The 57,671-nt window shown below is 37.8% G+C and carries 56 protein-coding genes and 2 tRNA genes (2 of these 58 only partly in view); 12 read left to right on the forward strand and 46 right to left on the reverse strand.

Translation table 11 applies throughout. From position 1 onward, the window contains the following. From BLV55_RS01360 to lepA, 12 genes are all read right to left on the reverse strand, one after another. Positions 1 to 195, reverse strand: the 5' end (the start) of a protein-coding gene (locus BLV55_RS01360; RefSeq protein ID WP_093310198.1) for a GatB/YqeY domain-containing protein. Its footprint begins 252 nt before the window's first position; 195 of the gene's 447 nt are visible here — the first part of the coding sequence; its start codon is at positions 193 to 195; its stop codon lies beyond the left edge, outside the window. A gap of 53 nt (positions 196 to 248) precedes the next feature. Further along, a complete protein-coding gene (gene rpsU, locus BLV55_RS01365; RefSeq protein ID WP_093310201.1) occupies positions 249 to 431 on the reverse strand; it encodes a 30S ribosomal protein S21 in 183 nt (60 codons plus the stop codon). A gap of 130 nt (positions 432 to 561) precedes the next feature. Further along, a complete protein-coding gene (locus BLV55_RS01370) occupies positions 562 to 909 on the reverse strand; it encodes a histidine triad nucleotide-binding protein (protein WP_093310203.1) in 348 nt (115 codons plus the stop codon). Between the two features lie 70 nt (positions 910 to 979). Beyond that, positions 980 to 2,311, reverse strand: coding sequence for a tRNA (N(6)-L-threonylcarbamoyladenosine(37)-C(2))-methylthiotransferase MtaB (gene mtaB / locus BLV55_RS01375; RefSeq protein WP_242869995.1), 1,332 nt, complete (start codon positions 2,309 to 2,311; stop codon positions 980 to 982). 45 nt (positions 2,312 to 2,356) lie between these two features. Continuing rightward, complete coding sequence (locus BLV55_RS01380) at positions 2,357 to 3,112, reverse strand: 16S rRNA (uracil(1498)-N(3))-methyltransferase (protein ID WP_093310207.1); 756 nt, start codon at positions 3,110 to 3,112, stop codon at positions 2,357 to 2,359. 69 nt (positions 3,113 to 3,181) lie between these two features. Next, positions 3,182 to 4,129, reverse strand: a complete 948-nt coding sequence (gene prmA, locus BLV55_RS01385; protein WP_093310210.1) for a 50S ribosomal protein L11 methyltransferase — start codon at positions 4,127 to 4,129, stop codon at positions 3,182 to 3,184. Between the two features lie 32 nt (positions 4,130 to 4,161). Then, a complete protein-coding gene (gene dnaJ, locus BLV55_RS01390; protein WP_093310212.1) occupies positions 4,162 to 5,301 on the reverse strand; it encodes a molecular chaperone DnaJ in 1,140 nt (379 codons plus the stop codon). A gap of 102 nt (positions 5,302 to 5,403) precedes the next feature. Next, positions 5,404 to 7,248 carry a molecular chaperone DnaK gene (dnaK, locus tag BLV55_RS01395; RefSeq protein WP_093310215.1) on the reverse strand — a complete coding sequence of 615 codons (1,845 nt, stop codon included), beginning with the start codon at positions 7,246 to 7,248 and terminating at the stop codon, positions 5,404 to 5,406. A gap of 43 nt (positions 7,249 to 7,291) precedes the next feature. Continuing rightward, a complete protein-coding gene (grpE, locus tag BLV55_RS01400) occupies positions 7,292 to 7,903 on the reverse strand; it encodes a nucleotide exchange factor GrpE (protein WP_093310218.1) in 612 nt (203 codons plus the stop codon). Positions 7,904 to 7,980: 77 nt separating this feature from the next. After that, positions 7,981 to 9,006 (reverse strand): heat-inducible transcriptional repressor HrcA, encoded by a 1,026-nt coding sequence (hrcA, locus tag BLV55_RS01405; RefSeq protein WP_093310220.1) that lies wholly within the window; start codon positions 9,004 to 9,006, stop codon positions 7,981 to 7,983. A gap of 123 nt (positions 9,007 to 9,129) precedes the next feature. Then, complete coding sequence (hemW, locus tag BLV55_RS01410; protein WP_093310222.1) at positions 9,130 to 10,272, reverse strand: radical SAM family heme chaperone HemW; 1,143 nt, start codon at positions 10,270 to 10,272, stop codon at positions 9,130 to 9,132. A gap of 18 nt (positions 10,273 to 10,290) precedes the next feature. Beyond that, on the reverse strand, positions 10,291 to 12,099 hold the full coding sequence (gene lepA / locus BLV55_RS01415) for a translation elongation factor 4 (protein WP_093310223.1): 1,809 nt from the start codon (positions 12,097 to 12,099) through the stop codon (positions 10,291 to 10,293). Between the two features lie 176 nt (positions 12,100 to 12,275). Between lepA and rpsT the strand changes: the two genes are divergently transcribed. Further along, positions 12,276 to 12,542 (forward strand): 30S ribosomal protein S20, encoded by a 267-nt coding sequence (rpsT, locus tag BLV55_RS01420; RefSeq protein ID WP_093310225.1) that lies wholly within the window; start codon positions 12,276 to 12,278, stop codon positions 12,540 to 12,542. Between the two features lie 77 nt (positions 12,543 to 12,619). On the opposite strand, the gene BLV55_RS01425 is transcribed toward rpsT, so the two are convergent. The 10 genes from BLV55_RS01425 to BLV55_RS01470 form a co-directional block, all read right to left on the reverse strand. Further along, positions 12,620 to 13,990: a sigma-54-dependent transcriptional regulator gene (locus BLV55_RS01425; RefSeq protein ID WP_093310227.1), complete on the reverse strand. Its 1,371-nt coding sequence runs from the start codon at positions 13,988 to 13,990 to the stop codon at positions 12,620 to 12,622. Between the two features lie 13 nt (positions 13,991 to 14,003). Next, positions 14,004 to 15,977: a transporter substrate-binding domain-containing protein gene (locus BLV55_RS01430; protein WP_093310230.1), complete on the reverse strand. Its 1,974-nt coding sequence runs from the start codon at positions 15,975 to 15,977 to the stop codon at positions 14,004 to 14,006. 107 nt (positions 15,978 to 16,084) lie between these two features. Beyond that, positions 16,085 to 18,031, reverse strand: a complete 1,947-nt coding sequence (locus BLV55_RS01435; RefSeq protein WP_093310232.1) for a TRAP transporter permease — start codon at positions 18,029 to 18,031, stop codon at positions 16,085 to 16,087. Positions 18,032 to 18,104: 73 nt separating this feature from the next. Then, positions 18,105 to 19,136, reverse strand: a complete 1,032-nt coding sequence (locus BLV55_RS01440) for a TAXI family TRAP transporter solute-binding subunit (protein WP_093310235.1) — start codon at positions 19,134 to 19,136, stop codon at positions 18,105 to 18,107. 241 nt (positions 19,137 to 19,377) lie between these two features. After that, positions 19,378 to 20,412 carry a DNA polymerase III subunit delta gene (gene holA / locus BLV55_RS01445; protein WP_093310238.1) on the reverse strand — a complete coding sequence of 345 codons (1,035 nt, stop codon included), beginning with the start codon at positions 20,410 to 20,412 and terminating at the stop codon, positions 19,378 to 19,380. Between the two features lie 17 nt (positions 20,413 to 20,429). Continuing rightward, complete coding sequence (locus BLV55_RS01450; protein ID WP_093310240.1) at positions 20,430 to 21,014, reverse strand: cysteine hydrolase family protein; 585 nt, start codon at positions 21,012 to 21,014, stop codon at positions 20,430 to 20,432. Continuing rightward, positions 21,011 to 22,510: a ComEC/Rec2 family competence protein gene (locus BLV55_RS01455; RefSeq protein ID WP_093310243.1), complete on the reverse strand. Its 1,500-nt coding sequence runs from the start codon at positions 22,508 to 22,510 to the stop codon at positions 21,011 to 21,013. The genes BLV55_RS01450 and BLV55_RS01455 overlap by 4 nt, the downstream gene beginning before the upstream one ends. A 30-nt stretch (positions 22,511 to 22,540) precedes the next feature. After that, the gene (locus BLV55_RS01460) at positions 22,541 to 23,641 is read right to left on the reverse strand and encodes a YibE/F family protein (protein WP_093310246.1); all 1,101 of its coding nucleotides are present in this window, start codon (positions 23,639 to 23,641) and stop codon (positions 22,541 to 22,543) included. A gap of 16 nt (positions 23,642 to 23,657) precedes the next feature. Then, on the reverse strand, positions 23,658 to 24,965 hold the full coding sequence (locus tag BLV55_RS01465; protein WP_093310248.1) for a tetratricopeptide repeat protein: 1,308 nt from the start codon (positions 24,963 to 24,965) through the stop codon (positions 23,658 to 23,660). A gap of 13 nt (positions 24,966 to 24,978) precedes the next feature. Continuing rightward, positions 24,979 to 26,349 carry a hypothetical protein gene (locus tag BLV55_RS01470; RefSeq protein WP_143033154.1) on the reverse strand — a complete coding sequence of 457 codons (1,371 nt, stop codon included), beginning with the start codon at positions 26,347 to 26,349 and terminating at the stop codon, positions 24,979 to 24,981. 75 nt (positions 26,350 to 26,424) lie between these two features. Between BLV55_RS01470 and BLV55_RS01475 the strand changes: the two genes are divergently transcribed. Further along, positions 26,425 to 27,387: a ComEC/Rec2 family competence protein gene (locus BLV55_RS01475; RefSeq protein WP_093310254.1), complete on the forward strand. Its 963-nt coding sequence runs from the start codon at positions 26,425 to 26,427 to the stop codon at positions 27,385 to 27,387. Here the strand turns inward: BLV55_RS01475 and BLV55_RS01480 are convergent. Continuing rightward, on the reverse strand, positions 27,277 to 29,445 hold the full coding sequence (locus tag BLV55_RS01480) for an Eco57I restriction-modification methylase domain-containing protein (protein WP_093310257.1): 2,169 nt from the start codon (positions 29,443 to 29,445) through the stop codon (positions 27,277 to 27,279). The genes BLV55_RS01475 and BLV55_RS01480 overlap by 111 nt on opposite strands. 187 nt (positions 29,446 to 29,632) lie before the next feature. Here BLV55_RS01480 and BLV55_RS01485 point away from each other — a divergent pair, with 187 nt between their 5' ends. The 3 genes from BLV55_RS01485 (at position 29,633) to BLV55_RS01495 (ending at position 31,719) form a co-directional block, all read left to right on the forward strand. Then, positions 29,633 to 30,301, forward strand: a complete 669-nt coding sequence (locus BLV55_RS01485) for a hypothetical protein (RefSeq protein ID WP_093310259.1) — start codon at positions 29,633 to 29,635, stop codon at positions 30,299 to 30,301. 31 nt (positions 30,302 to 30,332) lie between these two features. Beyond that, positions 30,333 to 31,559: an alanyl-tRNA editing protein gene (locus BLV55_RS01490; protein WP_176968203.1), complete on the forward strand. Its 1,227-nt coding sequence runs from the start codon at positions 30,333 to 30,335 to the stop codon at positions 31,557 to 31,559. A 74-nt stretch (positions 31,560 to 31,633) separates the two neighbouring features. Continuing rightward, positions 31,634 to 31,719 (forward strand) — tRNA-Leu (locus tag BLV55_RS01495). A 79-nt stretch (positions 31,720 to 31,798) separates the two neighbouring features. On the opposite strand, the gene BLV55_RS01500 is transcribed toward BLV55_RS01495, so the two are convergent. From BLV55_RS01500 to polA, 3 genes are read right to left on the reverse strand one after another with little or no spacing between them, the layout of a single operon-like run. Beyond that, positions 31,799 to 33,409 (reverse strand): ABC transporter substrate-binding protein, encoded by a 1,611-nt coding sequence (locus BLV55_RS01500; protein ID WP_093310265.1) that lies wholly within the window; start codon positions 33,407 to 33,409, stop codon positions 31,799 to 31,801. Between the two features lie 23 nt (positions 33,410 to 33,432). Next, a complete protein-coding gene (gene coaE, locus BLV55_RS01505) occupies positions 33,433 to 34,041 on the reverse strand; it encodes a dephospho-CoA kinase (protein WP_176968204.1) in 609 nt (202 codons plus the stop codon). A gap of 10 nt (positions 34,042 to 34,051) precedes the next feature. Further along, positions 34,052 to 36,733 carry a DNA polymerase I gene (polA, locus tag BLV55_RS01510; protein WP_093310270.1) on the reverse strand — a complete coding sequence of 894 codons (2,682 nt, stop codon included), beginning with the start codon at positions 36,731 to 36,733 and terminating at the stop codon, positions 34,052 to 34,054. Positions 36,734 to 36,863: 130 nt separating this feature from the next. On the opposite strand from polA, the gene BLV55_RS01515 reads away from it, so the two are divergent. Both BLV55_RS01515 and BLV55_RS01520 read left to right on the forward strand, forming a co-directional pair. Beyond that, positions 36,864 to 36,950: transfer RNA gene (locus tag BLV55_RS01515), tRNA-Leu, on the forward strand. A gap of 73 nt (positions 36,951 to 37,023) precedes the next feature. Next, positions 37,024 to 37,902: a cation diffusion facilitator family transporter gene (locus BLV55_RS01520; RefSeq protein WP_093310272.1), complete on the forward strand. Its 879-nt coding sequence runs from the start codon at positions 37,024 to 37,026 to the stop codon at positions 37,900 to 37,902. A gap of 10 nt (positions 37,903 to 37,912) precedes the next feature. Here the strand turns inward: BLV55_RS01520 and BLV55_RS01525 are convergent, their stop codons facing one another. From BLV55_RS01525 to BLV55_RS01535, 3 genes are read right to left on the reverse strand one after another with little or no spacing between them, the layout of a single operon-like run. Beyond that, positions 37,913 to 38,578: a response regulator gene (locus BLV55_RS01525; RefSeq protein WP_093310274.1), complete on the reverse strand. Its 666-nt coding sequence runs from the start codon at positions 38,576 to 38,578 to the stop codon at positions 37,913 to 37,915. Continuing rightward, positions 38,565 to 39,743 carry a sensor histidine kinase gene (locus tag BLV55_RS01530; protein ID WP_093310276.1) on the reverse strand — a complete coding sequence of 393 codons (1,179 nt, stop codon included), beginning with the start codon at positions 39,741 to 39,743 and terminating at the stop codon, positions 38,565 to 38,567. Before BLV55_RS01530 ends, BLV55_RS01525 begins: the two co-directional genes overlap by 14 nt. A gap of 29 nt (positions 39,744 to 39,772) precedes the next feature. Then, on the reverse strand, positions 39,773 to 39,949 hold the full coding sequence (locus tag BLV55_RS01535) for a DUF896 domain-containing protein (RefSeq protein WP_093310278.1): 177 nt from the start codon (positions 39,947 to 39,949) through the stop codon (positions 39,773 to 39,775). A 325-nt stretch (positions 39,950 to 40,274) separates the two neighbouring features. On the opposite strand from BLV55_RS01535, the gene BLV55_RS01540 reads away from it, so the two are divergent. Beyond that, positions 40,275 to 41,258, forward strand: coding sequence for a M23 family metallopeptidase (locus BLV55_RS01540; protein WP_176968205.1), 984 nt, complete (start codon positions 40,275 to 40,277; stop codon positions 41,256 to 41,258). A gap of 22 nt (positions 41,259 to 41,280) precedes the next feature. Next, positions 41,281 to 41,736, forward strand: coding sequence for a bactofilin family protein (locus BLV55_RS01545; protein ID WP_093310282.1), 456 nt, complete (start codon positions 41,281 to 41,283; stop codon positions 41,734 to 41,736). A 24-nt stretch (positions 41,737 to 41,760) separates the two neighbouring features. Here BLV55_RS01545 and BLV55_RS01550 read toward each other — a convergent pair whose 3' ends face one another. The 13 genes from BLV55_RS01550 to BLV55_RS01610 all read right to left on the reverse strand — a co-directional run bounded on the left by BLV55_RS01550 (position 41,761) and on the right by BLV55_RS01610 (position 52,096). Continuing rightward, positions 41,761 to 42,468 (reverse strand): DUF881 domain-containing protein, encoded by a 708-nt coding sequence (locus BLV55_RS01550; protein WP_093310284.1) that lies wholly within the window; start codon positions 42,466 to 42,468, stop codon positions 41,761 to 41,763. Positions 42,469 to 42,509: 41 nt separating this feature from the next. Continuing rightward, entirely contained in the window at positions 42,510 to 43,511 is a 1,002-nt protein-coding gene (gene trpS, locus BLV55_RS01555; RefSeq protein WP_093310286.1) for a tryptophan--tRNA ligase, read from the reverse strand. A gap of 22 nt (positions 43,512 to 43,533) precedes the next feature. Beyond that, complete coding sequence (locus tag BLV55_RS01560; RefSeq protein ID WP_093310289.1) at positions 43,534 to 43,722, reverse strand: hypothetical protein; 189 nt, start codon at positions 43,720 to 43,722, stop codon at positions 43,534 to 43,536. 123 nt (positions 43,723 to 43,845) lie between these two features. Next, positions 43,846 to 44,076, reverse strand: coding sequence for a glutaredoxin family protein (locus tag BLV55_RS01565; protein ID WP_093310292.1), 231 nt, complete (start codon positions 44,074 to 44,076; stop codon positions 43,846 to 43,848). A gap of 116 nt (positions 44,077 to 44,192) precedes the next feature. After that, positions 44,193 to 44,522 (reverse strand): ArsR/SmtB family transcription factor, encoded by a 330-nt coding sequence (locus tag BLV55_RS01570; RefSeq protein WP_176968206.1) that lies wholly within the window; start codon positions 44,520 to 44,522, stop codon positions 44,193 to 44,195. Positions 44,523 to 44,711: 189 nt separating this feature from the next. Then, positions 44,712 to 45,362 (reverse strand): phosphate signaling complex protein PhoU, encoded by a 651-nt coding sequence (gene phoU / locus BLV55_RS01575; protein WP_093310300.1) that lies wholly within the window; start codon positions 45,360 to 45,362, stop codon positions 44,712 to 44,714. Positions 45,363 to 45,373: 11 nt separating this feature from the next. Continuing rightward, positions 45,374 to 46,126, reverse strand: coding sequence for a phosphate ABC transporter ATP-binding protein PstB (gene pstB, locus BLV55_RS01580; protein WP_093310302.1), 753 nt, complete (start codon positions 46,124 to 46,126; stop codon positions 45,374 to 45,376). A 27-nt stretch (positions 46,127 to 46,153) separates the two neighbouring features. Next, positions 46,154 to 46,999, reverse strand: coding sequence for a phosphate ABC transporter permease PstA (gene pstA / locus BLV55_RS01585; RefSeq protein WP_176968207.1), 846 nt, complete (start codon positions 46,997 to 46,999; stop codon positions 46,154 to 46,156). A 4-nt stretch (positions 47,000 to 47,003) separates the two neighbouring features. Beyond that, entirely contained in the window at positions 47,004 to 48,041 is a 1,038-nt protein-coding gene (pstC, locus tag BLV55_RS01590) for a phosphate ABC transporter permease subunit PstC (RefSeq protein ID WP_242869996.1), read from the reverse strand. A 218-nt stretch (positions 48,042 to 48,259) separates the two neighbouring features. Then, positions 48,260 to 49,153: a phosphate ABC transporter substrate-binding protein gene (locus BLV55_RS01595; RefSeq protein ID WP_093310303.1), complete on the reverse strand. Its 894-nt coding sequence runs from the start codon at positions 49,151 to 49,153 to the stop codon at positions 48,260 to 48,262. 154 nt (positions 49,154 to 49,307) lie between these two features. Further along, positions 49,308 to 51,077: a two-component system histidine kinase PnpS gene (gene pnpS / locus BLV55_RS01600; protein ID WP_093310566.1), complete on the reverse strand. Its 1,770-nt coding sequence runs from the start codon at positions 51,075 to 51,077 to the stop codon at positions 49,308 to 49,310. Between the two features lie 44 nt (positions 51,078 to 51,121). Continuing rightward, positions 51,122 to 51,817 (reverse strand): response regulator, encoded by a 696-nt coding sequence (locus BLV55_RS01605; protein ID WP_093310305.1) that lies wholly within the window; start codon positions 51,815 to 51,817, stop codon positions 51,122 to 51,124. A 21-nt stretch (positions 51,818 to 51,838) separates the two neighbouring features. After that, complete coding sequence (locus BLV55_RS01610) at positions 51,839 to 52,096, reverse strand: metal-sensitive transcriptional regulator (RefSeq protein WP_093310309.1); 258 nt, start codon at positions 52,094 to 52,096, stop codon at positions 51,839 to 51,841. A 175-nt stretch (positions 52,097 to 52,271) separates the two neighbouring features. On the opposite strand from BLV55_RS01610, the gene rd reads away from it, so the two are divergent. Beyond that, a complete protein-coding gene (gene rd / locus BLV55_RS01615; protein ID WP_093310311.1) occupies positions 52,272 to 52,433 on the forward strand; it encodes a rubredoxin in 162 nt (53 codons plus the stop codon). A gap of 114 nt (positions 52,434 to 52,547) precedes the next feature. On the opposite strand, the gene yihA is transcribed toward rd, so the two are convergent. After that, a complete protein-coding gene (gene yihA / locus BLV55_RS01620) occupies positions 52,548 to 53,135 on the reverse strand; it encodes a ribosome biogenesis GTP-binding protein YihA/YsxC (protein ID WP_093310313.1) in 588 nt (195 codons plus the stop codon). Continuing rightward, positions 53,125 to 55,476, reverse strand: a complete 2,352-nt coding sequence (gene lon, locus BLV55_RS01625) for an endopeptidase La (protein WP_093310314.1) — start codon at positions 55,474 to 55,476, stop codon at positions 53,125 to 53,127. The genes yihA and lon overlap by 11 nt, the downstream gene beginning before the upstream one ends. Positions 55,477 to 55,716: 240 nt before the next feature. On the opposite strand from lon, the gene BLV55_RS01630 reads away from it, so the two are divergent. Both BLV55_RS01630 and BLV55_RS01635 read left to right on the forward strand, forming a co-directional pair. Beyond that, complete coding sequence (locus tag BLV55_RS01630; protein ID WP_093310316.1) at positions 55,717 to 56,265, forward strand: chromate transporter; 549 nt, start codon at positions 55,717 to 55,719, stop codon at positions 56,263 to 56,265. Further along, positions 56,262 to 56,780 (forward strand): chromate transporter, encoded by a 519-nt coding sequence (locus BLV55_RS01635; RefSeq protein WP_093310318.1) that lies wholly within the window; start codon positions 56,262 to 56,264, stop codon positions 56,778 to 56,780. The genes BLV55_RS01630 and BLV55_RS01635 overlap by 4 nt, the downstream gene beginning before the upstream one ends. 82 nt (positions 56,781 to 56,862) lie before the next feature. Here BLV55_RS01635 and BLV55_RS01640 read toward each other — a convergent pair whose 3' ends face one another. After that, positions 56,863 to 57,315 (reverse strand): amino acid-binding protein, encoded by a 453-nt coding sequence (locus BLV55_RS01640; RefSeq protein WP_093310320.1) that lies wholly within the window; start codon positions 57,313 to 57,315, stop codon positions 56,863 to 56,865. 56 nt (positions 57,316 to 57,371) lie between these two features. Then, positions 57,372 to 57,671 carry the end of a phenylacetate--CoA ligase family protein gene (locus tag BLV55_RS01645; protein ID WP_093310321.1) on the reverse strand. Its footprint extends 999 nt past the window's final position, so 300 of the gene's 1,299 nt are visible here — the last part of the coding sequence; the start codon falls outside the window, past its right edge; its stop codon occupies positions 57,372 to 57,374.

The following is a 57,671-nucleotide window of genomic DNA, read 5'->3' on the forward strand; positions in this document are numbered from 1 at the left end:
TTCAAGTGCGTCTTTTCGTTGTTTAATCTGTTTTACTATGATTTGAATAACATCATCATCTAACAGATCTTTGCGTTCATCAACTTCGATTTGCTTTACGGAGGAACGAATCATAGTTATGACATTTTTCCGTGTAAGCTCTTTATTTTTCATAGCTGTTTTAAGATCTTCCGCTAATAGATCTTTAAGAGACATATGCTTCACCCAACATTTCCGTTTCATTTAATCTTATACTGATTCTGATACATTTAGAATTTCTTTGCATTCTTTCTTCTTGCCGCTTCTGACTTTTTCTTGCGACGAACACTGGGTTTTTCATAATGTTCTCTTTTCCGTACTTCTGATAAAACCCCGGATTTCGCGCACTGACGTTTAAAACGACGAAGAGCGTTGTCTAATGATTCATTATCTTTCACTTTAATCTCTGACATTGACTTCTCCCTCCCTCCGCTTGCACAAACATGTGCGTAATTCCTGACAGAATCTCTGTCAGCCTTGCATTCGAGTTGATTGAACACGTTCCAATTATAACCTATATGAGTTTTGAATGCAACATTGTTTTTAACCCGGAGGCCATTGCATTTCACGGCCACCTAATAAATGAAAATGTAAGTGTCCTACGGTTTGTCCTCCATCTTTCCCGCAATTAGTAACTACTCGATAGCCATCTTCCATCACATTTTCCTTCGAGGCTAACTCGTGGATGCTTTCAAATATTTCTGGTAGAAATTTTTTTCTTTTTTCATCATCCAAATCATTTAAAGATTCCACATGTTCTTTTGGTATCACCAAAATATGGTTGGGAGCAACTGGCGCCACATCACGAAAAGCAATCACTTTCTCACTCTCATACACAATTTCTGAGGGTATGTCTTTTCTGACAATTTTGCAAAAAATACAACTATCCAATATGCACACCTCCTTCAACTATAAGGTTCACTGTTATTAATTCCACAGAAAAACCTAAATTCCTTCTTTTTCACCTGGATTTTTCTCTATTTTTCACTGGGCTTCCAATCAAAAAATCATTTTTTATATCTACCACAGTAACTGGTATTGTTTTTTTGATATTGTCAGCACTAAGTAAGGCTTTGACCTGTAAATATTCCGCTGTATGTCCGACCATCCATTCTTCATCTTCTGTGCCACCTCTTTCAAACAGAACATTCACTTGCTGATTCATAAATTTCTCCATATACTGAAGCCTACTTTTTCGAACAATCTCATGGAGAATTTCACTTCTTCGGTTTTTTTCCTTATCCGATATTTGATTTGGATCCTTCGCCGCTTTTGTTCCTCTTCTCGGAGAGTACTTAAAAATGTGAACCTGACTGAACTCAATATCTTTTATAAATTGGCATGTTTGATGAAAATCCGCATCGGTTTCTCCCGGAAAACCGGTAATAATATCCGTAGTAATAGCTGCATTCCGATTCCAACGCCTTATTTCATTCACTATTTTCCAGTAGTCTTTCGTTGTATATTTTCTGGCCATTTTCTTTAGAACCTCATCGGATCCGCTTTGTAATGATAAATGAAAGTGAGGGCATAGCTTTTCCAACTGCATAAGTTTTTTAATAGTATCTTCCTTAAACCAAAATGGGTCCAAAGACCCCAGCCGGATTCTCAGTAGGTCTGGAATAGCATTAATTTTTTCTATCAAAGGAAACAAAGCTTCCGGTTCTTTTCGATCTTTGCCATAGGAGGTTAAGTGTATTCCCGTTAAGACTATTTCCTGATAACCATTCTGAACAAGTTTTGTAATTTCATGAAGGATTTCTTTTTCTTCACGACTTCTTACCGGTCCTCGCGCATATGGAATAATGCAGTAACTGCAGTACTGATCACAACCGTCTTGGATTTTCACATATGCTCGTGTTTTATCTATCTGATTATCAATGCCAATCGGCTCATATTGGTGCTGTTGCTGATAGTCTTCTACATGAATACTGGGTCTTGCTTTTCCGGCCGCTTCTTCAACCGCCTCAACAATTTTGCTGCGATTTTGTGTACCTAAAACCACGTGAACGCCTTTTATTCCCTGAATTTCATCAGGTTCAAGCTGAGAGTAACACCCCACAACAGCTATGATTGCTTCTGGATTGTTTTTTAGGGCTCGTCTTATTAGCTGTCTGGATTTCCGATCTCCTGTATTGGTAACCGTGCATGTATTGATCACAAAAACATCTGCTTTTTCTTTTTCACCCACTACCTGATACCCTTTTTTTTCAAACATTTCTAACATGGCCTGGGTTTCATATTGATTCACTTTACATCCAAGTGTGCTAATGGCAACGGTATTCATCTTCATTTTTTCCCTTCCTAACCTTTTTCAATTCGATTTTTCTTCTAACATCTATAATTCTCTTTCATATAGCACAAAAGACAACATAGCAATTCCTGCGGTTTCTGTTCTTAAAATACGAGGTCCCATACCTACCGAAATCACACCTGCACTTTGAGCCTGTGTGACTTCCCTTTCATGAAAGCCACCTTCCGGTCCAATCCAAATACCAATGTGATCACATTCTATTACATTCATACGACTGAATATTTTTTTCACAGAAGTATCGGTTTCATTTTCGTAGGCAAGTAAATGTAACTGTTTTGAGTTTTCTTCTTCCCATTCTGCAATAGCGTCATTAAAGTCTATTGGTGTGTGAACTACAGGCATTATGAGTCTTCTGCACTGTTTTGCAGCTTCTTCCGCTATTTTCTGCCATCTTTCCTTTTTTTTATGTTTATCTTGTTCTTTTAATTGCACTACAGAATACTCTGTCATTATGGGAACAATGGTATTTACCCCAAGTTCAACCGCTTTTTGAATAATCAATTCCATTTTACTACCTTTAGCCAATCCTTGAAAAAGAGTAAGTGTTTTATCCTTATTCTCCACAGACTTTATCGTTTCTATGATCTCCACTCGCACTTCTTCTTTTCCACTATCCGTAATCCGAGTTACAAAACCACTGCCTAAACCATCTGATATCGTTATCTTATTGCCCTCTTTTAGCCGAAGTGACTTTTGTATATGCCTTACGTCTTCGCCAACAATCTTTATCTCTTGATCAGCTTTATTTATATGTTGAGGCATTACAAAAAAATGATGCATTTTAGCTCCCCTCCCTCTACTCCTTCTATTATACCAGAAAATAACCCTTTCATTAAAAAAAGGCCTTAATTAAGGCCTTTCAGGTGCTTTTGCTATCATACAGATCCATTCACCCATACTTCGAACTTCCAGTATTGTTAAGCCAGCATCTATGATAGCCTCTTTTACTTCCTGCTGCTTATCTTTAATAATTCCCGAGGAGATCCAGATGCCACCCGGCTTTAAGTACTGTCGTATATCTTTGCTCATTTTAACGATTATTTCAGCAATAATATTGGAAACTAGCAGGTCTCCCGGCTGATGAAGCACATCCATTAGATTCCCTTCATAAATGTTCACTTTTTCTTCTACCTGGTTAAGGCTTACATTATCTTTGGCTATTTGAACGGCTAATGCATCCAGATCCACCCCTACTACTTGCTTTGCACCAAGCAAGGCAGCCGCAACGGAAAGTATACCACTGCCACAGCCTATATCGTAAACAAGCTGGTTGGCTTGTATGTGCTTTTCTAAGGCTTCAATGCAAAGGGAAGTTGTTTCATGGGTTCCTGTGCCAAAGGCCATTCCCGGGTCCAGATGCAGAACGATTTCATCCCCATGTGGCTCGTAATCTTCCCAACTTGGCTTAATAACAATCTTTTCTCCCGGTTTAACCGGTTTAAAGTATTTTTTCCATTCATTGCTCCAGTCTGTTTCATCTACGGCAGATACACTCACTTTTCCTACGCCTACATCCAGTCCGTATTCAGGTAAATACTCTACCGCATTTCTAATGAGATTGACATGATTCATCGCATTGGAGGTTTCCGGTAAATAGCCTTTTACTACGGCGCCTTCTAAATAGTTGTCAGCCAGTGAATCGTCCACCAGCTCCCAGGCATCCTTATTTTGGTAAAGCATTTCCAGATCACTTGCATCTTCAATAACAACACCAGCCACGCCTGCATCATATAAAATGTTAGATACAGCTTCAACAGCTCCAGTAGTTGTTTGAATTGATATCTCTATCCATTTCATTGGATTGCCTCCTGTCACCCGGGTATTAACCACTATTTAAAGGCATCTTTCACCTTTTCAAAAAATGATTTTCTTTGTTCGTGAGAACTGTCACTTCCATCAGCCGCAAACTCTTTTAACAACTCTTTTTGTTTGTCTGTTAAGTTTTTCGGCACCTCTACAATGACTTTTACATATTGATCGCCTTTTCCTAAGCCACGAGGACTGGGAACCCCTTTTCCTTTCATTCTAAAGACCGTTCCACTTTGGGTTCCTTCCGGAATTTTATGCTTTACTTTTCCTTCCAGCGTTGGTACATCAATAGTGTCACCCAAAGTCGCCTGAACAAAAGTAATGGGAATATCACACATAATATGCTGACCTTCTCTCACAAAGATGGAGTGAGGTTTCACATTAAAGATAACGTATAGGTCTCCCGCTGGAGCACCTTTGTCTCCCGGAGATCCTTCGCCCGCCAGAGATATCATTGACCCATTATCCACTCCGGCCGGAATGTTAATTTTTAACTTCTTTTCTTTTTTAGCTTTTCCACTTCCAGCACAGGACTTGCATGGTTTATCGATGGTCTTTCCTTCACCATTACAATGATCACAGGGGCGGACATTCAGTATTTGTCCTAAAGGGGTGCGTTGTGCGAAACGCACTTCGCCAGTTCCGTTACAATGTGAACAGGTTTTTGTGTCGCTGCCCGCTTCTGCACCACTTCCCTGACAGGAGTCACAGGTATCCATTTTATTTACTTTAATCGTTTTCTCTGCTCCAAATACAGCTTCTTCAAAAGTGATATTCATTTCATATCTCAGATCAGCACCTTTGCGCGGACCTCTTCTTCGAGAAGACGAAAATCCTCCGCCTCCACCAAACATGTCAAAAATATCACCGAATATATCTTCAAAGCCACCACCGAAACCACCGGCTCCGCCAAAGCCACCAGCACCTTGTCCATTAACGCCATCATACCCAAATTGATCATATCTTTTTCGTTTTTCAGCATCGCCGAGTATCTCATAAGCTTCATTTGCTTCTTTAAACTTATCAGCCGCTGTCTGATCGTCTGGATTCCTGTCAGGATGATACTTCATGGCCATCTTTCTATATGCTTTTTTCACCTCTTCCTGACTCGCGTTGCGATCAAGACCCAGTATCTCATAAACATCTCTTTTTGCCACTATTTCACCACCCTAACGTCCCGTTCATTTTCTCCCCACCATTTATCCAGGTGAAGACAGGTTGCAGCCGCATGCTTTAATGGCATGCGGCACCTTTTTGTATGACTACTTGCTTTCTTCATCATCTACTTCTTCAAACTCAGCATCCACAACGTTATCATCATCAATTCCACCTTGCGACTCCGTTCCTGCTTCTTGAGCCCCTTCTTGCTGAGAAATGTTTTCATACATTTTTTCAGAAATTTCATGGAACACTTTGTTGACATCCTCAACACCTTGCTTCATTTTTTCCAGATCATCTTCTTCAAGTGCTTTTTTCAATTTATCAATTTCTGTTTGAACCTTTTCTTTTTGATCTGCTTCAATCTTATCTTCTACTTCTTTCAATGTTTTTTCTGTTTGATAAACTAAAGAATCTGCCTGGTTTCTGGTTTCAATCTTTTCTTTTTTCTGTTTATCTTCTTCCGCAAATTTTTCTGCTTCTTTTACTTTCTTTTCGATATCTTCAGGACTTAAGTTTGTAGATGCTGTAATGGTGATCTTTTGTTCTTTTCCTGTTCCTAAATCTTTTGCTGAAACATTTACAATCCCATTCGCATCGATATCAAAGGATACTTCAATTTGTGGTACTCCTCTTGGCGCTGGTGGAATTCCACTAAGTTCAAAGCGACCTAAGGTAATATTATCTGAAGCCATTGGTCTTTCACCTTGGAGAACATGAATGTCTACAGAAGGCTGATTATCCGCTGCGGTAGAAAAAGTTTGACTCTTTTTAGTAGGAATGGTTGTATTGCGTTCGATTAATTGTGTAAATACTCCACCTAAGGTTTCGATCCCCAGAGATAATGGTGTCACGTCTAACAGCAATACATCTTTTACTTCACCGGTTAAAACGCCACCCTGAATAGCCGCTCCCAGAGCAACTACTTCGTCCGGATTTACTCCTTTATGTGGATCTTTTCCTGTAATGCGTTTCACTGCATCCTGAACCGCTGGAATTCTGGTTGATCCACCTACTAAAATAACTCGATCCAAGTCCTCTGCTTTTAAACCAGCGTCTGCTAAAGATTTCTTCATTGGATCGATGGTCTTTTCTACTAAGTGAGAAGACAGTTCATCAAATTTCGCACGGGTTACATCAAGGTTTAAGTGTTTTGGCCCTTCGTTCGTAGCCGTGATAAAAGGTAAGTTAATATTAGTGGTCATGGTGCTGGATAATTCTTTTTTTGCTTTTTCCGCTGCTTCCTTTAATCGTTGAAGCGCCATTTTATCTTTGGTTAAATCAATACCTTCCTGCTTTTTAAACTCACTGGCTATGTGTTCTATGAGTACTTGGTCAAAGTCATCTCCACCCAAATTATTGTTTCCACTTGTCGCTAGTACTTCAAAAACACCGTCGCCCAACTCAAGAATTGATACATCAAACGTACCACCACCCAAGTCGTACACTAGTATTTTCTGTTGTTCCTCTACTTTATCAAGCCCATAGGCCAGTGAAGCAGCTGTTGGCTCATTAATAATTCTTAAAACATTCATGCCAGCAATTTTTCCGGCGTCCTTTGTTGCTTGACGTTGACTATCTGTGAAGTAGGCTGGTACTGTCACAACAACGTCATTGATTGTTTCTCCTAGATAAGCTTCCGCATCAGCTTTTAGTTTCTGAAGAATCATCGCTGATATATCTTGGGGTGTATAATCTTTTCCGTCAATTTTGTCTGTATGGTCAGTTCCCATATGTCTTTTAATGGATTGAATTGTTTTTTCAGAGTTTGTAACGGCTTGTCTTTTTGCAGGCTCCCCTACAATTCGCTCTCCGTCTTTACCAAAAGCCACCACGGATGGTGTTGTTCTATTCCCTTCAGAGTTTGCAATAACAACAGGTTCTCCACCTTCAAGAACTGAAACGCAAGAATTTGTTGTACCTAAGTCAATACCTATTACTTTTCCCATTTTCTATTCCTCCTTGATATTTCAAAAATGATTTGTTTTTGTTTTATTTATATACTTTAACCATTGCTGGTCTCAACACACGTTCTTCTATTGTATATCCCTGCTGTAAAACCTGAGCCACTGTTTCCTTCAAGGCATCATCTTCACAAGGTTCCGTCATCACTGCATGGTGCTTATTCATATCAAAGGGAGACCCATCCGCTTCAATTTGTTGGATACCATGTTTTTTAAGCGTTTCTAAGGTTTGATCGTAAACCATCTTCACACCTTTTGATAATCCTTCTTCTGCTTCATCAACAGATTCTAAGGCTCTTTCTAAATTGTCGATCACCGGTAAAAGATCTTTTGCTAAGTTTTCACAGCCATAAACATACAAATCTTTTTTTTCTTTCTCTACCCTTCTTTTATAATTACTAAATTCTGCCTGCAAACGCAAAAACCTTTCATTTAACTCCTCAGGATCTTTTTCTTGCTTCTGATTTTCCTCTTGCTTTTCTTGCTCTTCTGAGGCTGATCCGTCAGTGTCTTCCTTTTCTTTTTCAACCACTTCCTCTTCAGCCGCTTCTTCCAAATCACCTTCTAAGTCCTGTGTTTCTTTCTTGCTCTGTTCTTCTTCGCTGTTTTTTGTTTCTTTGTTTTTCACTTCATCCTTCAATGGATCACACCCACCTTTTTTCTATTATATGCACAAGGATAGTGCAAAGATTTCCCCTCGCACTTGACTTTTTCAAGCTATTTACTTTTTAATATATCATTCATCATTTTGCTGACCTGTCCCAGCACCGATATTACCCGATCATAATCCATTCTAGTCGGTCCAATAACGCTTAACTGTCCTACAGCATGCTGGTCCAGGCTATACGTAGTGGTTACAATGCTACATTCTCTAGCTTCCTGCAGTTTATTCTCACTGCCTATCGATACGTTGAACTTGCTAGTATCCTGACGTGAAATTAACTCGCTTATTGTTTTTCGTTCTTCCATTAGATTCAAAAAAGATCTCGCTTTAGCCAGGTCATTAAACTCGGGAAAATTGAAGATGTTTGTTGTTCCACTAAGGTATAGCGCCACATCACTAACCTGTTCCAACGTCTTAAACATCTCCGGCAGCAACGCATAAACCGTATGGTGGAATTTAGCAAGTTCTTTTTTAAGGTTTTCCGCCATTTTTGATTCGATATCTTCCAGTGTCGAACCAACGAACTCCTCATTCAGAAAGTTTGATATCCTCTCCAAGTCTTCCTGCTTCATATCGGAGGGAATCTTAAAAATTGGATTCTGGATAAGGCCTGTATTGGTGATGAAAATTGCCAACATCATTTCATCATTCAATCGTGCTAACTGAATTTGCTTTAGTCGGCTTTTCTTCACTTGAGGTGCCAGCACAATGGATGTGTATTGAGTAAACTCCGATAATACTCTGGAGGTATATTCCAGTAATTGCTCCAGCTCGCCATATTTTTTTAGGATATCACTCTTTATCTTAACTCTATTTTTGTTTGCCTCTCTGCGAATTTCCATTAGTTTGTCTACATAGAGACGATACCCTTTATCAGAAGGGATTCGCCCTGCCGAAGTATGAGGTTGCTGGATGTAGCCTAATTCTTCTAAGTCCGACATTTCATTTCGGATAGTTGCCGGGCTAACCCCTAGCTCATATCGACGCGAGAGACTTCTTGACCCTACTGGCTCTGCTGACTCAATATACTCCCTTATAATTGCTTCTAGTATTTTTAGTTTTCGATCAGATAAGGCCATATTTATCACCTTCGTTGTTAGCACTCTCTATTAGTGAGTGCTAATTCTTGATATAAAAATACCACTTACGAATTTTTTTGTCAAGTGTCCTGCTGATTTTTTACTCTCTTTCTTTCAAATTCCTTATACAAAATACAAAAACACCTGATTTGCCAAATCGATCCCCAGATTTGTCAATTTGATGTTGTCTTTTTCAACTGCAATAAGTTTTTTATATGTCAATTCTTTAATTTCTTTTTCAAATATATCAAACAAAGATACTCCATGACGTTGATAAAAACAAGAGTTCGAAACCCCTTCCATCATTCTTAATCCTAAAAACATGGTTTCTTTCATGGCTTCTTCTTTGCTGATTTTTTGCTGTACGACTACAGGCAGGCCATCAGCATTGATGATTCTTTCATAATCGTAAAAGGTTTCTGTATTTCCATAGCGCACACCATCAAGATATCCATGTGCAGCGATTCCTATCCCAAGATACTCTTCATTTTTCCAGTATGTGATGTTATGTTTACACTGACTGCCTTCTTGACAGTAGTTAGATATTTCGTAGTGATGATAACCCCTTTTTTTCATTTCATTCATTGCCACATGAAACATTTGCCATTCTACCTCTTCCTCTACAGGTCTGATCTTTTGCGTCTCTTTCATCGTATGCAAAGTTGTCCCTTCTTCATAAGTCAGTCCGTAGCAGGAAGTATGAGGAATTCCTAAATCCGCTATATAAGAAAGGCTATGACTCCAATCCGTTATCGTTTGTCCCGGTATTCCAAAGATCAAATCCACATTAAGATTGAAGAAGCCTTCCTCTCTAGCGTTTGTCACCTGACGCGCAAAGATTTCCACATCATGTCTTCTTCCTAACTTCTTTAAGAGTGGTTCCTGGATTGCCTGTAATCCAAAGCTAATACGGTTTATCCCACTTTCTCTATAGTTGAATAGTTTTTCCCTGTCCAACTGTCCCGGATTGGCTTCTAAGGATATTTCTGCTTCAGGCAATACCGAAAAATCTCCGGTAATCCTCTTCATTATTTCTTTCATTTTTTTGCCAGGAATTAACGAAGGGGTTCCACCACCAAAAAAAATTGTTTTTATCTTTTTATCTGATATTACCTTTTGATACCGTTGTACTTCTTTGCTTAACAATTGTACATACTCATTGACTTGGCTTTCATTCCCTACTTCTGACACAAAGTCACAGTAGTGGCATTTTGAAGCACAAAATGGTACATGAATATAAAGACTTATCGCTTGTTCTTGCTTCATTATACCCTCCCGGCAGTCTTAAGAATCCAACTTCAAGACTGACATAAATGCTTTTTGCGGCACTTCTACACTGCCGACCTGTCGCATTCTTTTCTTTCCTTCTTTTTGCTTTTCTAACAACTTGCGTTTTCGGCTAACATCGCCTCCATAGCACTTTGCCAGTACGTCTTTACGAAGTGCCTTAATCGTTTCACGAGAAATGATTTTCTGTCCGATAGCAGCCTGTAAAGGTATGGCAAACTGATGGCGAGGAATTTCATTTTTCAGTTTTTCACACATTTGTTTTCCTCTTTCATAAGCCTTGCTTTCGTGCACGATGAAAGACAGTGCGTCTACCTGTTCACTATTAATTAAAATATCCAGCTTTACAAGCTTAGATTCTCTATACCCCAACATTTCATAATCCAGGGAACCAAATCCTCTGGTACGAGATTTTAGGGCATCAAAAAAGTCAAAGATTACTTCATTTAATGGCAATTCATACTGAAGTGTTACTCGATTCTCGTCCAGGTAGTCCATGCTAGACATTGTTCCTCGTCTTTCCTGACACAACTCCATTACCGACCCAACATAATCATTTAAAACCATGATGGATGCTTTAACAATCGGTTCCTCAATTTTGGCTATTTCCTGAGGTTTTGGCATATTGGCCGGGTTTTGGATAGAAAGCGTGCTACCGTCGGTTTTGTATACCTGGTAAATTACGCTGGGTGCGGTCGTTACAAGGTCCAGATCAAACTCTCTTTCTAGTCTCTCTTGAATAATCTCCATATGGAGCAATCCAAGAAATCCACAGCGAAATCCAAAGCCTAAGGCTGCAGAGGTTTCTGTTTCAAAAACCAATGCGGCATCATTTACCTGCAGTCTTTCCAATGCATCTCTTACATCTTCAAATTTTTCTCCTTCAGCAGGATAAATACCACAATAAACCATCGGAACAACTTTCCGATAACCAGGAAAAGGGTTCTCCGTTGGTCTTAGAGCATCTGTAATGGTATCCCCTACCCGACAGTTCCGGACGTCTTTTATGCTGGCGGCTACATAACCAACATCCCCTGCTTTTAATGTTTCCTGTTCTATGGGGCCAGGCGAAAAAAAACCTACTTCAGTGACTTCAAACTCCTTTTTTCCCGCCATCATTTTAATGCGCATCCCTTTTTTTATTTCTCCATCCACCATACGGATATATCCAATAACGCCACGATAATTATCATAGACTGAGTCAAAGATCAGAGCTTTGGTTGATGCGGTTTCATCCCCTTCCGGAGCAGGAATTCGATTCACAACAGCTTCTAAGACATCTTCAATATTAGTTCCCTCTTTTGCCGAAATCAGTGGAATGCCTTCTGTATCAAGTCCGATAACATCTTCTATTTCTTTTTTTACTTCTTCTACCCGAGCACTGGGCAAATCAATTTTATTAATCACTGGAATGATTTCGAGATCCTGCTCGATAGCCAGATACACATTGGCTAAAGTTTGAGCTTCTATGCCCTGAGCTGCGTCCACAATAAGAATAGCTCCTTCGCAAGCCGCTAAACTGCGGGATACTTCATAGGTAAAATCAACATGTCCTGGTGTATCTATTAAATTCAATCGATACTCTTGCCCATCCTTCGCTTTATAGTTTAGGCATATTGTTTGAAGCTTGATTGTAATTCCCCGTTCTCGTTCTAAATCCATATTATCCAACAGTTGTTCCTTCATATCCCGTTGACTCACTAATCCGGTATGTTCAATAAGGCGGTCAGCTAACGTTGACTTCCCATGATCAATATGTGCTATAATACTAAAGTTCCTGGTTCTATTTTGTCGATTGGCAGACAAGGAAATTCCTCCTTAAACAATAAAAGTCACTTTAACTAATTAATTATATCACACAAATGTAATTTCTTACAATTGATTCTATTGGTTTTGACCTCGCTTCGATAATTAGATGTTGATTTCTTGTAGTTCTTTTGGTAATATTATAATGTTAATGCAGGTATAAGGAGGTGAATCGATTGGCCAATATTAAATCAGCGATGAAAAGAGTACGTGTGATTCAAAAGAAAACAGCGCGGAATAAAATGATTAAATCTCAGCTCAAAACTGCTATTAAACGCTTTGAAGAAGCTATCGACAAAGAACAGTTTGATCTAGCAAAAGAAAAGCTCCAGTTTGTGGATAAAAAACTTAAGCAAGCTGCTTCCAAAAATGTTATTCACAAAAACAAGGCTTCCAAAAAGCTTTCTCGCTTAACCAAAAAGCTTCAAAGAACTGTTTCTTAATTCAGCAGGTCTAACGCTCGATTTTCTTAAAAGACTGATATAGGAATTAGCACTATTCCTGGGTATCAGTCTTTTTGTTATGTGAACAGTTGTTTTTTCTCTTGATATTCCTTAATCTTATACCTTAAATTTCGCTCACTAATCCCCAGCACCTTAGAAGTCTTAGCCTTATTATTATTCATCACGCTAAGCGTTTCCAGAATCACCATTTCTTCTATATCTTTTAGCTTAGTGCCTATCTTAATGGGTATTATGCGGGAATCTTTTGTGTAACTCCACTCTTTTTTATGCTTCCGAAGCAGTTCTTCCGGCAAATCTTTTGCCTGTATATAGTGATGATCCGTTAAGGCAATGGCTCGTTCAATAATATTCATCAGTTCTCTTACATTCCCTTTATAGTGGTGAGATTCAAGGATATTCAGTGCTTCAGCTGTTATTCCTTCAATTTTTTTATCGCTTGATTCTTTAATAAAGTGATCAATTAGCAGCGGTATATCTTCCTTGCGTTCGTTTAAGGAAGGAATTTTTATCGTCACTACGTTTAAGCGAAAGTACAGATCTTCACGAAAACATCCTTTTGCTACTTCTTTTTCGAGGTCTTTATTGGTTGCTGCAATAATTCTAACATCTACTTTTTTTCCCTGCTCTGCGCCTATAGGCTGAACTTCTTTTTCTTCCAAAACCCGTAGCAGTTTCACTTGTGTGTTCAGGTTCATTTCGCCTATTTCATCAAGAAACAAGGTTCCTTTATCGGCTATTTCAAATCTTCCTTTTTTTCGATATTCAGCACCGGTAAAGGAACCTTTTTCATGTCCAAATAGTTCGCTTTCAATTAAGTTTTCCGGAATAGCTCCACAGTTAATTGCCTCAAAACGATTATTACATCGAACACCTTGAAAATGAATTGCTTTTGCTACCATTTCTTTTCCTGTACCACTGTCACTCTGAATCAATACGTTGATATGGCTGTCTTTGATCTTATCCACTAAATGAAATACATTTTGCATCTTTTTCGATTTTCCAATAATGCCATGGACCCCATATTGTTTCAAGACTGCTTTTTCTAAAAAAGTAACTTTTTCATTCAATTTTTTATAGTCAATCGCTTTCTTTACCATAAATCGTATTTTATCCATATCTAAGGGTTTCATTACATAATCATAAGCCCCTGCCTTCATCGCATCAATAGAGGATTGGATCGATCCATGGGCTGTCATCATGATGACGATGGATTCTTTTTGAATCTCTTTAATATTAATAAGCAGGTCAATGCCATCAATGTCCCCAAACTTCAAATCCAGCAATATCACATCCATAGATTGTTCTTTTAATATGATTTCTACATCAAATATATTAGTTGCCGTTTGTACTTGATATTCATCTTCAAAATAAAACTTAAGAGAGTTGCATATTGACGCTTCATCATCAATAATTAAAACTTTTCTCAACACTACCACCTCTTTACTGTTTTTCTTCCATTTTAGTTAATTGGAATGTGATCATAAAGGTTGTCCCTTCTTTATTTGAACTTTGAACGGAAATGTCGCCATTGTTTTCTTTAACAAACTGATAGCATACTGCCAACCCAAGACCACTGCCTTGTTTTTTAGTCGTATAAAAGGGGTCAAAAATTTCACTTTGATCGTTAAAAGGAATTCCCGGACCATTGTCCGTTATCCTCACTATCCATTTGTCATTACTTTTGTCAAGTCTCACCATAATGCAAGGTTTTTCTGTATTTTCCAAGACCTGAACAGCATTCAAAAAAAGGTTTATAATAATTTGCCGAAACTGCGGTTCGTCTACTATTGCATAGATTCCATCTTCTATTTGCAGGTTAACATGAATGTCTTTTCGCTCTGCTTCCCCTGAATAAAACTGTACTACTTCTTTTAATATTTCACTTATGTGACAAAGATCCTTTTGAGGTTGTGATGGTTTTGCGTAAGTCAGCAAATTACTAATAATGTCATTTGCTCTTTTTACTTCTTTAGGAACATCCTCCACAATCATTCTTCTAAAATCTTCTTTGTGATATTTTTCAGGAATCAGTTCTACATAAGCTTTAATTGCTGTTAAGGGGTTTCTGATCTCATGAGCGATATTAGCCGTCAAACGTCCAAGAGATTCCAGTTTATCTTTCACTTTCAACTGATCCTGCATTTGTTTTATTTCCGTAATGTTCTTGAATGTAATGGTTGCTCCATAAATGGTATGCTCGTCTATTTTTAACGGATTTATATTGTATTCATATATGAAGATCTCCTTTTTGCCTGGTACTTGGATTTCTTTGCCAATTTGCGGTATATGGTCATTAATAACGCTGTAATAATCGTTTTCATTAATAAGTCTGTTTATGGGAGTTTCCAGCACATTTTTCCCGATCAGCTCATGAGCTGATTTTTTTAAGTAGGCTTCACATTTTTTGTTTGCATACATAATGATCCCGTTAATATCAACTGTCAACAACCCACTAAACACACTATTAAGAATTTGTTCTTTCTCATTTGATTCTTTCTTGAGTTCTATCGTCCGTCTCTCCACTTCTTTTTTCAGCAAGTCATTCCATTTATAAAAAATAAATGTTATCAATAAAGATACGAAAAAAATAAGGCCTGTTATGGTTAAGAATTTCGACGAATACTCCACAGAGGAACTGATAGGATGTCCAAACCATTTTGTATAAATCGTATCATAGGTCCCTTTCTCTTTTATCCTTAAAAGTCCTTCATTAAAAACGTCAAGAAATTCAGCATGTTGACTAACCGTTGCCAATGCATATTTTTCTGGATTGATTTCTTCCCCGACGATTTTAATATCTTCTTGGTACCCTTCTCGCTGAACACTGTACTTTCCCGTTAATCGGTTCCCCAGATAGGCATCAACATCTCCCTCATAAAGTTTTCGCAATGCATCTTGTTGGTTTTCCGTCTTAACCAGTTCAACACCTGCCACCTCTTTTAATAGATCGATGGAAATATCATTTCTTTGAACAGCGACTTTTTTATTTTTCAGATCCATCAGATCTACTATATACATATTATCAGCGGCAACAAAAATAGATTGCGATGATTCTAAATAAGCTTTTGAAAAAAGGTAGTGACGTTGCCTTTCTTCAGAATATTTCATCCCTTGAATCGCATGGATACCACCTGTTTCAAGTTCCATAATCACTTGATACCAAGGCATCGGTTTAACATCAACTTCCAATCCCATTTCTAAGGCAATGGCTTTGATTAAATCTACATTAAAACCTCTGTACAATCCGTTTTCATCTACAAATTCAAAGGGCGGAAAGTAATTATCTCCACCTATAATAATAATTTGTTCCGGAGAATAAACCTCATCCTTATAAAGTGGACGTGCACTTATGTCTATTAAAAACAAATTGACCATAATGGCCATTATCATTATCCCTTGTATTATTCGTTTCATCGTTTCACCACAAATCTTTTAATAGTAAGAATCATTGATTATGATCATAATGCATAAATAGCAATGGTGCAAGTCGCTATTAACTCGCACCATTGCTATTTATGCTATTAAGATGTCACCACTTGCTCATGCTTTTTTCGAATACTTTTTGTATGGTAATAGTTACTGGCAATAAAAGCTACTGTTAACCCAATTCCTATACTATCTGTCAGTATTTTAGGCTGTATCAACAGCACCGCCGCAGCTCCCGCAAAAATTCTTTCATATAGCCTTAGTGTTGAAAATAAATAGTTTTCGGCGGCGGCACCAAGGCAATAAATCCCAACCAATCCTGTAAACACGACAATAAACAGTCTCCACACCACAACGTTTTGCAACAGTAAAATCGGTGAGTAGACAAACATAAACGGTATCATAATACCAGCAAAAGCGAGTTTGAACCCTGTAAAAGCAACATCTATCGGATTAGCCCCTGCAATGCCACCAGCCGTATAGGACGTTAGGGCTACAGGCGGTATGATCGCCGACAGTGTTCCATAATAAAAAGCAAAGTAGTGAGCTGCCAGCGGCTCAACACCCATTCTAACCAAAGCCGGAGCGGCAATACTAGCCGTAATAATATAACAAGCTGTTGCTGGCAGACCCATTCCTAAAAAAATGGAGGCTATCATCACCAAGATGAGCGCAAGCCATAAATGCCCTCCTGAGAAGGCCATGATATTATATGCGATGACCTGCCCTAGCCCAGTCATCGCCACTACTCCGACTACAAATCCAACTACCGCACAGGCGATCCCTACAGATACGGCTGTTTTTGCACCGTCTTCCATAGCTTCGATAAATCGTGTAAGGTTTAATCTTGAAGATTTTCGCAAGCTACTGACAAAAATAACCGCAATCATTCCAAAAAAGGCTGAATACAGCGGTGTTAACCCTCGTAATAGTAAAATAATAATGATAATAATGGGAATGATCAAGTGTCCCTGATATTTCATCACTTCTTTAAGATTCGGTAGCTTTTTTTCATCCAATCCTTGAAGTCCCATTTTTTGAGCCCTTAAATCAATGATTCTAAAAATAGCAATATAGTAAAAAAGGGCCGGGATAAGTCCTGCTTTCATTACTTCAATATATGGTATTCCAAGAAAAGATGCCATAATAAAAGAAGCAGCACCCATAATCGGTGGCATCAGAATTCCGCCAGTGGATGCAGCAGCTTCGACTGCACCTGCAAAACGAGGCGAATAGCCGACTTCTTTCATCAATGGTATCGTAAAGCTTCCCGTTGTCGCAACATTAGCTTGAGCGCTACCACTAATAGTTCCCATTAGTCCGCTAGCCATTACTGAAACATGTGCCGGGCCACCTCTTAAACGACCTGCCAATGCCAATGCAAAATCGTTGAAAAATTTTGCTGTATTTGTTTTTGCTAAAAAAGATCCAAAGAGAATAAACATAAACACGTAAGATGAAGACACCATTAATGTTGTTCCAAAAATGCCTTCACTAGTCATATACATTCGAGTAAGGATTCTTTGCCAGGAAAACCCTTGATGTCCAAGCATCCCCGAAAAAACATATCCAAACTTTGCATAAAATAGAAAACAGGCGGAAATAATCGGCAGTAAAATCCCTACAGATCTTCTTGAAGCTTCAAGAATAAGAAGAATTGCTAGTACCGCAAAAAAGTAATCCGTATTATTGGCGATTAATGATCGATCGACAAGGCTATCATAGAAAAAGTAAATATAAAGTCCTACCGATAGTCCAAGAAAACTTAAAATCCAGTCCAGAACACTTGGGTTTATTTTAGATGATTTTTTTGTCGCCGGATACATTAAAAACGCAAGACCCAGCATCATCCCTAAATGCAGTGCATTTCGTTTGATTGCAATCATCAAACTAAAGCTATTCATCCAAACATGCGTAAAAGAGGTTATCACCGCCAGAATCGTAATGATCAGCGCCACTCTTCCGGCAAATTTTCGTTGTACAGCTCCTCCAGCAACTTCCTGAATGTCTTCAACTTTTTTCTTGCGAAATAGGTTCAGCATACGCATACTCCTCACTGAATTTATTCAAGAAAGTGTCCGAAAGCAAAAGCTTACGAACACTTTCTTTGTTTGATTATGGCCTCATGTCTTCAGGTATTTCAATTCCTCTTTCTTCATAAAATCGAATAGCACCATCATGAAAAGGCACCGGAGCCAATCCTTTCACTGATTCTTCCAGCGTAACTGATCTTAGTGCTTCATGGGCTTCTTGTATTTCTTCTAAATGATCGTACATTGCTACTAACATTTCATATACTAAATCGGCATCTAAATCTTCACTAGCAATCAAAGCCGATTTTACTCCTACGGTCTGAACATCTTCGTCCAGCCCAGTATACATGCCGCCAGGAACTGTAAACTGACCATAATAAGGTGCAACAGCATGCAGTGTTTGGTAGTCTTCATCGCTAAACTCCAGCATTCTTACCGCTGTTCTGCTGGCGAAAATTTCTGAAACGGCCGACGTAGGGATTCCGCCTTCTGCATTCATGCCATCAAGCTGTCCATCTTGCATAGCACTAGAAGCTTCTGTATATCCTAAATGTTCTACATGAACATCATCAAGGCTAAGTCCCGCTACTTCTTCTAAAATAATATTGGAACTGTATTCAGTACCTGATCCAGCACTGCCAACATTAAAACTATTCCCCGCAATATCCGAAAGCGTTTCAATACCAGATGATTCGGTTACAACAAACTGGGTTACATCTGGCCAAAGAGCTGTTACAAACCTTACACCCTCAAATTGATTGTCTTGAAATCTTTGTTGGCCTTCATAGGCAAAAAGCGTTAGATTTGCCATGGCAATCCCGAGATGTGCTTCTCCATCCTTTAACATATTCAGATTTTCTACTGATCCTCCAGAAGATTGAGCAGAAGCATTTACGCCAAGATGTCCTAATTCCTCATTCCATAGAGTTGCTAAAATCGTTCCAACAGGGTAGTAGGTTCCTCCGGTACCACCGGTAACAATGGTGACAAATTGTCTTTCCGGTCGGCTTTCTCCTCCCTCTCCTTCTGCTTGCTCGTTTCCACCACAAGCCGTGAAAGATCCTAGCATTAGCATTGCTACTAGTATGCATATTGTTCTTTTTCTCCAGTTCATTTTCTTCTCCCCTTTTCTTTTTTATACCTGTTACGTTCTAACTATGTATTTACAATGCAAATACTCTGCCAAAAAAATGTCATAAATCAAATTTTATCGATCTTATCCTCCAGACCCTTCTAAAACATGCGTTTTTTTCTAATATTCCATCAATTATTCTGTCTCTTCCTTATAAGTCGATCGATCAAAAAACCCTGCAAATTTTGCCTTTTGCAAAATTTGCAGGGTTTTTCTATTGGAATTAGACGCAAATTTCTGCCATTAACAACTCAATATTCGCCGTTGCATCCATTTTCCCACTCTTTAAATGCCGATCCAACTGATTAAACGAATTCAGTAGGACTATCAGTTTTTTCTCTTCAAAGTTAGCGCTGTGTTTTAAGCTATTCTGAATCGAAAAAGGGTGTTGTTTTAATTTTGTTGCTATCTTTGATGCCGGATAGCCTTGTTGATCCATTTCTTTTACTCGAAGCATTATCTTAAATTGATTCCTCAAAAAAGCAATAATTTTCATAGCTGGTTCTCCATCTGCCAGCAGTTTTTGAAAACGTATTTGTGTTTCATCAGCTTTTCGTTTGCTTAAACTGTCAATAAGTAAAAACACATCGTTTTGAAATGAATAAATAGAACACTTTCTAACAATCTCTTCCGTAATTTCCGTTTTATTTCCAATTAGAGCCGTCAGTTTTTCTATCTCGTTACTGATGTCAAATAAAGACTGATTAGCATTTTTATTTAGATAGTCAAAGCTTTTTATCAGTTCAATAATAGCCTTGTCTGCTATTTTTTTGTTTCTTTTTTCACACTCTGCTTTTATCCATTTTTTCAGTTCATTTTCTTTAAGCCGCTTGAACTCCACATTTTTACCTATTTTCTTAAGAAGCTTTGTCAGGTTTTTTCTTCCATCTGGTTTTGATTCACAGTACACTACCAAGCAAGTAGTTTCTGATGGGTTTTGCAGATACTGTTTTATTTTATCTTCTTCTCGTTTATCCAAGGATCCTCCTTTTGATTCTAGAAACCAAGGATTTTTTACGATTACTATTTTCTTTTCTGCCATAACAGGCAATGTTTCACAGCTTTCCAATAAGGATTCTATCCTAAAATCTTTCCCTTCAAACTTTGTCAGATTAAAATCCCCCATGGTTCCCGGAGCAATTTTTAGAATTAAAGCCTCGACAAATCGTTGCATCAACAAGATTTCTTCACCTGTAATAAAGTATACAGCTTCTATCTCGTTTATCGCCTTATTTTTCAATAGTTTAAGTTCCGACATATGATTTACTCCTTTTTCTATCCTCTGTTTACTGTAAATCCTAGCACTTTTTCAAAATGTTCCAAAGCCATATGGTGAGCTGCGTGGTTAAAACTGGCAACCGCTTTTTCATCTATTACCACTTCAAAACCTTTATGATAAGCATCTATCGCCGTATGAAGAATACAAATATCCGTACAGACGCCCGCTAATTCAATTTTATTAACGCCTTCTTGTCTTAGGAGTAACTCCAACACCGTACCACAAAAGGCTGAATAGCGCCTCTTATCCATTCTATGGATAAAGGATGGTTTCTTCGTTTCCATCTGTGTAATCAAATTTTCAATATTTCCATAGAGCCTTCTGCCTTCAGAACCTTTTAAGTTGTGGGGAGGAAAAAGCTTATGCTCCGGATGATTTTTATCATGTATTTCATGAAAATCATTAACAGTAATGATAAAGGCATTGGTTGAAAAATAAGACTCTATCTTTTCGGCAATTGATTTTTCTAAAGCTTGTGCTGGTTTTCCTACCGATAGTTTCCCTTCGTCTGCAACAAAGTCGTCAGTATAATCAATCAAAATAAATGCTTTTTTCTCTTCGTATCTTTTTTCATTACTCACGATAATCGCCTCCCATTTAATTTCTTTTTAAGTATTAGAGCCAAAACAATGATTAGTGCATAATAAACTACTATGTTTTGCGCTGATAGGTGATCAATGCTGATTGATGCATATTTCCAGTGTGAAAAACGACTCATTGTTTTGATCATATAAATAAGTATCCCATTAACGGTATGCATCATAATGACTGGCAAGAAGGGAACCCAAGACAAGAGCCAGGCAATAAGGCTTGTTGTCATTAATATTCCAAGAACCGGCACCACCAGTAAGTTCATCAAAGGAGCAATGATGGAAAATTCATTGAAATGATATGCTACTATAGGCCAGGTACCAATTTGAACCAATAGTGTCATTAATACCATATTCCTCAATGGGATTCTCTTCATCTTGAAATGAGCTAACAGCGAAAGCCCCCAAAGAATAGAAGCCGTTGCCAAAAAACTCAGCTGAAAAGAAATGGTTTGAAGCGTTGCCGGATCAAGGATAACAAAGGTCATAGCGGTTATCATCAAAGCATTTCGCGAGTCATAATGTCTTTCCAGAAAAAAACTTAACATCATGATTGACAGCATTGTTGCTGCTCTCACTATAGAAACAGGAAGTCCTACTAACAATGCATATTGCCACACCAATAATAATGTTATTATTTTCGCCGCACGCAAGCCCAGTCCCAATGCTTTTGATGATTCATGAATCATCAAAGCAATGATTCCAGTATGAAGCCCTGAAACAGCAATAATATGAGCTGTGCCTGTCTTGGCAAAAACATTTCTCAAATCCTTGGAGACAAAACCTTGATTGCCTAACAGAATGCTTTTCAATACATCGCTTTCCGGTGGTTCCAGGTGTTGGTTAATGAATCCTATTAAAGATGTTTTGGTTTGATCAGCAAAGCTTATCGGATGGTATGGATGCCGGGGTATTATCTGCACGGTATAAGCTTCCGCTTGAAAAACAGCATGAAAGCCTCTTTCTTTCAGATGTTGATAGTAATCTTTCGATGGATTTTGCAATAAGCTCTCCTGTTGCAAAAAAGAATTGATCACCATACTATCACCAGGTTTCGCCGATGCCAACACATGATCATGATCCTTTATACTGATTAGGATAACTCCTCTGGTTTTATGCTTTTCTTCTCTGCCTTTAATGGCAACTTCTTGTAACTCCCCTTCAATGTTTATCCACTGGTTCTCATATCGGTTGACCCGCTGGACTTTCACTTTTACAGACTCTATCTGAGAAATAGGAATATTTGCTTTCTCCATATCGTGGAGAAGTGTTGTTTGTTTTTGATGAATGATGCCCGCCAAAAATCCCAGGCCAAAAAAAATGCTTAATACCAAGACCAATCGTCTAGGAAAATCATCTTTTACCCATCCAAACAGACCCATAAAAAGTCCGATGATCAGGAATATTCTAAAACCATGCTCTAGCTTTAGTCCTGCCGCTACTCCAGAAATAAAGATAATCGCTACAGCTATGACGGGTCGCTTCATAAACGAATCTCCTTCAAATAGAAGATGGTATTAATTCGGTTTCCTTTTTAGTAAGATAGCACTAGCAACAGCGGTCAGTGGTACGGTTAAGACCAAACCAATACTTCCCGACAATGCTCTGACAATTTCAGTAGCGATAATATCTAAATTAATGATATCAACCACCGAAGCATCATAAGCCATAAACAGTAGCAATAAGGGTAATGCGGCACCGGTGTAGGCCAGTATTAAGGTGTTGGACATCGTTCCCATAATGTCTTGTCCTACGTTCATCCCTGATTTGACTAGTTCCTTAACCGCAATTTCCGGATTTGCCCGTCGCACTTCTTCCATTGCTGACGCTACTGATATTCCTACATCCATCACAGCACCCAACGCTCCCATAATAATACCTGCAAAAAGTAGGTCTCTGAAGTCGAACTGGACAGCCTGAGGAATATACATAAGCATGGTTGCTTCTTCACTGGATAACCCAGTTAACTTTACTTGCGAACCTGCCCAAAACATAACCATACCAGCAACTAGTAGTCCTCCTATAATCCCCAGGATAGCCGCAATGCTTTTCCCATTAATCCCGTTAATAATGGTAATGGTCGCAATCGTAATAACCAAAGAACTAACAATCGTCAGCAGTATCGGAGAATATCCCTTAAGCATGCCTGGCAACATTACCTGTACAATCATAAAAAAGGTCAATGCTAGTGTTAGTAATGTTTTTGCACCTTTACTCCTGCCTATCAACAACAATAATAGGACAAATAGCATTAAAAGCATTATAATTGAACGATCTCGAATGTATTCCGTTATATGAAGCTCATAAGTACCATCTTCCAAAGTTTCCTTCATTAACATCACTCGATCTCCCGGTTCTACAGGAATATCATAAACCGGATGGTCGCTTAAATGATTTTCCACCACTTCCACTTTTCCTTGAAGTGATCCTCGGTCGATTTCAATCATAACTACCTGTATTGTAAAATGATCTTCAGCTCTTTGATCTTTAACTTCAAGAACTGTCCCTCTCATTCTTTCCATCGCTTCTGGTTCATCAACTAATAGTCCTTGCGCAGCGACAACACTGTGACATAATAAAACAACGCTGATTATTAGCATTACTATGTTTTTTTTCATTCTCCACACCCTTTTTTCAACGTTTCTTAGGTTTTTTTTTCATCATCTCATTACTTCTCAACTGATGCAACGCCTCATGAACCGGTTGAAAGTGAGGTATCATTCTGCGTGCTCTATAGAGGTGCCATCTGGCTTTCTCCTGTTTTTCCAAAGTCATATATATTAATCCCAGTTGATAATAAAGATAGCCGTTTTCATAGCCTTTTTCCAATACTTTTTTAATGTATTTTAAAGCTTCATCCGGTTCATTCAGATGACTAAAGTAAATCTGTGATATATTCATCAATGCATAATGATCTTCCGGAAAGATCTTAAGCACTTTCAGATAGTAGTTTTTTGCCTTTTTGTACTGATCGGTTTCATAGTAACAAGCTGCCATTCCCGCGTAAATATCAGCGTGAATATCTTCGGGAACTTCTTCCAAATCACCATGCAACGCTTTTCGATAACATTGCAAAGCCGACTTCAGATCTTCTTTTTCATATAGAATATCGGCCATTAATTTCCAATAAAAAGAGTTGCCGATATCTTTTTCCAATACTTTTTTGAGCTCTACAAAAGCCAGTTGGTAATGACCAATATTACTTAAGGCAACAATGTAATTATGCATCAAATATTGCTGATACGGAAATCTCTTTAATGATTCCTTGAGCAAATCAACTGCCTTTTCAGCTTTACCATTAAATAAATAAAAGTTGCTGATGTTTAATACAGGGTCAGGAGAATCTGGTAATATTTTACATTGAAGCTTAAGGCATTTTTCTGCCCGCTGAAAAGAATCTACTTGGTCGTAACGTATGGCAAGTTCTTCAAAAAGGGTATAGCGATGATATTTTTTAAGAAATCCAGGTTTTAATTGTAGTATCAGCAATAGCCCATGATAAGCGTTATCAAGCATATTATCTTTCAATAGCTTTTTTATCTCTTTAAAAAACACTCGATAGCTTTCTTGATTTTGTGGCATGTTTCGAAATTGATACTTGCGAATCCAATTTTTTTCCAACTCTTTATAAGGCAAGGTCTTAACAGGATAAAACACCCATCCATTAAGCCTTTCCGGTCCTACCGCTTTACATAGATAATGCAATAATTTTTTATCTAAGTCATCATGAATCGATTCAACTTTTAGCCAGCATCCTGGAAGGCCACGATAAACCGTTTTTGCCTCAATATTTTTAATCCCCATTACTTTTTTGTGTTTCTTCTGGTCTGTATTATATTCTTCCCATTGTTGCTGTAAATCGCTTTCTTTTGGGATATCAAGTATTTTCTGCACTGCCTTTTTCTGTTCTATACTGTTTGGTGAAAATATATAATAGGTCATTTTTTCCCCTTCCTTATCGTATCAACCAAGCCGCTTTTTCTTCATTGAATCCTTGACGATAAAGTATCACGCCTTCTTTATTCTTCAATGTTGCTGTTTCCGTTATTTTATCAGAAAATATTATTACATTTTCAGTTTTATTAAAATCTGTTCGAAGGAGCTGTTTATTTTCATTCACATCAGCTAAATAGTAAATCTCTTTATCTTTTAGGAAAAAAAAGGGGGTTTCTTCTGATAAATCATGATACATAACAGCTCCTGTCTTATTATCCTGTATCAACAACTCTTTTCTGCGATCCACACTCCCTCTGATCAGTAAATAAGTATCGCCATGATAGTAAACATCATCTGCTAAAGAAACCCTATGATCCCAGTGCGAAAGACCTACTGTTTTTTCTATCTGGTGATATAAATGCAGGATACTTAAACTGAACCCATCTTCTTGATTCTTATTAATGTAGAGTGCATGATAACCATCTGCTGAAACATATGGTCCTTCGATCACTTTCTCCCCTTCTGATAATTGCCCTAAAAGACTAATCTGTCGACGTTCACGAAAATAAATTCCCACTTGCTGTGTTTTGGCATGACGAAATAAGAGAACACTGTCATCAAGTCCCCATGCAGCGTGAATACCCGGTATTCCACTTACTATTTTTCGTCCTGAGTCGGCGCCATAAAGGCGCAAATCAATTTCTTCCTTTGATGCATCAAGTATCTCAACCGCTATATATCCGCCTTCAGGAGAGACTTGGATTCGTATTTCTTCTGTTTCTAACTCAATATCTATCTCTGTTTTTTTCTGATTTATTACATGATAACTGATGTACTGGCCTTTAGTGTTGGTGGGTACTATGATCCTGTTTCTTTTCTTATTCATTTTAAGATCAGGAAAATGGTCAGCCTTTTCTATCAGAAGATTTACTGAATCATAGGCCTCGCCCCAGTGATGATTGATGTCATAGTGACCCTCGCTATCCTGTGATATCACCAGAATGCCCTTGGCACAAAAGAGCATTTCCAAGATCACCTGATCCAGATTTTGGTAATAATGGTTGATCTCCTCCAAAGAAACGGGTTGAATGTCCCCTCCTTCGACATCAATTTCAAAAGCTTTCATTTTACTAAAATCATAAATCATCACATTTCGAGACCGTTCACTGTCATCAATACTCCATTCGTAGCCAGGCCAACGAATATCTATGCCCAATTCTGTTGTTTCTATTTGAGGCGTCGAAGCAACTGGCAAAAACCAAGGATCTTCCCAAGGCATTGGTACATCAACGCCTTTTTTTTCTTCAATTTTTTCTCCTCCGCAAGCCACTAACAAAAAAATAGATAGGGCTCCCAGCATTAATATGGTAAAATAATGATGTTTCTTCACAGCATTCCACTCTTTCTTAATAATTGTTTTGACGGAAACACAGGTCATTCCGATAACAGATAGGAGCCTATCCCCATGAATATACGTATAAAATACCTATTCCTTTTGCTGACAGCCAGCATTCTATTCTTTGGCTGCTTTGGGAAATCAGATTCAGATTATTTGACAGTTCATATGATCGATGTTGGCCAAGGTGATAGTTTTTTAATAAAAACACCAGAAGGAACTTCCATCCTTATCGATGGTGGTTCTCCTCAATACGGCGATGATGTCGTAGCCTATTTGAAACGCGAAAAAATACAACAAATTGATTATTTAATTGCAACCCATCCTCATTCAGATCATATCGGCGGGCTGGTTACCGTAATGAACGAGTTTCCGGTAGAAAATCTGATTCTTCCAGAAGTTTCGCATACAAGTCAACTATTCGAATCTTTTTTAGATACAGCCTTTACAACCAATGTGCCCCTTTTTCCTGTCAAAAAATCATCCCGCCACTCATTAGAAGACGAAATTTTTTTCGACATCCTTCACACGGGCGTTCATTATGGTTCGCACTTAAACAACTGGTCTGTCGTCCTTCGACTTACTCATCAAGAGATGTCTTTTCTATTTACTGGCGATTTAGAGTCAGAAGCTGAAAGGGACCTTTTGAACCAGTTCTCCTCTAAAAAACTGGCTTCCGAGGTATTGAAAGTTGGTCATCACGGAAGTAATACGTCCACTACTCCCGCTTTTTTGCAGGTAGTCAGTCCTCAGGTTGCCCTTATATCCTGCGGAATAAACAATCAATACGGACACCCCAGTACAGAAGTTGTCAACCGTTTAGAGGAAAGTGGCGTTTGGATCTACAGAACTGATCTTCAAGGAACTATCGTATTATATAGTGACGGATACAACGTATGGTCTCATCAGCCACCAGTAAATTTAGATCCAATCTCTTCGTCGAATGTCAAGCCTTCTTTTTGCGGCTTCTTTGTTAATGGCGTTCCCCTGCTCACAGCTCACATCATACCATTTAAGAAAGAAGTCGTCTAGCCGTTGCCATAGATCATTGCGAAGTTCATCACTAATATTGTCTTCTTTCATCAAGTCATTTACCAACGCAACTACTTTTTCTTCTGACACACTATCCTTTGGTGTTGGTACAGGCACTGCTTTTAACGGAGTAGCGTATAGCTCTAAATCCTTTCCTTTTGATTTTCCAAAATAAGAAAACCATGCGTAGCACAAGGAAGAGTTCAGCCATCCTATTAAGTAAAGAGGAGAAAACCACGCTTCCGGCTTAGTCTGGATATAATACACATCAGCACTTGCATACCAACTATCCTTTGACCAGGCAAACATATTGTATGTCGCACGTTGTGGTACAACAATCTTAGGCTTTTCAAACATTGTTTGCTTACGAGGCCAGTGTAGAGAGTACCATTTCCTCATATTTTTATAAACTTCACGGCGCTTTTGAAGAATTGGTTGATATCTTTCCAGATGACGATTGATAGAAGGGTATTCTTCTATCTTTAACATATTCTTATCTGTTATATAGAGAATATATTGATCTTCTCGCTTTCGGACCCGAAAAGGTAAAATATCGCTATTCTTATGAAAGGGCTTTAGAAATTGCTTTTCTTTGTCCGTAAGGTTTAGTGCTTCCACCTCCTGCTTCTGCAAAACAAATATTCCTTTGTTTTTATTCCATTCCGGACAAATTTCTCGATGTTTTTCTGTCACTTTATCCGCTCCACTAACCAGCCCCTGATTAATATAACAAAAATCACTAAGTCGGTAGGCTGTCTTTTTCATAATACTATCCAGCACTGATTTATCGATTGGTGAGTACTTTAGCAGCAGCTGACCTCGAGTGTCAAAAATATCATTTGTATTTTCAAAAATGCGGTATGAACACCCCGGAATTTCTCCTTCAATGCCATTTTTTTCCAATACCTTAAACAGCTTATCCGGAGGCTGGTCCTTGGCGTTAGGAAACAGAAGTTTCACCTGGCTGTCTTCTGCTGTTTTTTTATATAAACTATAGATCAAGTTGTGTTGACCTTTCGCTTGATGAAAAACTTTCATGTCACCAAGTTGTATCATCCACTTTGGTTTCAGTTCCTCCTTTATATACTTACGGAGTTTTTTTGCCCCATCAGCCGTTGCAAAGTATGAGGTGGTGATATAGCATAACCTTCCTCCTTCTTTCAGAAGTTCTGAGCCACGATAAATAAAATAGTAAAAATAATCCATACTTCGTTCGTAATAATGTTTTCCAAACTCTGTTTCTTTGATGTAGGTGAAAACCTTTTGATTTCCTTTTTCACCTATATACGGCGGGTTTCCAATAATAAGATCAAACATTTCTTCTTGAGGTGGTTCCCATAATAATCCATCTTCACAAAAAACAGATAGTTGAAGGTGTTGTTGAACTCTCAGAGGTAATTCCAGACGAATCAACACTTCAGCCAATACAGCTGCTTCTGGCTCTTTTTCAATGCCTGTTAACTGATTTTCGAACACATGAAGGGCGCTTGCTTCCCAAGGGGTGTATTCTTGATGGTTATCGACTACTTCTGCCTGCAATCTCGCTAAGTGTCGATAGCATTCTCTCAAAAAAACACCACTTCCACAGGAAATATCGGCAATACGTATTGATTTTATTTTATCAATATACTCCGCTTTGCACGAAGGCCTGTCTTTTTGAATTAAATCATCCAGTGATTGTTTTACCATAAAAGAGGCCATTGCTTGATCTGTATAGAAACTTCCTGTTTTCGCCTTATATCCACTGCCTAGTATTTCTTGATAAAAACTTTCTAGCTCTGTGATGTGAGGTATATCGTCTAATTGATTCTTGCACAGAAAATCATCTCCTATTCTCTGACTTTCATAGTGGTCGAAGGTTTCAAACATTTTTCTAAGGTCATTACAGTTTTCTTGTTTCAAGCTATTTAGTAGGGAAATTGTTCGAGATTCATCTACGGCATTTGCAAGGCAACGAGCTAAGATCCATAAAAAAACAGGACCAGCTTCCACGGCATGCTTTTTCGTCATATCCTTTACGGCTTTCCTACACACTTCAAACCATTCAGATGAGTTCATATAATAGTCTCCTTATATCCATTATTTTCACCGCTTATTATACCATAATAAGCGGTATTTTTAGTTTTGGGGAGAGTTTCATAAACAGTCTGTCAATAATTGGTACCTCCGTTGGGTACATATACTAGTACCTTCAGTAATGATCTAACCAGTTATTACCGATAATAAGAGTGAAGGGGTGAATCCTATGTCTAAAATTTCTTCTGTTAATAAAGATCGCATATCCACTTATTATGTCAATAGAAAAAATACTAATCAACAAGTTTCTACTGTCGATAAATTAGAAAAAATAAATCCTATTCAAGGCAGTATGTCTAACTCAAGCGAAAATTTCCTTTTGTTTTCGGATATGTTTTATGGTAAAATTCGAGATCTAAAGCAATTCTATAAAAAGTTTTATGCTCATGAACAAGCATTAGATCATGCGCTGGAAAAATTCAAAAAAAACGAACGTGAAGAGGAAACAGAGGATTGGGTTTCTATCATCGTTGAGCTATTCAACAAATATAACCAGGCATTGGACAGTTTGAAGGAGTTTGAAAAAGAATTAGGTATCGATCATAGCACGAAAATTGTCGATATTGTTCGGCGTTATCGCCCCTCGCTTGAAAATATTGGCGTCGCATTGCGACCAAGTGGTCATTTAGATGCCGATGCTAAATTGGTTGAAGAAAAATTGCAAGAAAATCCGACTCATATGGATTTTCTATTCTACTATCGCCAAGGCTTGTTGTATGAGCTAAACGATATTTTTAAGAAAATCCAAGCGAAACCCAACCAAAGCGTTTTTAATGAAAAAATGGACCAGGTAGTCAACCAGTATACCAGCGGCCACATTGTTGATGATCAGTCCTGAACATGATATTTATCACCTAGGAGGAGCGTTTATGATAACCAAGAAACAATACTGGAATAATCCTTATCTCACAGAATTTGTTGACGTGATTCAAAAGGTTGAAAAAGAACCTTCTGATCCTAAGCTTATGCGAATACAACTAAATTCAACTATTTTTTATCCAGAAGGAGGAGGTCAACCTTCTGACTTAGGAAGTATCAATGACCATCCAGTTCTTCACGTCTATGAAGAAAATGGTGTTATCTGGCATATTGTAGACGCTATTTTAAGTCCATCAGAAGAGATCACAGGAATTATTGATTGGAATCGTCGCTTTGATCACATGCAACAACATCTTGGCCAGCATTTACTTTCTGCTTTATTAGAAAAACACTATCAGGCAAAAACAGTTGGGTTTCATCTTGGTGAGGAATACGTGACGATCGATATCAATCATAAAAATTTAACTCCTATCGAAATTGATCGTTTGGAAACCATGTGTAACGATCTAATTCAAGCCAATTTACCTGTTTCTTCCACTGTTTCCGATGCTTTTACTGAAAATAATGCCACTACTCGAAAGGATGCAAGTTCACCTTCCATTCAGGAAAATCTAAGGATCATTGAAGTTAAGGATGTTGACCGCTGTGCTTGTGGTGGTACTCATCCTCGTCAAACAGGTGAGATCGGTCTCATTAAAATATTAAAGTGTGAAAATCATAAAGATGGTCTTCGCCTCACTTTTATTAGTGGAAAAAGAGCAAATACTTTTTTCCAGTCTCTCTATCAAGAAATGCGTTCTTTGTCCACCAGCTTATCTGTCAACTGGCAGGAGCTTAAAATGGCTGTTGATCACTTAACCCTCGAAAAAAAAGAACTGTTTCAAAAAAATCGCCGGATTTCTTCTGAGCTCGCCGACTATAAAGCCGAAAGTTTATATCATTCTTCTGAGAAGATTGGCTCACACAGATTATTACAAGTAAGCCTCGAAGATATTGATCCCGCTACTCTAGATCAGTTGATTAACCAACTGAAATCTTACAAAAATCTTATTTTTTTAGTAGCTGTTCTTCGCCCTTCTTTCCGGATTATTATGGGTAATTATAGTTCCGCATCTCACCTCTCTATGAAAAATGTTTTTTCTGAAACTAAAGATATCATAAACGGCAAAGGCGGCGGAAATCATCAAATTGCTCAGGGAAGTGGCGAAAATCCAGGTGCTGTAAATCAAATGCTGGCAGAAGCAAGAAAGATTATTATCGATCATCTCCTTCAGTAGATGATTAGACATTGACAGTTCATCGCTAAAAATGTATACTGTTATAGTGATTTTACTAAAGCAATTAACACATTGCGAGTGTGCCGGAATTGGCAGACGGGCATGGTTGAGGGCCATGTGTCTTATGGACGTGCGGGTTCAAGTCCCGCCACTCGCACCATCAATGGATGATAAGTCACTTCATATAAAAAACCCGCTGATTCCTTCAACGGGTTTTTTTATATGAAGATTTGATGTAGTTAATCCTCTGTCTCCACTTTCACAACGTAAGCATTTTCTATTCCATTAAACCAATTAAAAGCATTCGGCTCTAAGTCTCCCTTTAAGGTTTCTCTGTGAAGTATTGCATGGTTTTTATAAAAAAGGCTGATGTATGGCATTTCTTCAATAAACAACCTTTGGAATCTTCCCCATTCTTCTCGTTTTTGATTTTGATTTGCTGCTCCAAAAATATTTTCTAATATTTCATCCATATCATCATTTTGGTACTGAACAAAGTTACCCGCATCCCTTTGTGTTGAATGAAAAGCAAAGGAAAAGTCTTGTAAAAAGGATAGGTGCCATCCAGCTAATACCAAATCATAGTTTCTTTCTTCAATTCTATCCTGAAGATCCTCCCAAGAAGCTTTCTCCACTTCCACCACCAGACCTGCCTCATTTAACTGTTCTGCAATTACATGGGCAGTAGCAACACGAAGCTGGTTGTCTTCATTGGTTAATAAGGTAAATACTGTTTCTTCCGGCATTTCTAGGTCTTGAATCATTTGCCGTGCCGTCTCCTGATTAAAAGAGTAAGTGAGTTCATCGGAGGTTGATAGCCATGAATGCGGAAATACCGGTGTATCCGTTACTATCCCATGATTGAAATATAGTTGTTGAAGTATCTGTTCTCTATCGATAGCATAAGCTATCGCTTGCCTCAACTCTTTACGATTCATCCATTCGTTAGTAAAGTTTACACCTATAAACTCATATTTATTGGACAGAAAGGATTTTCCAGTTACTTCGTCCCTGTCCGTATGTTTTGTCCAATCGATGGAGAGCGGTTCTACTATATCAATTTCACCACTTTCAAACATCGACATGGCTGCTTCACGATCAGGAACTACTGAAACAACAATTTCTTTTATATAAGGTGACTCGCCCCAGTAGTTGGTATAATGGCTTAACTTGAATGCTCTCGACGTATCATGTTCTACGATCTGGTAACGACCAGTTCCTATGATTGGAAAATCATCTGATGCTAGCAAAGAACTTCCAGCGCCTTCAAATAAGTGTTGAGGTAGTATTGGAAAAACCAAGGCTTCTAACCCTCCACTAAAGGGCCGGCTAAAGCTAACTTGGACCTGATGGTCACTTACTTTTCTTGCATCGGCAATTTGATTGATAATATCAGCATGAACAAATGGATAGTCTAAATTAGAAACTTTATTTTTCATTGCATTGATTGTGAAAACAACGTCTTCTGGCTTAAATGATTCACCGTCATGCCATGTAACGTTAGGTCTTAATGTAAAAGTAATGCTTTGCCCTCTTTCATCCCATTCCCATTCTTTGGCTAATTTAGGCTCTATTTCGCGATTTTCATTAAAGGTAACAAGCCCTTCATACACCAAATGATACATTTGCGTTAAGCTTTCATTTCCGTTAAAAAGCGGATTAAGACTACCTGGTCTACTAACCGCAATCTGTAACGCACCACTATCCTCTGGATTAAAGCTTGCTGCTGCATGCTCACTTGAATCCTTTTCTTCCTTTGCCGCTTCTTTGTTTCCACAGCCTACTATCGCCATCATAAAAAAAGCGATCATTAAAATAGATACGATGCTTATGATTTTTTTATTTTTCAACCGTAAACCCTCCTATATGTTTCTTATTGGTTCTCTTCCATGAATTGATTAAAGTAATGTTCTACTTGTTTGCTTAAACCATGTCTATCTCCATTATTATCAATGATAATATGTGACTTTTTCTTATTTTCCACCTGTCCCGGTTGAGCCTTCACTCTATTCATAGCTTCCTTAAAAGCGATTTTATCCCTTTGGATAATTCGTTTAATACGCAAATCCACTTCTGCATCCACATACCAAACCTGGTCAACTTTCTGATCCAACCCAGTTTCAATAAGTAATGCCGCATCAATGACAGCAACAATGGCTTTTGACTCATTAAAAAATACTTCTAGGTATTTTTCAACTTCCTCTATAATAGCAGGATGCAGTAATTCGTTTAACATTTCCCTCTTCTCATCTTTTTCAAATACTAATTTTCCTAAAGCTCTCCGATTCAAATTTCCTTCATGATCAAGGATATTCGAACCAAAAGTATTTTGGAGCTTTTTCAATAACACAGTGCCCTTTTGAACTACTTTCCTAGCAATTATATCGGCATCAATGATTTGTGCTCCATTTGTCCTAAGTATTTCGGACACTGAGCTTTTTCCTGAGCCAATAGGGCCTGTCAGTCCAATAACTTTTTTCATTTCTTTACACCTACTTTGCATCATACCAGTTTTTCGCCACTGATAAATCAACCTTAAGTGGAACTTTTAATGTCATTGTATTTTCCATTTCTCTTTTAAGAATGTTAGAAACCTCTTCCACTTCTTCATCCGGTGCTTCAATGATCAACTCATCATGTACCTGCAAAATGATTTTTGCTTTATAATCATTCTCTCTTAATTTTTTATACACTTTAACCATGGCAATTTTAATGATATCAGCCGCTGTGCCTTGTATCGGCGTGTTCATCGCTAAGCGTTCTCCAAAAGAACGTTGGTTAAAGTTTTTAGAGTGTATTTCAGGTATATAACGTATTCTGTTCATTAGTGTACGCACAGCGCCTTCTCTGGCACCTTCTTGAATCATCTCATTAACATATTTTTTCACACCTGGATATTGTTCAAAATATTCCTGGATATAACTCTGAGCTTCATTGCGGGTTATATTTAAGTTTGTCGCTAATCCATAGTCGCTTATTCCATAAATAATACCAAAGTTCACAGCCTTTGCTTTACTTCTCATGATCGATGTAACCTCTTTTTCAGGAATATTAAATATTTGTGCCGCTGTCCTTGTATGAATATCAGACTCTTCTTGAAACGCTTTTAACATCCCCTCATCATCGGAAAGATGCGCCATAATTCGTAATTCAATTTGTGAATAATCAGCATCTATAAACTGATACCCATCCCGAGCTACAAAAACCTTTCTAAGTTGACGACCAGTTTCTGTCTTAACCGGAATGTTTTGCAAATTAGGTTCTGAGCTAGATATTCTACCTGTAGCTGTAGTTGCCTGATGAAAGGTGGAGTATATTCGTTTTTTCTCTTGGTTTAAAATAGCCCCAAGTCCATCAATATAGGTGCTTTTTATTTTCGACAACTGCCTATACTCTAATATGAGTGGAATAACTTGATGCTTCTCTTTTAGCTTTTCTAAAACTTCCGCATTCGTTGAAAATCCAGTCTTTGTTTTTTTAATTGGAGGTAGTTTCAATTTTTCAAATAGCACTTCACCCAATTGCTTCGGCGAATTTATATTGAATTCCACTCCTGCCGACTCAAAAATAGATGCTTTGTTTTGTTTGATGTTTTCATCAAATTTATCTCTTAATATTTCTAAGTATTTTGGATCTACTCCAATGCCTTCCTTTTCCATGGAAGCTAATACTTCTGTAAGTGGAAGCTCCACTTGATAATAGAGCTCTTCAAGTTTTTCTTCTTTAAGTTTATCCTTAAACGTCGGATAGCACCGATGGATAAAATGTACTGTATCCGATAATAATTCCGCCATCTTACTTTCTTCTATATCTTGGAGTTGCTTTTTTTTCTTTCCTTTTCCCAGCCATTCGTCCGGTTCTTCAAGCTCCAACCCTTCATATTGCGCAGCCATATCAGTCAATCGATAACTTGATTTTGAGGGGTTGATTAAATAGTCTGCTAACATAATATCAAAATAAGGTTCGCCTACTTCTTTTCCCCTATTCATTAAATAACTGCTTTCCTTTTTAAGATCATGGGTTATTTTCGTTATATTAAACTCTGTGAGCCATTTTTCAATTAGCTTCTTCATCCCTAAGGATTCCTCATCATCACCCTTGTAATGAATCCATCCGGAAGCTTCTTTATTATCAAGCATAAACCCTATCGCCACAGCTTCATTATTCGGTGCATGTTCATTGTTCGACAAAGAATAGAAGTACAAACGTTCTCCCTTTTCAACCTGTTTAGATATTTTCTCCAATGATCTTAAACTGGTAATTTGTGATAAAAGTTCTTTTTCTTTCCCGTCAGAATTTGAACGTTCATCTGTCAATACTTTATCCAGCAAAGTATTGAACTCGTATTGCCTAAAAAGTTCCAAAAGCTTGCTGTGTTTCATTGATCTCGGTGTCATTTCTTCTAAAAGAAGCTCTATAGGAACGCCAGTCTCAATCGTCGCAAGTTTTTTGCTAAGGATGAGCTGTTCTTGATATTCAGATACTTTTTCCTGTAGCTTTTTGTTACTAATAGCTTCTTGTTGATTAAGAATATTTTCGATAGATCCGAATTCTTTCACCAGCTTTGTTGCGGTTTTAATGCCTACACCAGGGATGCCGGGAATATTATCAGATTTATCTCCCATAAGTCCTTTCAAGTCAATCATTCGTTCTACTGGAATTTCAAAATCTGCCACAATTCTTGCCGGGTCGTACCTTTCAATGTTTGAAATCCCCTTTTTAGTTATCATTAAGGTGATTTTATCTGACGCTAATTGTAAAACATCTTTATCACCAGATACAATGTAGGTATGACATCCATCATTCTCTGCTATTTTAGCCACCGTTCCAATTAAATCATCTGCTTCAAAACCCTCTAACTCCATTCGATAAATCCCCAGAGCATCTAAGATTTCTTTTAGCGGCTCAATTTGCTCCGCCAGTTCTTCAGGCATTTTTTTTCTTCCAGCTTTATAGTCAGTATATTTTTTATGCCGAAAAGTTGGTGCTTTAAGATCAAAAGCTACGGTAATATAGTCCGGCACTATTTCTTCCTGAACCTTAAAAAGCATTGTTAAAAAACCGTAAATCCCATTTGTATGCATTCCTTCACGATTTGTTAAAGGCGGAAGTGCATAAAAAGCCCTGTTTACTAAACTGTTCCCGTCTATAATAAGCATTTTTTTATTTGTCATGACAGACACTCCTTTTTCATTCTGTCGATCCTTAGCTATTGTACCACGTTTAAGGCCACCCAGTAAATGACTGGTTTGAAATGTTATTGACTTTCTCAAAATAATATGGTACGATATACTGCGTAGTTGAGCCGCGGTGGCGGAACTGGCAGACGCAGCAGACTCAAAATCTGCCGATGGAAACATCGTGGGGGTTCGATTCCCTTCCGCGGCACCACATTTGCCTGAAATATCCTTCGAATAATTCGAAGGATATTTTTTTAATCAGGCTTTTAAGGAGCGTTCGTATCATGAATGATGAAATGCGATTTCAAAAAGCAAAAAGAGTTTCCCTCGTTAGTATCTTAGGAAACCTCACATTAACGATCGCAAAGCTAGTTGCCGGTTTTTTGGCTGGTAGTACCGCTCTGGTTGCTGATGCTTTTCATTCTTCTTCCGACTTAATTGGAACCATTATTCTTCTAAAAGGGATGCAAATAGCTCACCAACCAGCAGATGAAAACCATCCTTTTGGTCATCATCGTGCTGAAACCATCACATCCGAAATACTCGCCTTCATTTTAATGATCACAGCTGCCGGTATTGGATACAAAGGTTTTCAGATTCTCACTTCAAACCACATTACTATCCCAGGAGCAGTCGCTGTCTACATTGCGATCTTTTCTATCCTATCAAAAGAATTAATGTATCGATATTCCGCAAAAGTCGGAAAAGAAATTAATAGCGATGCTATTATAGCCGATGCCTGGCATCACCGATCAGATGCATTTTCTTCTATTGCTGCATTAATTGGTATTCTTGGAGCAAGAATGGGAATGCCTTTTATGGATCCTATTGCTGCTTTTTTCGTTGCTATATTAATTTTCCGTGCCGGTGTTCAAATCTACAAAAAAGCAGTCTCCTCACTAATGGATACGGCTCCTTCTAACGAAACCCTAAATGCTTTAAGTGAAATCATTATCAACGTCGAAGGCGTAAAGCAAGTAGACGATCTTCGCGTTAGATATTATGGATCAAAGATGATCATCGATCTAAAGATCAGTGTGCTACCAGAACTAACCGTTGAGGATGGCCATAATGTTGCAGGTAGAGCCAAAGCAAGGATTATGGAAAAAGATGCACGTATTCAGGATGTCTTAATCCATGTTAACCCTTATTACACTCGTTAGTCGAATAACTTTATACGCTCTTGATTCTATTTCTAAATGCATAAATGGCTGCTTGGGTGCGATCATTAACCTGTATTTTCTTAAATATATTTGAAACGTGATTTTTTACCGTTTTTTCACTAATAAATAAGGTGTTGGCTATTTCTCTATTATTTAGTCCATCTGCAATTAGCGTAAGGATTTCATATTCTCTTTTTGTCAAGCTGATCTTCTTATGATCTATCATTTCCTTCGGCTGCTCAAAATGTTTCAGTTTATGTAACTGTTGCTGATCACCTTCGGCCATAGTTGGATATACATAAGAAACGCCTTCATTAACTTCCCTGATACCATCAATTAAGATACGGCTTTCCGCATCCTTTACAATATAGCCATTGGCTCCTAAATTAAATGTTTCGAATAAATATTCGATCTCTTCATGAAAGGTAAGAATAATTACTTTTATACTCTTATCTAAATCTTTTATCTTTCTAAGGGCCTTGATCCCATTCATCTTAGGCATGTTAATGTCTAGAAGCACAACATCCGGTTTCGTTTCCTTCACTTTTTGCACGCATTCTTCTCCATCACCAGCTTCTCCCACTACTTCTATATCATCTTCCAGTGAAATAATCTGGATAAGTCCTTGCCTAACGAGAGAGTGGTCATCCGCAATCAAAACCTTAATTTTGGCCATCAATATTATCCTCCTTGTCTTCTGTCGTTGGTATTTTTACCAATAATACGGTTCCTGTTCCTTGTTCCGATTGAATTTTCACATTGCCATTTAATAGTTCTGCTCTTTCTTTCATATTGATAATACCAAAACCGCTTTCACTGCTTCCTCGAATGCTTTCTGGCTTAAATCCTATCCCATTATCTTTTATCACCATTGATATATATTTTGTTTCTTGATCCAAGAGTATTTCTACATGGTTAGCTTTTGAATGCTTATAAATATTATTCATGGCTTCTTGTGCAATGCGAAACAATGCAAGCTGAAGGACTGAATCATCTGTCTCGAAATGGGGCGATGCCTGAAAAGAGATATCTATCTTTGTTTCTTTTTTAAAGTCTTCCAAATATCTTCTAAGCGTAGGCACGATTCCCAGATCATCGATCGCCATTGGCCTTAAATTATAAATGATCTTTCTGATTTCTTTTGTACTGCCTCTTACCAGATCCTTCAAAATCTGTGCTTCCGCTTTAGCTTTTTCAACATCTTTATTCATGAGTTTTTCGCAATAATCAATTTTCAGCAAAATATTTGAGAAAGATTGAGCAGGTCCATCATGAATCTCTCTGGATACCCGTTTCCTTTCTTCTTCCTGAACTTGAATGATTTTTCTTCCCATAAGGTGACGTTGTTCAATATCCGTAATGGTATTATTAAAATCTTCTAAATTCCCATCCATAAATTCCATTGCAATACTAAATTTAGTCGCTAACTTTTCTGCTTTTTCAAGATTTTTTCGTGCATTTCTAAGGTGAGCTTCAATCTCTTTTCTTTCATTGGTCAGTTTTTCTTCTTCTTTTCTTTTTAATATCAGCTTCACCTGAAGGTTGTTTGCATATTCATATGCTTCCCTTATCTTCAGCTCACTATGTTTAGAAAAATCACGACTGACATCTACCAGCCAACGCCTGCTCTTTTTTTCAAGCTTTTCTAAATCGGTTTGATCCTGAATTACCTTTTGAATGTTTTGATTTATTTCTGCTAGTTTTTCATCAAATCTAAAACATTCTTTACTAAGATTATCGGTTATTTCAAAGATTTCTTCCTTACTTTCTTCGATTGCCGTAAAAATTCGATTGAGAACTTGATTCATTTTCACAGCGTTATGAATATAGTTATTACTCATTTGCTCTACTCCTTGTAAGAAAGTATCTTTTAGTCCACATATTCTATATCGATATTATCCAGCTTTTTCTTAAATGATTTCCTAAAGGTTTCTAAATATTCTTTTCTAAGGGATTCTTGTTCTTTTTTTTCGCTTTCATTAAGGTTTCTTTCTTTTGAAATTTTGGCCAATTCATTTATTCGATTCATTTTTTTCTTTTCCAGCATCTGATTCTCTCCTCTTTTTAAGCCCAGTACTCATTTTTCAGTACTTTCCTATTTTTGAATTAAGTAGTTGTTCATTGGGATCCAAATCTTTTACACTTCATTTCTTTTATCTCCACTTCGGACCTTTTTATATCCTACCATAAAAAATTTTATTTTTCACCTTATAGTATGAAAGGCCTAAATATAGGTCTTTAGATCTATTCTTCCCCTTATCTGTTTCTGTTATTAATGATCTCGCTTGCCCCCATAAGAATGCTACTTTTAAGAAATGAATTCTTGCATAATTAAATTTTTTATATATAATAGTGACGTAGGGAGGGATTCTATGAATAAAAAGCCTGCTCATTTTGTTAAGGCTCCCCAAAAAAAGTATACTTTTATGTTAATTCCAAATCATTCAGGAAAAGTTTATCGTTTTTCTATTCTTGAATCGATCTTAAAGACTAGTTTGATTGTTCTCTTCTTGCTAATCACCTCTTTGTCTATTGGTGTTTGGCATTACCACGGCGAGCATAGTGTCACTCAACATCGGTTAACTCAGGAGCGCATTCTTACAGCTCAGCTTAGCCAGGAAAACAAAGATTATCTTGATGAAATTGCTTTTCTGAAGACTCAATATCAAGAAATTGATCAAAAGTTGGCATCTCTTCAGCAACTTGAACACCAAGTATTAGACATGGTTGGCTTGGAGGCCGACAATCATAGCCAGAAAAAAAGCGACCCTTATGCTAATGGGATTGCTGACGATGATCACCCTTTAGTGGCTATGGTATCAAGATCAGCAAGCATGCGTTCTGCCGGGCCTGGTTCGGATGATTATGAAGTAGACGTAGAGCACCTTAATGAGTTGATTTCCACTCAACGTAATAAAATGGAACAATTAGTTGGCGATGTGGAAGCCAAGCTTGAATACTTAGACGCACAGCCAAATGCATGGCCTGCTCAAGGAAGAATCAGTTCCCCCTTTGGTGAAAGAATTTCTCCAACCAATCGTCGGACTACAGAATTTCATCATGGTATTGATATCGCCAACACTTCAGGAACTTCTGTCGTAGCTGCCGGTAGCGGTATTGTTACATACTCCGGATATAACGGAGGGTATGGTCGAATGATTATCATCTCCCATGGTTATGGATATACTTCTGTATATGCTCACAACAGCAGAAACCTTGTCGAGGTAGGCGATCATGTAAAACAGGGAGAAACCATTGCGCGAATGGGTCAAACAGGCCGTGCGACAGGTCCCCATCTTCATTTTGAAGTACGGGTAAATGGCGAACCTAAAGATCCCATGAATTATCTTCAGTAATTTTCCAGTAAGGAGGACTTTGATGTTTAATAAAAAACAGGATACAGCATCTCCACAATTTGATAACTTTGATACCTTAATCGGAAAGAAAGCAGAGTTTGAAGGAACCATTAAAGCGCAAGAACCTATTAGAGTTGATGGTTGCCTCACTGGCGAAATCGTTAGTGAATCTGATGTTGTCATTGGTGAGGGTTCAAAGGTAAAAGGTAATATTCAATGCAAAAACATTCTGCTTGCCGGATCAGTGGATGGGAATGTTCACGCCAGTGGACAACTTCATATTACTGGCACAGGTTCCCTATACGGCGATGCATCCATCTATTCATTTATCGTTGATGAGAACGGAATCTTTGATGGTGGATGCCAGATGAAAAAAAGTGATCAAAACAAATCAGACCTTACAGAACCATCCAGCGACAACGAACAAGTCCCTTCTTCCAACAACAAAAGAAATAATACTCGTAAAAGTCGTTCTTAATTAAAAGCAGCCCTTTGGCTGCTTTTAATTAATGTTTGCTTCCATAAACTGAACCGCCTTCTCTCTTGAAGGTCTTTCTATGACCAAATGATCTAAAAAATCAACAGACACAACAATACCATCGCCTTTCATTAACTGAAACAAAAAGGTTCGATGCTCAAAATACCTTTGAAATTCTTGTTGGTTCCCAATAGCCTTCACTTCATATGGTGGTGCTATAGGGTTGCCGTTAACTTGTATATGGTTGCCAGCTAATGTCATTTCACTTCTTGCGGTAATCCGGTTACCATTAACTGAAATAACCTCAGCACCATTAGCCCGCAATTCATTCACTAATGTCACCATATACCTTCTTCTTTCCATCAGTTCAGCAATGTTTTCTTCAAACATTCCCTCAATCCTTATTTGAATACCCGACCCTTCTACTTCCTGGTGACCAGAAAGCATTTGATATTCTGCTATTTCTCCCATCAGCTTCTGAATGGCTAAGTTTCCGTCAGCTCTCTCCATTTCAAGGGTTTGAATTTCTTCACGCAATCCTCTAATTCGTTGACGCATGTCTTCATTGACTTTTTTCAAATCTTCTATTTCCTGAATATTCCCAGTATTATCCGCTGTCATAAGGGGATCTTGTTCTTCAAGGTGTTTATTGGAGTCCATATTTGCACCTAAAAGAATTCCAGAGATAACAAAAAAAAGTAACATAAGCATATATGGTTGCTTTTTCTTCATATCTCTACACCTCTTTTGATAAATTAGATTCTGGTATTTTTTCAGCTGTTAATAAGTCCTATTTTACTACGTACTTCAAGCATGGTAGCTGCAGCGGTGACTCTGGCACGATTAGCTCCTGACCGATATATGGTTTCAAGGTATTCAGGACTCTCCATATATTGACGATATTTGGTCCGAAAAGGTTTCACGTTTTCAATAATAATTTCAGCTACTTCCATTTTCAACGCTCCATATCCTTTTCCAGAAAAATATTCTACTACTTTATCACGACTTTCTCTCGTCAAGGCACTATAGATAGACAAAAGGTTTTGTACGCCCGGCTGTTCCGGTCTATCGATGATTTCATTATAACTATCCGTAACCGCTTTTTTGAGTTTTTTTACAATAACGTCATCTTCGTCAAGCATGTAGATAACCGCATTTTGATTTTCATCAGACTTTGACATTTTTTTACCAGGATCTTGAAGGCTCATAATTCTGGCACCTTGCTTTCCTACGTAAATTTCCGGCACAGCAAAAGTATGCCCAAAGATGTTGTTAAAACGTATTGCAATATCTCTTGATAGTTCTAGATGCTGGCGCTGATCTTCTCCTACCGGAACTAAGTTTGTCTGATATAGCAATATATCCGCTGCCATAAGCACCGGGTAAGTGAACAGGCCGGCGTTAATGTTTTCCTGATGCCTTTCTGATTTGTCCTTAAACTGAGTCATTCGATTTAATTCTCCCATATAGGTATAACAATTCAATATCCAGGCAAGTTCTGTATGTTCACGAACATGTGACTGAAAAAAAATAACATTCCTTTCTGTATCCAGTCCAGAGGCTAAGTATTGGGCCAAAAATGACAGACAGGTATTTCTAAACTCTTCTGGATCTTGCTTTACTGTCAAAGAATGTAAATCAACAATAGAGTAATAACATTGATAGTCTTTTTCTAATTGCTTCCAGTTTTGCAACGCACCTATGTAATTCCCTAATGTCATGCTGCCTGTTGGTTGAGCACCGCTAAAAATTGTTTTTTGTTGCTGGTTTTGCATATATGTTTTCCCCTTTCAGTATCTATAGTTCTTCCAGTTGTTCAATTCTCTCTTCCAATTCTTTTATCTTTTCAAGAATCCTTGCTTCTCTTTCTTTTTGATTGTCTTTTTGATTTACATGACGCAATACCATAATGGTAATGATTACCGGTATCCCAAAAAGAATCAAAACCAATAAGAGGTTTACTATCTGATAAAAAAACATGTTCACTCGAATCAACTCCCAAAACCTTCTATATAAACGATATCAAAGTAATTATAACACAGTCGACAAAGGCTGCAAAACGATAAAAAGCCTTCCGATGATATTTTCATCCGAAGGCCTTTTGTTTTGTTAACCTAGTAGCTCATCCAGTTTTTCTGTATCTACCCCAACTACCATTTCTTCGTCAACTTTAATAACCGGAACAGCCATAATTCCTTTTTCCATTAATTCTTTTCTAGCGGCTACATCCGATTGAACATTTTTTTCTTCGAAATCTACACCCTTTGAAGAAAGATATTCTTTAGCGGTTGTGCAGTGTGGGCACGTTGTTGAAGTATACACAATTACTTTTTTAGACATTTAACAGCCTCCTTATCATAATATGAATTATCATCTTATTAATACCCATTATCAAGGATCATTAACAACTCACATTATACATCAGATAAACTTATCTATCAATTTAGGATTTAAGCTTATATCTGTTTTTTTCTGGTGCCATCGCAGTCTTCATCTGACAAAATATAATCAAATTGATTATTGTTGATCAGTTCTGTGTCAATAAACTGTTGTAATTCTTGTAGGCGTTCATTATTTAATCCATAAAACATCCATCTTCCACGTTTCTCAACCAGAACTAATCCTGTTTGCTGCAATATTTTCATATGATGAGAAATTGTGGGTTGTTTAAGCTGAAAATTTTCCTGTATATCACAGGCACATTTTTTTCCGTCTGATAACATCCTTAAAATTTTAAGCCTTGTATCATCGCCAAGCGCTTTAAAACAGTCTGCCTTTATCTCCATAAAATCCACCTCTTTCCAGTACTTATGATGCTTTTACTATTCCTACTAACCATACCTTCTTCCATAGCAGGTGTCAATGTAGATATTATTTTTTCTTCCTATATACGTATACCCGTATCGACTTTTTAGTAACATGAAGATCTTATTAAGAAAAGGCAGATCCTTGGCCTTATATCGGCTATGATGTTTTTAGTTTATCTCAACCCTCTCTGCTGTAACCATATAAATCACTCTTTCGCTGATATTTGTTGCATGATCTGCTATCCTTTCCAGGAATCTGGCAATTAGTAATAAGTGAAATGCCTGCTTGATTATTTTTTGATCTTCGATCATCATTTCCATTAATTCCATGTATACTCGTTCATATATTTCATCTACATCATCATCATCGTAAGAAACTTCTTTCGCCAGCGTCAGGTCTTCTTTCAGAAAAGAATCCAGGCATTTCGCAACCATATTCTCTGCTAAATGAGCCATTTGTGGAATATCCACCAACGGTTTAATAAATGGCTCCTTTCCAATTAATTTTGTCTGTTTTGCAATATTAACGGCGTGATCTCCCATCCGCTCCAAATCAGTGATGGCCTTTAAGATGGTGCCAATAATTCTTAGATCTTTTGCCATAGGCTGCTGAAGTGCGATCAGTTCCATACATTCCATTTCTATTTCCAGTTCCATCCTGTCAATGCAGTCATCCATTTCGTAAATTTTCGCAGCTCTTTCCATATCTTGCTCCATTAATGCTTGCAATGATTCTTCTACAATTTCCTGAACCATCGATCCCATTTTAAGAAGCTTTACCTTTAATCCCTTTAATCGTTCTATATAACTTGTTCTCATCGACTAACCTCCTACCCGAACCTTCCAGTAACGTAATCCTCTGTACGTTTATCAGACGGTGATGTAAAAATCAGCTGTGTATCTCCTGATTCTATTACTTCGCCCATAAGAAAAAATACAGTTTTATCAGAGATACGTGCCGCCTGTTGCATAGAATGTGTCACAATAACAATGGTATAGTCCTTTTTTAGTTGTTCAATAAGTTCTTCAATTCGAGAGGTAGCAATCGGATCTAAGGCAGAAGTCGGTTCGTCCATCAGAAGAATTTCCGGCTCCATAGCCAAAGCTCTCGCAATGCATAACCGTTGTTGCTGACCACCGGATAGTCCAAGTGCTGATTGTTGAAGCCTATCCTTCACTTCATCCCACAAAGCCGCTTCTCTTAGGCTTTTCTCTGCTATTTCATCTAATTTTGATTTTGACTTCACACCGCATCTTTTAGGCCCATAAACAACATTTTCATAAATTGATTTTCTGAAAGGATTTGGACTTTGAAATACCATTCCTACTCTCCTTCTCAAAGACACCACATCTACATCCGGAGCATAAATATTCTGGTCCTCCAGATACAACTCTCCATTGATTGTTACTCCGTCAATCAAATCATTCATACGGTTTAAGGACCGAATAAACGTTGATTTTCCACAACCAGAAGGACCAATAAGCGCCGTTACTTTATTTTCTTCAATTTCCATCTCTATTTCTTTTAACGCATGAAAATCCCCATAAAACAAATTCAAATCTTTAACAGATAATTTAGGCATTATTAAAACTCCTTTCAATAGCTTTCTTTATGCACGGTTTGCCATTTTGAAACGAATACGAATCACAGTCGCAATTGCAAAGAAAACTGAAACGATTCCAAGCAAAACCAGTGCTGTCCCATATTTAACGCTTTCTGGCATTCCCGGTACTTGCGTAGATATAATATACAAATGATAAGGCAACGCCATTACTTGATCAAAAACAGAGTTTGGTAGCCTAGGTAAAAAGAAGGCTGCAACGGTTAATAAAATAGGTGCCGTTTCGCCGGCAGCTCTTCCGATCCCAAGGATTGCACCAGTAATAATCCCTGGAGCTGCATGAGGAAGTACTACATGTCGAATTGTCTGCCACTTTGTTGCTCCCAGGGCAAGAGATGCATCTCTATATTTTTGATGAACACTTTTTAAGGCTTCTTCCGACGTAGTAATGATAATTGGCAAAATCAAACATGCTAATGTTAACGAACCCGCAACGATTGAACTTCCAAAGCCCATAAATAGTACAAACAAACCAAGACCAAACAGTCCATACACAACCGATGGAACTCCAGCAAGATTAAGAACCGCTAAACGAATCAATCTTGTCAATAAACCTTGTTTTGCATATTCTGTCAGATAGATAGCTGAGCCAATCCCTAGAGGTAAAGCAAACAGAATCGTGCCTAATACTAAGTAGATGGTACCTAGTATCGCTGGAAATATCCCTCCTTCGGTCATACCTTGTCGTGGCATTGCTGTGAGAAACTCCCAGTTTACAGTTCCGATTCCTTTCACAAATATAAAACCAATCGTTAAAACCGTTGGTATGATAACAGAAGCTGTCAATATGGTTAAAATGCCAAATGCCACTTTTTCTTTCATTTGCTTACTCACCACATTATTCGCCTCCTTTGCGAGCTTTTTGTAATACATAATCAGCAATTAAGTTAATCACACTTGTCATCATCAACAACACAATTCCTACAGCAAACAATGAATGGTAGTGAGCACTCTGACGTACCGTATCACCCATTTCAGATGCAATGGTAGCTGTCATGGTTCTACCTGATTGAAGTAAAGAAGTTGGGATTCTAGCTGCATTTCCAGTTACCATCAGTACGGTCATCGTTTCACCGATAGCTCGCCCTATCCCAAGCATAACACCAGCTATAATTCCAGAGGATGCGGCTGGTACCAGTACATGAAAAATAGTTTCAAAGCGAGTGGCGCCTAAAGCCAGTGATGCTTCTCGATATTCTTTTGGTAATGCGGTTATTGCATCATCTGACACACTAATAATGGTTGGTAATGACATAAAAGCCACCAGGATCGAACCAGTAAGCAACGTAAACCCTGATGAAAGATTAAATGACAGCCGAACCCAGTTCGACAGCACAACAATGCCTAGAAAACCTAATACTACTGAAGGAATTGCTGATAAAAACTCTATAATAACCTTTAGTGACGTCCGGATTTTCGGTGGTGCCACTTCCGAAATGAAAATGGCACTACCGATTCCTATGGGGACGGATATAAGGATAGCTCCTGCTGTAATCCATAGTGTACCAAGTACTAAGGGAATAACGCCAAATCTTTGAGGCGTGCTTCTCGGAGACCATGATGTTCCTGTAAGAAATTCTCCAATGGTCATTGTTTGAAATAAAGATATTCCTGATCGAATTAAAAAAATAAATATTAAGGCTAAAATCAATACGGAAACAATCCCAAGAATAAAAATGACTTTCTCTATCATATACTCACTGAGTCTTTTTTTGTAATTTGATTTCAGACTTTTTTCATGAGTTAGTGTTCTGGTTTCAAGTTCCTTTTCCTCTGAATATACGTTCTTATCATTAAGTAAGTGCTCAGTCGATGCTTGTTCTTGCCAGTTAAAAACTTTTTTTCTTTTTTTTAGACTGAACATTTGTTGTTTCATTTGTCGCACCTCCCAGGACTTATGTCCAACTTCATCAATATAATCATCCGTGAAACCCCCATAGTTTCCTTCCGATACATTGCTCGTTTTCTAGTTACTTACCACACAGGATGACATGGTGGATGGATCGCCTTATTAGCGATCCATCTATTACAATTCACTGTGATGAGATTATCATTTTAAGGGTACACTTACTCCACAAACTTTTGTCTTCCCTTTTAGTTCAAAGGTATAAAACCTATGTTGGCTACTACTTCCTGTCCTTCGTCACTTAAAATAAAGTCAACGTACTCTTTCATGGCTCCCGTTGGTTCACCTGCTGTATATAAGTGCAAAGGTCTTGCAACAGGATACCCAGCTTCACCAGGGATATATTCAGTTCCATCTTTCATGACATTTACGGTTTTTGTATCTTCTGAAAGGTAACCCATGCCAACATATCCAATTCCACCACTATCCTGAATGACTCCTTCCACAATAGCCTGGGTTGAGGGCATCAAATTTGCATCTTCAGAAAAATCTTCGCCCATCAACACAAAATCTCTAAAAAAGACATAGGTTCCTGAACTTGTATCCCTTGAATACAATCCAATTTCAACATCATCGCCACCAAGCTGACTCCAGTTAGTTATTTCTCCTGTGTAAATTCCTTTAATCTCTTCCATTGTTAGTGTATCAACCGAGTTGTCATTGTTCACTACTAAGGCAATACCGTCTCTGGCACCAACAATTTCAAATATTTCTATTCCATTGTCTAGTCCTTGTTGTATTTCGTCTTCTGAAATGGCTCTTGATACTTGGGCCATTTGTACTGTTCCATTAATTAAAGCGGCTACACCTGTACCAGAACCTCCACCAGTAACTGAAACCATTGCTTCAGGGTGCTTATTCATAAAAGCTTCTGCCCAACCCTGGCCCAGGTTTACCATTGTGTCCGAACCTCTTACTTCAATCATTTCACCGTAATTTACAGTGTTTTCCTGATCTTCTGCTGTTTCAGCCGCATTGCCGTTTGTGTTCGTTTCGTTTACCGGTTCTTCCTGACCTCCACAACCAGTCAATACCGTAGTAACCATCATAATGCATAGAAGCATCATCATCCATTTTTTCATTCCTTAAATTCTCCTCTCAAAATTGTTTTTTCATCTTAGGTACATTATGATTATACGACTTGATCTTATGAAGATGGTTAAGCGAAAGTAAACGGATTGTTAAGATCATGTAAAGAAAAAGCATAAAAAAAGAACCGCTCTTAAAACGGTTCTTTTACTGATGCCGTGGTAAGGATATGACAAATTCTGTTCCTTTTCCCGGACCTGCACTATGCACTTTTATTTTACCAGCCATGGATATCACAATATGTTTTACAATGGCTAAACCAAGCCCTGTTCCACCCATTTTTTTTGATCTTGCTTTATCAACCCGATAAAACCTTTCAAACAGTCTAGGAATATCTTTTTCCGGTATTCCAATTCCCGTATCTTTTACTCTCAGTACCAATTGCCCATACCTTTCATAAATAATAAAACTGACTTTCCCTCCATTAGGTGTATATTTAATGGCATTATCAATCAGATTAATCACCATTTGTTTCATTCTATCTTCATTTCCCTTAATATATGACAATTTTCCAGGAATTTCAAAATAAAATTCTATCCCCTTTACAGAAGCCATCGGTCTCATCATACTTTCAACCTCTTTTAAAGCTTTTGAAGGGTTAAACATGCTTTTACTCTCTTTATTTTTAATGTTCTCAATTTCTGAAAGTGTTAAAATGTCATTAATGAGTCTTGTTAACCGCTCTGTTTCTATCTCAATAATTTCCAGAAAACGTCTTTGGGTTTCTTCATCTTCTATTTCGCCAGATTTCAATGTTTCAACAAAGCCACTAATAGAGGTCAATGGTGTTTTAAGTTCATGTGTCACATTCGTTACAAATTCTGAACGAATTTTTTCCAATTTTCTTATCTCCGTAATATCGTCAATCAGAATCACTAGTCCCATTACTTTGATTGGGTCTTCTTCCCGATATATTAGGTTCGTGTATATACGAAATGTTTTTTCTTCAGGTACTTTAAGATTAATTTCAAACTGATTTTCTGTTCCTTCTTTTAAGGACCTCTTGATAAGTTCATCCAGTTCATTATTGCGAATCACTTCTAAAAGATGATGTCCCTTACTATCATTTAATGAAACATTAAAAAGTTTTTCAGCAGCCACATTCATCAGCGTAACATTTTCTTTTGGATCAACAGCAATAATCGGATTATTAATACTGGCCAGCAATGCTTGAAACCTGGAGTTACTCTCGGAAAGCTTGGTAATTAGCCGGTTTAACTTGTCTGCCATATGGTTAAAATGTTCCGCTAATTCCGTTAACTCATCATTATTAGTAAGATAAATGCGTCTTTCATAATCTCCTTGTGAAATTTGTTTTGTCATATTTACTAAAGCTCTAATGCTATCGATCATCTTATCGATCAATTTAGAGCCTAGGAGAATGGCGATTAACAATCCAAATAGAGTAGAAACAGCAATATATCTCACAATGTTTCTGGTCAATATTTCAATTTCAGACAAGTCCATGGATAATCGAACAGCATAAGCTATGCTGTTATTCACTTTAACCGGAAATGCAACGTATAGCATTTCTTGATCTGTCGTATGGCTATACCTTACAACTCTTTCTTTTTCCTTACCTACTAATGCGGCTTGAACTTCCGGTCTGTCAAGATGGTTATCCATTTCATGCGCTTCAGACCTTGTATCGATTAAAACCTTACCTGAACTGTCAATGATGGTTATTCTTGCTTCTCCTACTTCCGCCATCTCCTTCATACCTTGTTGAAAGGACTTTGACGTTAGATCTACCTTATCTGATCGAATCATCGTTGCAATAAGCTGTGCATTCGTTAGTAATCTCTTTTCCAATTCATTTGTGTAGCTTCTGTTCACCAGGTTAACAGACAAAAACCCAATAAGTGTTGAGCTAATCAATAAAATAATTAAAAATGACCAAAATATTTTACGTTTCAAATCCTTCACCTCTTTGGGCAACATAAGGAATTTCCAAAGAACATTTACCCTATTTTATATCCAACACCGCGTACGGTTTCGATGTATTCTTCCAGCCCATCATCGCCTATTTTTTTTCGGATATTTCGTATATGAACATCAACGGTACGAGTTTCTCCAAAATAGTCATATCCCCAAACTTCATCCAACAAATAATTTCTTGATAAAACTTTCCCTTTATTACTCATCAGTATTTTGAGCAGATCGTACTCTTTCAGGGTCAGTTCTATCAATTCATCTTTCACTTTAACTTCGTGCCTGATCAAATCCACTTCGAGATTTTTGATAGTCAGCTTTTTACTATCGGTTTGATTCGTATTCTCTACTCTTCTTAAAATTGTTTTAATTCTTGCGGCCAACTCTTTTACACTGAATGGTTTTGTCATATAATCATCAGCACCAAGTTCCAGTCCAAGTATTCGATCTATTTCTTCCGATTTTGCCGTAAGCATAATAATAGGAAGATTCGAGTATTCCTCAGACCTTCTAATTGTTTTACATATTTCTACACCGTCAATATCTGGCAGCATTAAATCTAATACAACCAGATCAACGGACCTACTATCCAGCACAGATAAAGCTTCTGACCCATTCCCAGCCACTAGAACATCATATCCTGATCTTTCAAGATTAAAACGGATCAACTCCAAAATATTCTCTTCATCATCTACGACAAGAATGACTTTGCTACTCTGTACCATTTTTATCTCCTCTCCTGATCCTTATTTTAAGAATTGAGCAATTTTTTGAATCGTTCGATTTACCTCTTCACGATCGGATGGGTTTTTTACAATACATTCAGCTGCATGATCTTTTATTAATATCCACCCAACTTTTTCGACAGAGGACTTAATGGCGGTTATTTGTTGCATGACTGCGTCACATTCTTTGTTCTCTTCGATCATTTTTTCCACACCTTGTATATGACCTCTGATTGTTTTTAATCGTTTAATAAGATCTTTTCTTGCTGTATCTTCCAAGATAATCCCTCCAATATTTAGGATTGCTAATTCTCATGATAATTGATAGACTTATTATAACATAATTTTTTTGCTCTTTATCCATTTTTGTTTAATTACCACTCTCTAGGGTATCATGGATTTGAGCCCTAAAAGTGGCTAATAAAATATATAATCATTGAAAGGAGACAATAATATGGAAAAATATGTATGTATGCCATGTGGATATGTTTATGATCCGGAGGCTGGAGATCCTGATTCTGGCGTAGATGCTGGTACTGCATTTGCAGATGTACCTGAAGATTGGGTATGTCCTGTGTGTGGTGTTGGTAAAGATATGTTTGAACCGGAAAACTAAAACCTTGATTCAAAAGAACCACTGATGGAAGATTGCATTTCTTCAACCAGTGGTTCTTTTTATTAGCAAATGTTCTTTACTTTTTTTCTTCTAGCTCTTTATACTTCTAATTTTTTATTCCTCTAAATGTGTTTTTAACAAATCCCACACTTCCTCCATACCCGTTTTTTTCAAGGAAGAAAACGGAATAATGGCTGCGTTTTCCGGCATTGCTAACTTTGTTTTTATTCTTCTAAGCTGTTGCATTTGACGGGATCTGGATAATTTATCGGCTTTTGTCGCTACTACTAAATGACCATACCCCTGGTTTCGTATCCATTCATACATGATGCGATCATCTTCCGAGGGATCATGCCGTATATCTACCAGCAACACGACTTCCCGCAAGTTTTCCCTTTCAGCTAAATAGTTTTCTATCATCTTTCCCCAAGAATGGCGTTCTTTTTTTGATACTTTTGCATATCCATACCCTGGCAAATCAACAAGAAAAAAATGCTGGTTAATGCGATAAAAGTTAATGGTTCTTGTTTTACCAGGCGTCCCACTGGTTTTTGCTAGTTTTTTTCGTCCTAATAATGTGTTAATCAGAGAAGATTTCCCTACATTTGATCTTCCCGCCAGAGCAATTTCCGGCACTACATCTTCCGGAAATTGCTCTGGTTTTACAAAACTTCCAATAAACGATGCTTCCTTAATTATCATTTTTTAACTCCCTTACCATTGCGTGTTCCAAAACTTGATCCATATGCTCAACAAAAACAAATTCAATTTTCTTTTTAACGTTATCAGGAATTTCGTCCATATCTTTCTTATTATCAACAGGTAGCAACACTTTAGTAATTCCTGCACGTTTTGCTGCCAGTACTTTTTCTTTTACCCCTCCAATACTTAGGACCCTTCCTCGCAACGTAATTTCTCCTGTCATAGCAACATCCTTCCGAACAGGAACGCCCGTCAGGGAAGAAATAACCGCCGTTGCCATCGTAATACCAGCCGAGGGTCCATCTTTAGGTGTTCCACCTTCCGGAATATGGATATGAATATCTTTATTCGAGTGGAAATCCGGATCAATTTCCAACTGATCAATGCGTGAACGGATATAAGATATCCCAGCTCTAGCTGATTCTTTCATGACATCACCCAGCTGCCCAGTTAAAACTAGTTTTCCGGTTCCCTTCATAGGTGTTACCTCGATAGATATCGTGTCTCCGCCAACTCTTGTCCATGCCAGACCTCTTGCAATTCCAACTTCGTCTTTTTGAGATGCCATTTCATAATGGAACTGTGGTGTTCCCAGGTATTTGTTTAAGTTACTCGGATTGATACGAACATACTGTATTTTCTCCTCCACCACTCTTTTAACTACTTTTCTACAAATATTGGCAATTTGTCGTTCCAGATTACGAACCCCTGATTCTCTTGTATAGTTATTGACAATATCCCTAAGCGCTTTTTCGGATATTTTTAAGTTGTCTTCTTTCAAACCGTGATCTTTTATTTGTTTTGGAAGTAAATATTTTTCTGCAATACTCAGCTTTTCATCTTCTGTGTAGCCTGGTATTCTAATTACTTCCATCCGGTCAAGCAACGCTCTTGGAATCGTGTCTAATGTATTTGCCGTTGTGATGAACATCACCTTTGACAAATTAAAAGGCACCTCCATAAAATGATCGGTAAAATCATGATTCTGCTCCGGATCAAGCACTTCCAATAAAGCCGATGCAGGATCTCCCCGAAAGTCACTTGCCAGCTTATCAATTTCATCTAGTAAAAATACTGGATTCTTAGTATTTACTTGACGCATAGAGCTTATAATTCTTCCGGGAATTGCTCCAATATAGGTTCTACGGTGACCACGAATTTCAGCTTCATCTCGCACACCTCCCAAAGACATTCGAACAAATTTCCGATTCAATGCCCTTGCAATTGATTTTCCAATAGATGTCTTCCCTACTCCCGGAGGTCCAACCAGACATAAAATCGGACCTTTCATCGATTTAGAAAGTTGTCGTATCGCTAAATACTCTAAAATTCTTTCCTTTACTTTCTCTAGTCCGTGGTGATCTTCTTCCAAAATGGCTGAAGATTTTTTTAAGTCCATTCGGTCTTTGGTTTCTTTTTTCCAGGGAAGATTCAGCACCCAATCAATATAATTCCGTATTACTCCAGTCTCTGCAGAAGATGCTGGCAACTTGAGCAAACGATCAATCTCCCGTTCTATCTTTTGGTGCAGCTCTTTTGACAGTTGAATTTTTTTCAATTGTTTCTTGTACTCTTCCACTTCTTCTAATACGCCTTCGTCTTCGCCTAATTCCTTTTGAATGGCACGCAATTGTTCTCGTAAATAGTATTCCTTTTGCACCTTATTAATTTGCTTTTTCACTCTGGTATTGATCTTTTTTTCGATTTCCAGTATTTCTATTTCTTCCAGCAAAAATCGATAAAGAACTTCTAATCGTTCTAAAGGATCAAAAGCCTCCAGTACTTCCTGCTTTTGATTTGGTTTTAACACTACATTCGCTGAGATGGTATCCGCAAGTCTACCAGGAATTTCTATCTCTGTAATGGTAATGAAAATCTCTGGTGATATTTTGTTACTGGCTTCGATGTATTTTTCGAAAGTATCTACAACACTGCGCATTAATGCCTCTGTCTCTGTATCCGGTTCACTCTCATCTTCATTTTCCTGTTCTTCCACTTCTACTACAAAATAAGGTATTTCCTGTACAAATTTTTTAACCCTTCCTCTTTTAATACCTTCAACCAATACACGAATATTGTCACCAGGAAGCTTTAACATTTGCTTGACCTTCGCGACGGTTCCCACTTCATACACATCATCAGCCGTTGGTGAACTTGTTTCGGCTTCTTTCTGAGCAGAAAGAAAAATCATCTGATCTTCCACCATTGCTTCCTCTAGTGCATTTATAGATCTTTCGCGACCAACATCAAAATGTAAAACCATATGTGGAAATACAGTCAATCCTCTCAATGGTATTAATGGAAGTGTTTTGTAATCTTTAATTATTTTTTCATCGTCCATATTATCATCTCCTTTAAATACATCTGTTCCTTTAAATATATTTCAACAAAGTCTGGTTTTAAAATTGTTGCCAAGCCTCATATAGATATCTACCCACTTTTCTGCTAAAATACTATTATGTAGTAAAACAAAGTTTATTATACCTTTTCCTGACTTTAGTTGCAAGAATATCCTGACTTGTTCCAAACTCTAATCTAACAACATCGTATACATAACATTCATTTCACAGGAGGTTGCGTCATGAATCCAAGCATTTGGAAACTTTTTAGCATTTTTTTTCGCGTGGGAGCTTTTACATTTGGTGGCGGTTATGCAATGGTTCCCATTATTCAAAAGGAACTGGTGGAGAAATCCAAAATTCTTACTAATGATGATTTTATTGATATTTTAGGTGTTTGCCAGAGCATGCCAGGAGCTATTGCTACCAACGTATCGGCCTATGCAGGGTATAAAATTGCACGGTACAAAGGTGCTCTTGCCTGTATCCTCGGAACCATTAGTCCTTCTATCATTGTTATTCTTGTTATTGCACGATTTTATCAACATATCATTAACATGGACTCGATACAATTATTTTTTCTAGGCGTCAGACCTGCCATTGTTGCTTTATTGTTTGTATCCCTGCTTAAATTGTTACCATCAGTACCCAAGACTAGTTTTTCGGCTTTTATCATCGTTTTCGCTATCATCGCTCTTCATTGGTTGGCAATACATCCCATTATTGTCATTCTTTCTTGTATGATCGCTGGGCTTATTAGCGAAAAAAGAAGGGAGTCATCATTGTTATGATTTATTTTCAGTTAATGTTTGTTTTTATGCGTATTGGCGTATTCACCTTCGGTGGTGGTTATGCCATGCTCCCGCTGATCCAACGAGAAGTCGTCAGAAACCAGGAATGGATCACCTCTTCAGTGCTGGTAGATATGATTGCCATCTCACAAATGTCTCCAGGGCCAATAGCCGTTAACCTTGCCACGTTTATTGGTTACACCCAGGCTGGACTATTAGGTGGATTATTAGCAACTTTTGGCGTTGTCTCTTTAACTTCTGTGCTGGTGCTTGTTGCTGCAAGAGTGTTAATTAAAAATCCAGACCACTTTTTAGTAAAAGGATTTTTCAAGGGAATACGACCGGCTGTTATTTCTTTTGTCATGGCGGCCATCCTTTCTTTATATAACGTGTCTGTTCCTGATATGAAATCGGGCGGTATTATGATCGGAGCTTTTCTCGTGTTTTGGAAGCTCAAAATACATCCTGTCCCTATCATTCTTTGTTCTGGAATGATTGCCATATTTATTTTTTGATTTGTTGACAAATTGAAAAAAGGCTTCTTCTTTATTAGTAAATTGCTTTACTAACCGGAAAGCCTTTTTTTCATTTTGCTCCTTATTCCCAACAAAAATGAATTAGTTCTTCTACTTCTTTCTCCGTACTAATTAATCTTACCTCTTCTAGTTGCAAACACTTGATCGCTTTCTCCAGTTGATCTACCCGAAAAATAACCAACGCCTTTCTTGGTTTTGAACCCATAAAAGCATACATATATTCAATATTCACCTGATTGTTTTCTAAAATTCCTAATACCGTATTCAGGCCACCTGGGGTATCATCCATTTCCACAGCTAAAACTTCCGTTATTTTAACAGCAAAATGGTTTTTTTTCAGAATATCTACGGCGTCTCCTGGTTTGTCGACAATAATCCTTAAAACACCAAAGTCAGCGGTATCTGCCAATGTTAATGCTCTCATATTTATCTTAGAATCTGCCAAAACCTGTGTTGCCGCCTTTAGTCTCCCCGGCGAGTTTTCTAAGAATACGGATAGTTGTTTTATCACCATACTATCGCCTCCTCTTCTCATTATGGTTACTTAGCATTATATCATATTTTTCTCTTTTATTGACCTCGTCGGTCAATTACCCTTTTTGCTTTTCCTTCACTTCTTGGAATGGTTTTTGGCTCTACCAGCTTTATTTTTACCGATATACCTAAAATGGATTCAATATTGCTTCTTATTTTATTGGATAGCTCCTCTAAGGATCTAACTTCATCAAATAAAATAGATTCTGAGATTTCTACTTGTACTTCCAGCATATCTAACTGTCCCTGTCGGTAGACAACCAACTGATAATGCGGTTCTACTTCACCCATTTGAAGTAGTGCATGTTCTATTTGAGAAGGAAATACATTGACCCC

It is taken from the genome of Tindallia californiensis, from assembly GCF_900107405.1.
GTDB lineage: Bacteria > Bacillota > Clostridia > Peptostreptococcales > Tindalliaceae > Tindallia > Tindallia californiensis.

Bases quoted from the DNA above. Each gene is read 5' to 3' on its own strand.
- mtaB (WP_242869995.1), bottom strand. From the start codon at position 2,311: ATGAAGATGAATACCGTTGCCATTAGCACACTTGGATGTAAAGTGAAT.
- BLV55_RS01605 (WP_093310305.1), bottom strand. From the start codon at position 51,817: ATGGTACAGAGTAGCAAAGTCATTCTTGTCGTAGATGATGAAGAGAAT.
- BLV55_RS01485 (WP_093310259.1), top strand. From the start codon at position 29,633: ATGTCTAAAATTTCTTCTGTTAATAAAGATCGCATATCCACTTATTAT.
- BLV55_RS01635 (WP_093310318.1), top strand. From the start codon at position 56,262: ATGATTTATTTTCAGTTAATGTTTGTTTTTATGCGTATTGGCGTATTC.
- BLV55_RS01540 (WP_176968205.1), top strand. From the start codon at position 40,275: ATGAATAAAAAGCCTGCTCATTTTGTTAAGGCTCCCCAAAAAAAGTAT.
- BLV55_RS01380 (WP_093310207.1), bottom strand. From the start codon at position 3,112: ATGCATCATTTTTTTGTAATGCCTCAACATATAAATAAAGCTGATCAA.
- BLV55_RS01440 (WP_093310235.1), bottom strand. From the start codon at position 19,136: ATGAACTGGAGAAAAAGAACAATATGCATACTAGTAGCAATGCTAATG.
- BLV55_RS01520 (WP_093310272.1), top strand. From the start codon at position 37,024: ATGAATGATGAAATGCGATTTCAAAAAGCAAAAAGAGTTTCCCTCGTT.
- BLV55_RS01460 (WP_093310246.1), bottom strand. From the start codon at position 23,641: ATGAAAAAAAACATAGTAATGCTAATAATCAGCGTTGTTTTATTATGT.
- BLV55_RS01525 (WP_093310274.1), bottom strand. From the start codon at position 38,578: ATGGCCAAAATTAAGGTTTTGATTGCGGATGACCACTCTCTCGTTAGG.
- BLV55_RS01570 (WP_176968206.1), bottom strand. From the start codon at position 44,522: ATGGAGATAAAGGCAGACTGTTTTAAAGCGCTTGGCGATGATACAAGG.
- prmA (WP_093310210.1), bottom strand. From the start codon at position 4,129: ATGAAATGGATAGAGATATCAATTCAAACAACTACTGGAGCTGTTGAA.
- BLV55_RS01545 (WP_093310282.1), top strand. From the start codon at position 41,281: ATGTTTAATAAAAAACAGGATACAGCATCTCCACAATTTGATAACTTT.
- yihA (WP_093310313.1), bottom strand. From the start codon at position 53,135: ATGATAATTAAGGAAGCATCGTTTATTGGAAGTTTTGTAAAACCAGAG.
- BLV55_RS01535 (WP_093310278.1), bottom strand. From the start codon at position 39,949: ATGCTGGAAAAGAAAAAAATGAATCGAATAAATGAATTGGCCAAAATT.
- BLV55_RS01435 (WP_093310232.1), bottom strand. From the start codon at position 18,031: ATGCTGAACCTATTTCGCAAGAAAAAAGTTGAAGACATTCAGGAAGTT.
- BLV55_RS01595 (WP_093310303.1), bottom strand. From the start codon at position 49,153: ATGAAAAAATGGATGATGATGCTTCTATGCATTATGATGGTTACTACG.
- BLV55_RS01490 (WP_176968203.1), top strand. From the start codon at position 30,333: ATGATAACCAAGAAACAATACTGGAATAATCCTTATCTCACAGAATTT.
- pstB (WP_093310302.1), bottom strand. From the start codon at position 46,126: ATGCCTAAATTATCTGTTAAAGATTTGAATTTGTTTTATGGGGATTTT.
- BLV55_RS01565 (WP_093310292.1), bottom strand. From the start codon at position 44,076: ATGTCTAAAAAAGTAATTGTGTATACTTCAACAACGTGCCCACACTGC.
- dnaK (WP_093310215.1), bottom strand. From the start codon at position 7,248: ATGGGAAAAGTAATAGGTATTGACTTAGGTACAACAAATTCTTGCGTT.
- trpS (WP_093310286.1), bottom strand. From the start codon at position 43,511: ATGCAAAACCAGCAACAAAAAACAATTTTTAGCGGTGCTCAACCAACA.
- lon (WP_093310314.1), bottom strand. From the start codon at position 55,476: ATGGACGATGAAAAAATAATTAAAGATTACAAAACACTTCCATTAATA.
- BLV55_RS01480 (WP_093310257.1), bottom strand. From the start codon at position 29,445: ATGAACTCATCTGAATGGTTTGAAGTGTGTAGGAAAGCCGTAAAGGAT.
- BLV55_RS01455 (WP_093310243.1), bottom strand. From the start codon at position 22,510: ATGAAGCGACCCGTCATAGCTGTAGCGATTATCTTTATTTCTGGAGTA.
- BLV55_RS01475 (WP_093310254.1), top strand. From the start codon at position 26,425: ATGAATATACGTATAAAATACCTATTCCTTTTGCTGACAGCCAGCATT.
- BLV55_RS01550 (WP_093310284.1), bottom strand. From the start codon at position 42,468: ATGAAGAAAAAGCAACCATATATGCTTATGTTACTTTTTTTTGTTATC.
- coaE (WP_176968204.1), bottom strand. From the start codon at position 34,041: ATGAAAAAAGTTATTGGACTGACAGGCCCTATTGGCTCAGGAAAAAGC.
- hrcA (WP_093310220.1), bottom strand. From the start codon at position 9,006: ATGGCCTTATCTGATCGAAAACTAAAAATACTAGAAGCAATTATAAGG.
- hemW (WP_093310222.1), bottom strand. From the start codon at position 10,272: ATGAAGCAAGAACAAGCGATAAGTCTTTATATTCATGTACCATTTTGT.
- holA (WP_093310238.1), bottom strand. From the start codon at position 20,412: ATGTCGGAACTTAAACTATTGAAAAATAAGGCGATAAACGAGATAGAA.
- rd (WP_093310311.1), top strand. From the start codon at position 52,272: ATGGAAAAATATGTATGTATGCCATGTGGATATGTTTATGATCCGGAG.
- phoU (WP_093310300.1), bottom strand. From the start codon at position 45,362: ATGAGAACAAGTTATATAGAACGATTAAAGGGATTAAAGGTAAAGCTT.
- BLV55_RS01530 (WP_093310276.1), bottom strand. From the start codon at position 39,743: ATGAGTAATAACTATATTCATAACGCTGTGAAAATGAATCAAGTTCTC.
- BLV55_RS01640 (WP_093310320.1), bottom strand. From the start codon at position 57,315: ATGGTGATAAAACAACTATCCGTATTCTTAGAAAACTCGCCGGGGAGA.
- BLV55_RS01430 (WP_093310230.1), bottom strand. From the start codon at position 15,977: ATGAAACGAATAATACAAGGGATAATGATAATGGCCATTATGGTCAAT.
- BLV55_RS01465 (WP_093310248.1), bottom strand. From the start codon at position 24,965: ATGACCTATTATATATTTTCACCAAACAGTATAGAACAGAAAAAGGCA.
- pstC (WP_242869996.1), bottom strand. From the start codon at position 48,041: ATGAAACAACAAATGTTCAGTCTAAAAAAAAGAAAAAAAGTTTTTAAC.
- BLV55_RS01630 (WP_093310316.1), top strand. From the start codon at position 55,717: ATGAATCCAAGCATTTGGAAACTTTTTAGCATTTTTTTTCGCGTGGGA.
- polA (WP_093310270.1), bottom strand. From the start codon at position 36,733: ATGACAAATAAAAAAATGCTTATTATAGACGGGAACAGTTTAGTAAAC.
- rpsU (WP_093310201.1), bottom strand. From the start codon at position 431: ATGTCAGAGATTAAAGTGAAAGATAATGAATCATTAGACAACGCTCTT.